The 57,671-nt window shown below is 71.7% G+C and carries 48 protein-coding genes, 1 tRNA gene and 1 pseudogene (2 of these 50 cut by a window edge); 15 read left to right on the forward strand and 35 right to left on the reverse strand.

Annotation, left to right across the window (positions count from 1 at the left end; translation table 11 throughout):
• The 6 genes from ACFPLC_RS01725 to ACFPLC_RS01750 all read right to left on the reverse strand — a co-directional run.
• On the reverse strand, nt 1-84 hold the beginning of the coding sequence (locus ACFPLC_RS01725; protein ID WP_191307769.1) for a DUF8010 domain-containing protein. It extends 552 nt beyond the left edge of the window; only the first 84 of its 636 coding nucleotides appear in the window; it begins with the start codon at nt 82-84; its stop codon lies beyond the left edge, outside the window.
• Complete coding sequence (locus ACFPLC_RS01730; protein ID WP_378198198.1) at nt 77-496, reverse strand: acyl-CoA thioesterase; 420 nt, start codon at nt 494-496, stop codon at nt 77-79. Before ACFPLC_RS01730 ends, ACFPLC_RS01725 begins: the two co-directional genes overlap by 8 nt.
• Nucleotides 493-5,478 (reverse strand): NAD-glutamate dehydrogenase, encoded by a 4,986-nt coding sequence (locus ACFPLC_RS01735; RefSeq protein ID WP_378198196.1) that lies wholly within the window; start codon nt 5,476-5,478, stop codon nt 493-495. The genes ACFPLC_RS01730 and ACFPLC_RS01735 overlap by 4 nt, the downstream gene beginning before the upstream one ends.
• A 628-nt stretch (nt 5,479-6,106) precedes the next feature.
• Nucleotides 6,107-9,085, reverse strand: a complete 2,979-nt coding sequence (locus tag ACFPLC_RS01740) for a hypothetical protein (protein ID WP_378235664.1) — start codon at nt 9,083-9,085, stop codon at nt 6,107-6,109.
• 16 nt (nt 9,086-9,101) lie between these two features.
• Nucleotides 9,102-10,778, reverse strand: coding sequence for an energy-dependent translational throttle protein EttA (gene ettA / locus ACFPLC_RS01745; protein ID WP_378198194.1), 1,677 nt, complete (start codon nt 10,776-10,778; stop codon nt 9,102-9,104).
• 130 nt (nt 10,779-10,908) lie between these two features.
• A complete protein-coding gene (locus ACFPLC_RS01750; RefSeq protein ID WP_378198192.1) occupies nt 10,909-12,927 on the reverse strand; it encodes a bifunctional copper resistance protein CopD/cytochrome c oxidase assembly protein in 2,019 nt (672 codons plus the stop codon).
• A 57-nt stretch (nt 12,928-12,984) separates the two neighbouring features.
• On the opposite strand from ACFPLC_RS01750, the gene ACFPLC_RS01755 reads away from it, so the two are divergent.
• A complete protein-coding gene (locus tag ACFPLC_RS01755) occupies nt 12,985-13,623 on the forward strand; it encodes a histidine phosphatase family protein (RefSeq protein WP_378198190.1) in 639 nt (212 codons plus the stop codon).
• Here the strand turns inward: ACFPLC_RS01755 and ACFPLC_RS01760 are convergent.
• On the reverse strand, nt 13,597-14,775 hold the full coding sequence (locus ACFPLC_RS01760; protein ID WP_378198337.1) for a sensor histidine kinase: 1,179 nt from the start codon (nt 14,773-14,775) through the stop codon (nt 13,597-13,599). The genes ACFPLC_RS01755 and ACFPLC_RS01760 overlap by 27 nt on opposite strands.
• A gap of 186 nt (nt 14,776-14,961) precedes the next feature.
• Entirely contained in the window at nt 14,962-16,143 is a 1,182-nt protein-coding gene (locus ACFPLC_RS01765; RefSeq protein WP_378198188.1) for an MFS transporter, read from the reverse strand.
• A 59-nt stretch (nt 16,144-16,202) separates the two neighbouring features.
• On the opposite strand from ACFPLC_RS01765, the gene ACFPLC_RS01770 reads away from it, so the two are divergent.
• From ACFPLC_RS01770 to ACFPLC_RS01800, 7 genes and pseudogenes are all read left to right on the forward strand, one after another.
• Nucleotides 16,203-17,258: a LacI family DNA-binding transcriptional regulator gene (locus ACFPLC_RS01770; RefSeq protein WP_378198186.1), complete on the forward strand. Its 1,056-nt coding sequence runs from the start codon at nt 16,203-16,205 to the stop codon at nt 17,256-17,258.
• A gap of 178 nt (nt 17,259-17,436) precedes the next feature.
• A complete protein-coding gene (locus ACFPLC_RS01775; protein WP_378198184.1) occupies nt 17,437-17,811 on the forward strand; it encodes a peptidase inhibitor family I36 protein in 375 nt (124 codons plus the stop codon).
• 1,235 nt (nt 17,812-19,046) lie between these two features.
• Nucleotides 19,047-19,123 (forward strand) — tRNA-Arg (locus ACFPLC_RS01780).
• A gap of 282 nt (nt 19,124-19,405) precedes the next feature.
• On the forward strand, nt 19,406-19,621 hold the full coding sequence (locus tag ACFPLC_RS01785) for a hypothetical protein (protein ID WP_378235666.1): 216 nt from the start codon (nt 19,406-19,408) through the stop codon (nt 19,619-19,621).
• Between the two features lie 231 nt (nt 19,622-19,852).
• A pseudogene (locus ACFPLC_RS01790) lies at nt 19,853-20,370 on the forward strand (dTDP-4-dehydrorhamnose 3,5-epimerase family protein).
• Nucleotides 20,371-20,455: 85 nt separating this feature from the next.
• Nucleotides 20,456-21,526, forward strand: a complete 1,071-nt coding sequence (locus ACFPLC_RS01795) for a nucleotide disphospho-sugar-binding domain-containing protein (protein WP_378198182.1) — start codon at nt 20,456-20,458, stop codon at nt 21,524-21,526.
• 331 nt (nt 21,527-21,857) lie between these two features.
• The gene (locus ACFPLC_RS01800; protein WP_378236262.1) at nt 21,858-21,971 is read left to right on the forward strand and encodes a hypothetical protein; all 114 of its coding nucleotides are present in this window, start codon (nt 21,858-21,860) and stop codon (nt 21,969-21,971) included.
• A gap of 41 nt (nt 21,972-22,012) precedes the next feature.
• On the opposite strand, the gene ACFPLC_RS01805 is transcribed toward ACFPLC_RS01800, so the two are convergent.
• From ACFPLC_RS01805 to ACFPLC_RS01905, 21 genes are all read right to left on the reverse strand, one after another.
• Entirely contained in the window at nt 22,013-22,564 is a 552-nt protein-coding gene (locus ACFPLC_RS01805; RefSeq protein ID WP_191307793.1) for a carboxymuconolactone decarboxylase family protein, read from the reverse strand.
• On the reverse strand, nt 22,552-22,998 hold the full coding sequence (locus tag ACFPLC_RS01810; RefSeq protein WP_191307795.1) for a DUF6187 family protein: 447 nt from the start codon (nt 22,996-22,998) through the stop codon (nt 22,552-22,554). The genes ACFPLC_RS01805 and ACFPLC_RS01810 overlap by 13 nt, the downstream gene beginning before the upstream one ends.
• A complete protein-coding gene (locus ACFPLC_RS01815; protein ID WP_378235667.1) occupies nt 22,991-24,319 on the reverse strand; it encodes an FAD/NAD(P)-binding protein in 1,329 nt (442 codons plus the stop codon). Before ACFPLC_RS01815 ends, ACFPLC_RS01810 begins: the two co-directional genes overlap by 8 nt.
• A gap of 39 nt (nt 24,320-24,358) precedes the next feature.
• Nucleotides 24,359-24,838, reverse strand: a complete 480-nt coding sequence (locus ACFPLC_RS01820) for a DUF6423 family protein (protein WP_206795330.1) — start codon at nt 24,836-24,838, stop codon at nt 24,359-24,361.
• Nucleotides 24,839-25,192: 354 nt separating this feature from the next.
• Nucleotides 25,193-25,495: a DUF6235 family protein gene (locus ACFPLC_RS01825; protein WP_378198177.1), complete on the reverse strand. Its 303-nt coding sequence runs from the start codon at nt 25,493-25,495 to the stop codon at nt 25,193-25,195.
• A 180-nt stretch (nt 25,496-25,675) separates the two neighbouring features.
• On the reverse strand, nt 25,676-25,828 hold the full coding sequence (locus ACFPLC_RS01830; protein ID WP_378198175.1) for a hypothetical protein: 153 nt from the start codon (nt 25,826-25,828) through the stop codon (nt 25,676-25,678).
• Between the two features lie 162 nt (nt 25,829-25,990).
• On the reverse strand, nt 25,991-26,167 hold the full coding sequence (locus tag ACFPLC_RS01835) for a DUF6222 family protein (protein ID WP_378198173.1): 177 nt from the start codon (nt 26,165-26,167) through the stop codon (nt 25,991-25,993).
• Nucleotides 26,164-27,222, reverse strand: a complete 1,059-nt coding sequence (locus tag ACFPLC_RS01840; protein ID WP_378198171.1) for an NAD-dependent epimerase/dehydratase family protein — start codon at nt 27,220-27,222, stop codon at nt 26,164-26,166. Before ACFPLC_RS01840 ends, ACFPLC_RS01835 begins: the two co-directional genes overlap by 4 nt.
• Nucleotides 27,223-27,236: 14 nt before the next feature.
• Nucleotides 27,237-27,812: a flavin reductase family protein gene (locus tag ACFPLC_RS01845; protein WP_378198170.1), complete on the reverse strand. Its 576-nt coding sequence runs from the start codon at nt 27,810-27,812 to the stop codon at nt 27,237-27,239.
• A gap of 1 nt (nt 27,813) precedes the next feature.
• On the reverse strand, nt 27,814-28,266 hold the full coding sequence (locus tag ACFPLC_RS01850; RefSeq protein WP_378198168.1) for an acyl-CoA thioesterase: 453 nt from the start codon (nt 28,264-28,266) through the stop codon (nt 27,814-27,816).
• A gap of 1 nt (nt 28,267) precedes the next feature.
• Nucleotides 28,268-34,096 (reverse strand): type I polyketide synthase, encoded by a 5,829-nt coding sequence (locus ACFPLC_RS01855; RefSeq protein WP_378198166.1) that lies wholly within the window; start codon nt 34,094-34,096, stop codon nt 28,268-28,270.
• Nucleotides 34,097-34,347: 251 nt separating this feature from the next.
• A complete protein-coding gene (locus ACFPLC_RS01860) occupies nt 34,348-35,142 on the reverse strand; it encodes a TIGR03084 family metal-binding protein (RefSeq protein WP_378198164.1) in 795 nt (264 codons plus the stop codon).
• 44 nt (nt 35,143-35,186) lie between these two features.
• Entirely contained in the window at nt 35,187-36,239 is a 1,053-nt protein-coding gene (locus ACFPLC_RS01865) for a carboxymuconolactone decarboxylase family protein (protein ID WP_378198162.1), read from the reverse strand.
• A 68-nt stretch (nt 36,240-36,307) separates the two neighbouring features.
• On the reverse strand, nt 36,308-37,960 hold the full coding sequence (locus tag ACFPLC_RS01870) for a GMC family oxidoreductase N-terminal domain-containing protein (RefSeq protein WP_378198160.1): 1,653 nt from the start codon (nt 37,958-37,960) through the stop codon (nt 36,308-36,310).
• Nucleotides 37,957-38,526, reverse strand: a complete 570-nt coding sequence (locus ACFPLC_RS01875; protein WP_378198159.1) for a DUF5987 family protein — start codon at nt 38,524-38,526, stop codon at nt 37,957-37,959. Before ACFPLC_RS01875 ends, ACFPLC_RS01870 begins: the two co-directional genes overlap by 4 nt.
• Before the next feature lie 34 nt (nt 38,527-38,560).
• A complete protein-coding gene (locus ACFPLC_RS01880) occupies nt 38,561-39,946 on the reverse strand; it encodes a cytochrome P450 (protein ID WP_378198157.1) in 1,386 nt (461 codons plus the stop codon).
• Nucleotides 39,943-40,941, reverse strand: coding sequence for an enediyne biosynthesis protein (locus tag ACFPLC_RS01885; protein ID WP_378198155.1), 999 nt, complete (start codon nt 40,939-40,941; stop codon nt 39,943-39,945). The genes ACFPLC_RS01880 and ACFPLC_RS01885 overlap by 4 nt, the downstream gene beginning before the upstream one ends.
• 4 nt (nt 40,942-40,945) lie before the next feature.
• Complete coding sequence (locus tag ACFPLC_RS01890; protein WP_378198153.1) at nt 40,946-42,919, reverse strand: FG-GAP repeat domain-containing protein; 1,974 nt, start codon at nt 42,917-42,919, stop codon at nt 40,946-40,948.
• Nucleotides 42,916-43,899, reverse strand: a complete 984-nt coding sequence (locus ACFPLC_RS01895) for a DUF1702 family protein (RefSeq protein WP_378198151.1) — start codon at nt 43,897-43,899, stop codon at nt 42,916-42,918. The genes ACFPLC_RS01890 and ACFPLC_RS01895 overlap by 4 nt, the downstream gene beginning before the upstream one ends.
• 107 nt (nt 43,900-44,006) lie before the next feature.
• Nucleotides 44,007-45,002, reverse strand: coding sequence for a DUF1702 family protein (locus tag ACFPLC_RS01900; protein ID WP_378198149.1), 996 nt, complete (start codon nt 45,000-45,002; stop codon nt 44,007-44,009).
• A gap of 32 nt (nt 45,003-45,034) precedes the next feature.
• Nucleotides 45,035-45,937, reverse strand: a complete 903-nt coding sequence (locus ACFPLC_RS01905; protein ID WP_378198147.1) for a helix-turn-helix domain-containing protein — start codon at nt 45,935-45,937, stop codon at nt 45,035-45,037.
• A gap of 493 nt (nt 45,938-46,430) precedes the next feature.
• Here ACFPLC_RS01905 and ACFPLC_RS01910 point away from each other — a divergent pair, with 493 nt between their 5' ends.
• Together ACFPLC_RS01910 and ACFPLC_RS01915 are read left to right on the forward strand one after the other, a co-directional pair.
• Complete coding sequence (locus ACFPLC_RS01910; protein WP_378198145.1) at nt 46,431-47,291, forward strand: AfsR/SARP family transcriptional regulator; 861 nt, start codon at nt 46,431-46,433, stop codon at nt 47,289-47,291.
• A gap of 170 nt (nt 47,292-47,461) precedes the next feature.
• Entirely contained in the window at nt 47,462-47,692 is a 231-nt protein-coding gene (locus ACFPLC_RS01915) for a hypothetical protein (protein WP_378198143.1), read from the forward strand.
• Nucleotides 47,693-47,782: 90 nt separating this feature from the next.
• Here the strand turns inward: ACFPLC_RS01915 and ACFPLC_RS01920 are convergent, their stop codons facing one another.
• A complete protein-coding gene (locus tag ACFPLC_RS01920; protein WP_378198141.1) occupies nt 47,783-49,009 on the reverse strand; it encodes an RNA polymerase sigma factor in 1,227 nt (408 codons plus the stop codon).
• Nucleotides 49,006-49,395, reverse strand: coding sequence for a YciI family protein (locus ACFPLC_RS01925; RefSeq protein ID WP_378198139.1), 390 nt, complete (start codon nt 49,393-49,395; stop codon nt 49,006-49,008). The genes ACFPLC_RS01920 and ACFPLC_RS01925 overlap by 4 nt, the downstream gene beginning before the upstream one ends.
• 132 nt (nt 49,396-49,527) lie before the next feature.
• On the opposite strand from ACFPLC_RS01925, the gene ACFPLC_RS01930 reads away from it, so the two are divergent.
• Entirely contained in the window at nt 49,528-50,229 is a 702-nt protein-coding gene (locus ACFPLC_RS01930) for a wyosine base formation (protein ID WP_378198137.1), read from the forward strand.
• On the opposite strand, the gene ACFPLC_RS01935 is transcribed toward ACFPLC_RS01930, so the two are convergent.
• Nucleotides 50,230-50,850 carry an L-threonylcarbamoyladenylate synthase gene (locus ACFPLC_RS01935; protein ID WP_378198135.1) on the reverse strand — a complete coding sequence of 207 codons (621 nt, stop codon included), beginning with the start codon at nt 50,848-50,850 and terminating at the stop codon, nt 50,230-50,232.
• 262 nt (nt 50,851-51,112) lie between these two features.
• Between ACFPLC_RS01935 and ACFPLC_RS01940 the strand changes: the two genes are divergently transcribed.
• Complete coding sequence (locus ACFPLC_RS01940; RefSeq protein ID WP_378198133.1) at nt 51,113-51,700, forward strand: DUF899 family protein; 588 nt, start codon at nt 51,113-51,115, stop codon at nt 51,698-51,700.
• 86 nt (nt 51,701-51,786) lie between these two features.
• Nucleotides 51,787-54,135: a sensor histidine kinase gene (locus ACFPLC_RS01945; RefSeq protein WP_378198131.1), complete on the forward strand. Its 2,349-nt coding sequence runs from the start codon at nt 51,787-51,789 to the stop codon at nt 54,133-54,135.
• A 27-nt stretch (nt 54,136-54,162) separates the two neighbouring features.
• Here ACFPLC_RS01945 and ACFPLC_RS01950 read toward each other — a convergent pair whose 3' ends face one another.
• Both ACFPLC_RS01950 and ACFPLC_RS01955 read right to left on the reverse strand, forming a co-directional pair.
• Nucleotides 54,163-54,768, reverse strand: coding sequence for a response regulator transcription factor (locus ACFPLC_RS01950; protein WP_378198129.1), 606 nt, complete (start codon nt 54,766-54,768; stop codon nt 54,163-54,165).
• A gap of 307 nt (nt 54,769-55,075) precedes the next feature.
• On the reverse strand, nt 55,076-55,273 hold the full coding sequence (locus tag ACFPLC_RS01955; protein WP_378198128.1) for a hypothetical protein: 198 nt from the start codon (nt 55,271-55,273) through the stop codon (nt 55,076-55,078).
• A gap of 443 nt (nt 55,274-55,716) precedes the next feature.
• On the opposite strand from ACFPLC_RS01955, the gene ACFPLC_RS01960 reads away from it, so the two are divergent.
• Entirely contained in the window at nt 55,717-56,463 is a 747-nt protein-coding gene (locus ACFPLC_RS01960; protein WP_378198126.1) for a helix-turn-helix domain-containing protein, read from the forward strand.
• A 174-nt stretch (nt 56,464-56,637) separates the two neighbouring features.
• The gene (locus ACFPLC_RS01965) at nt 56,638-57,243 is read left to right on the forward strand and encodes a response regulator transcription factor (RefSeq protein WP_191307843.1); all 606 of its coding nucleotides are present in this window, start codon (nt 56,638-56,640) and stop codon (nt 57,241-57,243) included.
• Between the two features lie 16 nt (nt 57,244-57,259).
• Here the strand turns inward: ACFPLC_RS01965 and ACFPLC_RS01970 are convergent, their stop codons facing one another.
• Nucleotides 57,260-57,671 carry the 3' end of a sensor histidine kinase gene (locus tag ACFPLC_RS01970; protein ID WP_378198124.1) on the reverse strand. The gene runs 797 nt beyond the window's last position, so 412 of the gene's 1,209 nt are visible here — the last part of the coding sequence; its start codon lies beyond the right edge, outside the window; the stop codon is at nt 57,260-57,262.

A 57,671-nucleotide genomic window follows, 5' to 3' on the forward strand; every position in this document is an offset into this window, starting at 1 on the left:
CTGGCCGTCCAGCCGGACCGCGCGGGCGACGAACGCCCCGAGGGTCTCCCGGTCGGCCGCGTCCGGCACGAACAACTCAGGCATCCGCGAACCCCTGCTTCAGAAACTCCGACTCGGCCGGGGTGAGCCTACGCGGCCGCAGCGCGACCGTGTCGTACGGCGCCAGCACCGTCTCCGCGGTCACCGCCACCGGGTCCTCCGCGGAGGGTCCGCCGCGGACGCGGTAGGCCAGCGTGAAGCTCGCCGCGCGCAGCTCGGTCAGGTCGATCTCGACGCGCAGCTGCTGCCCGGACACCACGATCGGTGCCTTGTAGGCCACTTCGAGGCGCACCACGACGATGCCCTTCGGCAGCTGGTCCAGCCCGGCCTCGACGGCTCCTTCGAACAGCAGCGGGATGCGGGCCTCTTCGAGCAGCGTCACCATTTTCGCGTGGTTGATGTGGCCGTAGACGTCCATGTCCGTCCAACGCGGACGAACGTGCGATACGTAGGTCACCGAACCGTGCTCCGGATCTGGCGGGCCGCCACCGACAGCGTCGCCAGGTCGAGCCGGCCGGACTTGGTGATCTCGTCGAGCGCGACGCGCGCCCGCTGCAGCCGGGACGCGTTCGTCTTCTCCCACTGCGCGATCTTGGCGTCGCCGGACGAGCCGGGATCGCTGTGCCGCAACGCGTCCAGCGTGATCGCCCGCAGCGAGCCGTAGACGTCGTCGCGCAGCGAAAGCCGGGCGAGGGCGTGCCAGCGGTTGCCGCGTTCGAGCTTGCTGATCTCGGTGAGCATCGAGTCGATGTCCAGGTGCGCCGACAGCGCATAGTACAGCTCCGCCGTCTCGGCCGGGCTGTGCACGGCGTCCACGCCGATCTGCTGCTCGGCGAGCTCGGCCACCTCGGTGACGTCGAGCAGGCCGTAGGTGTGCAGCAGCAGCGACACCCGGCGGGCCAGCCCCTCGGGCACGTTCGCGGCCATCAGTTCGTCGATGTGCTTCTGCACCGACTCCGCTTCGCGGCCGCGCAGCAGGTCGCCGATCTTCGGGACGAGCTTGCCGAGCACCCGGCCGAAGCGCTTGATCTCCGACAGCGGGGCCAGCGGCTGCGGCCGGTTGGTGAGGAACCAGCGCGCCGCCCGGTCGAGCAGCCGCCGCGTCTCCAGCACCATCGCGTCGGCGACGTCAGTGTGCACGACGTTGTCGAGCGCGTCGATTTCCTGCCACAGCGCGGGGAGGTCGAACACCTGCGTCACCACGGCGTACGCGCGCACCGCGTCCGTGGCCGTCGCGTTCATCTCCTCCATCAGCCGGTAGACGAACGAGATGCCGCCGCCGTCGACCACTTCGTTGGCGATCAGCGTGGTGATGATCTGCCGGCGCAGCGGGTGTTCGCCGATCGCGGGGCCGAACCGCTCGCGCAGCGGCTTCGGGAAGTACTCGGGCAGCCGCGCGGCGAACACCTTCGAGTCGGGCAGGTCGCTGGCCAGCAGCTGGTCCTTCAGCTCCAGCTTGACGTGCGCGAGCAGCGTCGCCAGCTCCGGCGAGGTGAGGCCCTTGCCCGCCTTCTCCAGCTCCCGGAACTCCGAGTTGCTCGGCAGCGCCTCGAGCTTGCGGTCGAACGCACCCGCCGACACCAGCGCCTGGACCTGGCGCGCGTGCACCGACAGCATCGGCGCGGCGTGCGCCCGGCTGACGCCGAGCACGGCGTTCTGCCGGTAGTTGTCCTTGAGGACCAGTGCGCCGACCTCGTCGGTCATCTCTTCCAGCAGCTCGTTGCGCTGCTCGCGCTCCAGCTTGCCGGTCTGCACGAGGTGGTCGAGCAGGATCTTGATGTTGACCTCGTGGTCGGAGCAGTCGACGCCGGCCGAGTTGTCGAGCGCGTCGGTGTTGATCTTGCCGCCGTTGCGCGCGAACTCGATCCGGCCCAGCTGGGTGAGACCCAGGTTGCCGCCTTCACCGAACACCTTGACCCGCAGCTGCTTGCCGTCGACGCGGATGGCGTCGTTGGCCTTGTCGCCCGCGGCCGCGTGGCTTTCGGTCTCCGCCTTGACGTAGGTGCCGATGCCGCCGTTCCACAGCAGCTCGACCGGCGCCAGCAGGATCGCCTGGATCAGGTCCATCGGCGCCAGCGCGGTGACGCCCTCTTCGAGCCCGAGTGCCGTGCGGACCTGCGGGCTGATCGGGATCGACTTCGCGGTGCGCGGGTAGATCCCGCCGCCTTCGCTGATCAGCGAACGGTCGTAGTCGTCCCAGGAGCTGCGCGGCAGGTCGAACAGGCGGCGGCGCTCGGCGTACGACGTCGCCGCGTCGGGGTTCGGGTCGAGGAAGACGTGCATGTGGTTGAACGCCGCGACCAGCCGGATGTGCTCGGACAGCAGCATGCCGTTGCCGAAGACGTCACCCATCATGTCGCCGATGCCGACCACGGTGAAGTCCTCGGTCTGGGTGTCCTTGCCCAGCTCGCGGAAGTGCCGCTTGACGCTCTCCCAGGCCCCCTTCGCCGTGATGCCCATGGCCTTGTGGTCGTAGCCGACCGAACCACCGGAGGCGAAGGCGTCACCCAGCCAGAAGCCGTACTGCGCCGAGACTTCGTTCGCGATGTCGGAGAACTTCGCGGTGCCCTTGTCGGCCGCGACGACCAGGTACGAGTCGTCGGCGTCGTGCCGGACGACGCCCGGCGCGGGCACGGTCTTGCCCTCGATGCGGTTGTCGGTCAGGTCGAGCAGGCCGGAGATGAACATGCGGTAGCAGGCGATGCCCTCGGTGAGCTGGGCGTCGCGGTCGATGCTCGCGTCGCCGCTCGGGGCCGGCGGGCGCTTGACGACGAACCCGCCCTTCGCGCCGACCGGCACGATCACCGCGTTCTTCACCGCCTGGGCCTTGACCAGGCCGAGGATCTCGGTGCGGAAGTCCTCGCGGCGGTCCGACCAGCGCAGGCCACCGCGCGCGACCTCGCCGAAGCGCAGGTGCACGCCCTCGACGCGCGGCGAGTACACGAAGATCTCGAACTTCGGCCGCGGCTCGGGCAGGTCGGGCACGCCCGCCGGGTCGAGCTTGATGGCCAGGAACGACCGGGCCCGCCCGTCGGTGCCCATGACGTGGTAGTTGGTCCGCAGGGTGGCCAGGATGACGGCCATCAGGCGGCGCAGGATCCGGTCCTCGTCGAGGCTGGTGACCTCGTCGATCATCGCGTTCAGCTCGGCGGCCAGCGCCTCCGTCGCGGACTCGCGGTCGGCGTCGGACAGCTGAGGATCGAAGCGGGCCTCGAACAGCCGCAGGAGCTTGGTCGTGACCTGGGTGTGGTTCAGCAGCGTGTTCTGGATGTAGTCCTGGGAGAACGCGCTGCCGGCCTGGCGCAGGTACCGCGAGTAGGCGCGCAGCACGGCGGCCTGGCGCCAGGTGAGCCCGCCGCGCAGGACGAGCCCGTTGAGGCCGTCGACCTCGGCGTCGCCGCGCCAGGCGGCCTCGAAGGCGTCCTGGAAGCGGCCGCGCAGCTCCTCGACGGCGTCCTGGTCGGACTCGTCGAGCATCTTCTGGTCGACGCGCAGGCCGAAGTCGTAGATCCAGCACGCGCCGCCGTCTTCGCGGTGCAGCTCGTACGGCCGCTCGTCGACCACCTCGACGCCCATGGCCTGCAGCACCGGGAGCACCTTCGAAAGCGTGACGCCCTCGCCGCGCAGATAGAGCTTGAAGCGCCGCTCGCCCGGCCCGGCGTCGGCGGGCTGGTAGAACGACAGCGCGAGATCGCCTTCGTCGGTGAGCGAGTCCAGCGCGCGGAGGTCGGCCAGCGCCTCTTCGGCGGTGAAGTCCTCCTTATAGCCCTCGGGGAAGGTGCTCGCGAAGCGCTGGCCCTGCTCGGTGGCCGATTCCTCGCCGACGATCCCGACCGCGACCCCGCCGTCGGCGCGCTCACGGCGTTCGTCGAGGACCGCCTCGACCATCCGGTCGTCCCAGCTGCGGACGGCGTCGTTCAGCCGGTCCTGGATCTTGAGCGTGTCCGGCTCGAGGCGGCGCGCCGGGTCGGTGTGCACGACGAAGTGCACCTGCGCCAGGACGGTCTCGCCGATCCGCGCGCTGTATTCGAGCTGGGTGCCTTCGAGCTCTTCGAGCAGGACTTCCTGCATCGCCAGCCGCGAGCGCGTCGTGTAGCGGTCGCGCGGGAGGTAAACGAGGCAGGAGTAGAAGCGGCCGTACGGGTCGCGGCGCAGGAACAGCCGCAGCCGGCGGCGGTCGGAGAGGGTGATCGCGCCGGTCGTCGTCGAGTACAGCGAGTCGGTGTCGGCCGAGAACAGGTCGGCGCGCGGCCAGTTCTGCAGGATCTCGAGCATCCGCTGGCCGGAGAACGACTCGATCGGGAAGCCGGCGCGGTGGATGACCTCGCGGACCCGCTTGCAGACGACCGGGATGTCGAGGACGTTCTCGTGCAGCGCGGTGGTGGTGAACATGCCGAGGAAGCGGTGCTCGCCGGTGACCTTGCCCTCGGCGTCGAAGGTCTTCACGCCGACGTAGTACGGGTAGACCGGCCGGTGCACGGTCGACGGGGCGCTCGCCTGGGTCAGCACCAGCAGCGTCGGCGCGAGGGCGGTGGCGGCGGTGTCCGGGCCGGCGGTGAGGCCGCGGGCGGCGAGGCTGTCCTGTCGCAGAACGCCGAGGCCGGAGGCGAGGACCGCGCGCAGGGCCGGCTCGTCGGTGTCCGGGTGCGGGTTGTCGATGAGTTCGTAGCGGCGGTAGCCGAGGAAGGTGAAGTGGCCGTCGGCCAGCCAGCGGAGCAGGCGGGCGCCCTCGGCGACCTCGTCCTGGGGCAGCTGCGGCGGGGCCGTCTCGAGCTCGCTCGCCAGCTGGCAGGCCGTCTGGGCCATCTTGTCGGCGTCCTCGACGACCTCGCGGACGTCGCCCAGCACGCTGGAGAGCCGGTTGTCGAGCTCGCGGGCCCGGTTGCGGTCGGTGACGAAGTCGATCTCGATGTACATCCACGACTCGGCGGCCGAGTTCGCGGGCGGCTCGGCCGGGTCGGCTTCGGGGTGGACCTCGAGGAGCTCGCCGGTGAGGTCGCGGCTGACCACCACGATCGGGTGAACGATCCGCTGCACCTGAACGCCGTCGCGCGCGAACTCCGCGGCGATCGAGTCGACGAGGTATGGCATGTCGTCGGTGACGACCTGCACGACGGTGGCTTCGCGGGCCCACCCGTCCTCGGCGACGGTCGGGTTCAGCAGCCGCACGGCGGGGCGGCCGGGCATCCGGTGCTTGGCCAGCTGCAGGTGCGAGCGGACGGCGCCGACCAGGTTGACGGGCTCGTCGCCGACGATCTCTTCGGGCGGGAGGTGCCGGTAGTAGAGCCGGATGAGCTCACCGATCTCCGGCGCCAGCCCGGCGGCGGCGTCGATCAGGTCGTCCCTGATCTGCTCCGGGCTGGCCGGGGAGCGCCGGCCGAATTCGGGTTCGGCTTCGGCTCCGGTTCCGGGTAGGGACGAGACTCCGGTCGAGCTCATTTGAGGCAACTCTCCAGTTTGCGTGAGGTGGCACCGTGCCGGTTCGGCGTTGAGCCGGCCACCCCACACTAATGCGCCGCGATCGCGGATCACACGAAGACCCGAAGGTTCCCGGAGGCCCGAAAACCCTTCCGGGGCACGGGATTCGCGTGATCGGTAAAGCTACTGACGGGTTGTCTTCGGCCCTCCTGCGCGGCGCTGACCAGCCGTGCTCCGGGGGCGTCACCCGGCGCGGGGCCAACGTGATCGGTTCAGTTGATCGGGCCCGCAGCCGCTCGGCGAACGCTGTCGGCCAGTCGGCGACGGCGGGGTGCGACGGATCCCACTGGTTTCGGGGTGAGGCAGGTCGGCGACGATTCGGGACGTCTCGGCGACTGGGCGGCGGTGGGGGTGAACTCTCTGTTGTGGATCGGGGACGCTTTCGGACCTTCGGGACGGCGAACCTGTCGGTGGTCTCCGGTAGCGTGGAAGACGGGGGGCGCCCCCGCGGGTCGAGGTTCGCAGGTCAAGGCTTCGCGGCATGGTGTTTCACGGCGCACCCGTGCCTCGGCAGCCGGAACCCCGCGGACCCGAAAAGCTCCGCGACCCGAGGCTTCACGGCTCGGAGCTTCGCGGCCTGAGACTTCGCTCAGTCGCGGGTGCCGTGGCCGCGGGAGTCCGGTACTTCGGCGCCGTGGCCGTTGCGGCCGTGGCCATTGCGGCGGCCCGTGTTCTGGGAGTCGAGCTGCTTGACCAGGGCGGCCGCGCTGGCCGTGCCCGCCTGGTGCTCGGCCAGTGCGCGGGCGAGCAGGTCGGCGAGGCCGGCGTCCGGTGGCGGCTCGTCCTCCGCGATCGCGCGGGCGTAGCTCTCGGGGAACGGAGCGGTCGCCGGCGTCCAGTGGCCGAAGTCCTCCATCGGCTCGAGCGACGGAGGCATCCGCAGCCGCGGCAGCCACGGCTCCGCTTCGTCGCGGTAGTCCGGCACCGACGGCGGTTCGTCCTCCGGCCGCGGCGGCGGCGCGAGCTCCGGACGCGCCGGTTCCTCCGCGCGGGGGCTGTCCGCGTCTTCCGCCCGGCGGCGGCCGCCGGCACCTCCGGACGCGGAGATGCCCAGCCGGTCCAGCACGGAACGTGCGGCGACCGAGCCGTGCTCGGCGTCGTGACGCGTCGACGGCTGTGGCTCCGGACGCGCCTCTTCCGACGCCCACGGCTCGCGCTCGGCGGCGGGCTCGGGCGCGAGCGGCAGCGCCGGCGTGACCCGGGTGGGCGCCGATTCCCGTTCGGCCGCGGTCTCGCGCAGCCGCGCTTCGGCCAGCGCGGCCCAGGAGAACTTGGTCTTGCCCGGTTCGGCGGCCTCCGACCGGATCTCGGGCTGAGGCCGCACCTCATCAGCTTCCGGCGGCGGTTTCTCGCCCGTGCGCGGCTCGGCGGAATCGGTCCGGTGGTCCGCGCCGCGCGCCGATCGCCCGTCGCCGGGCTCCAGCCGGAAGTCCGGCTCCCGCCCACGCTCAGCCGACCGCGACTCGCCGAACTCGGGTTCCCGCGCCGACCGCACTTCGGGCTCTCGCCCACGCTCAGTCGACCGCGGCTCGGCAAACTCCGAGCCCCGACCCGACCGCACCTCAGCCGACTCAGCCCGAAACTCCGGCTCCCGCTCAGCCAGCCGCGGCTCGCTGAACTCGGCTCCCCGCGCCGACCGCACCTCAGCCGACTCAGACCGAAAATCGGGCTCTCGACCACGCTCGGTCGCCAGCGGCTCGGCAAACTCCGAGCCCCGCCGCGACCGCACCTCAGCCGAGTCCGAGCGGAACTCCTGCTCCGCTCCCCGACCCGACCGAGACTCCGGCCCCCGCCCCGACCGCACCTCGACCGGCTCCGACCGGAAGTCCGGCTCCCGCCCACGCTCAGCCGACCGCGGCTCGGCAAACTCTGAGCCCCGCACTCGGTCCGACTCCGACCGGAAGCCAGGTTCCCGCCCACGCTCGGCCAGCGGCGGCTCGGCAAACTCGGAACCCCGCACCCCGGCCGACCCCGACCGGACCTCGGACCCCCGCCCACGCTCAGCCAACCGCGCCCCACCGAACTCGGGCCCCCGCGCCGACTCCGACCGGAACTCAGGCTCCCGCCCACGCTCAGCCAGCGGCGGCTCAGCAAACCCGGAACCCCGCACCCGGTCCGACTCCGACCGCAAGCCAGACTCCCGCCCACGCTCGGCCAGCCGCGACTCACCGAACCCAGGCCCCCGCACCCCGGCCGACTCCGGCCGCACCGGCTGGGGCTCGTCCCGCACCGCGGGCATCAACGTCGTCTCAGCGGCATCCGCGGTCACCCGCGGCCGCTCGAACGACCAAGCCGGCTGCCGCGGTTCAGGCCGCGACGGTGTCTCCTCGCGGCCGAACGACCAAGCCGGGGTCCGTGGCTCCGGCTCCGGGACCGGCGCCGGCTCGGGGGCGGTGATCGGGACCGGCCGGGACGGCACCGCCTTCAGCACCTCGTCCAAGTCGACCGAAGCCGGCTCGCCCGTTCCGAACTCGCCGGCCAGTACGCTGCACGCCTGCCGGCGGGCCCTCGCGTGCAGCTGCTCCGCCGCCCGCGAGCGGTACAGGCACGCGATGGCCTCCTCCGCCTGCCCGAACCGCTCCTCCAGCTGCGCCAGCTCCAGCCACAACCGGGCGGTGATCGCGGACAGCCCGTGCCGGTCCGTGCTCGCCACGGCTTCGCGGACCAGCTCGATCGCCGCCTCGCCCGAACCCGCGGGCAGGTGGACGCGCGTCGCGACGGCCAGTCGCAGCCAGCCCATCGGGGCGACGCCCGCGGCCCGCACCGGCTCGGCCAGCATCGGCTCCGCGATCTCGTACGCCATTTCGGTGTCGCCGCGGTCGAGGAGCGTGCTGACCAGCAGGAGCACCAGGCGGATGCGGACGAGGCCGCCGTCGTCGGCCGGGTTGTCGAGCTTCTCCAGGAAGCCGAGCCCGGTCCGGGCGGCGTCGGCCGCCGCCGTCAGGTCGCCGTGGCGGCGCCGGTGGGCGGCCGTGCCGACGCGCAGCAGGGCCCGCACCAGCAGCTGGGTGTCCGCGCCCAGCGAGTCGTCGCCGACGACGAGCTTGTCCGCTTCCACCAGCACGCGGTCCAGCTCCGACTTGCGGCCGAGCTGGCCCAGGCAGCCCACGAGGTGGCACAACGCCGCCGCGCGGTGGACCGGCGAGACCACCGGGTCCGTCAGCACCGGCCGCAGCGCGGCGAGGCCGGTCAGCGGCACGCCCAGGCTGCGGGCGCAGACGGCGAGGTCGATGCGCAGCCGCGCGGCGATGTCGCCGTAGCCCGCGTGCTCGGCTGCGCGCAACGCCGCGACCGCGCGCCCGGCCGTGCCCGGCCGCATCCCGAGCCGGACGCGTGCGGACACGACCAGGCTTTCGGCCCGGATCCACTGCTCGTCGGCACTCGCGGCCTCGGCCAGCGCGGCCGCGCGCTCACCGAGGACCAGCGCGAGTTCGGGCGCGCGCAGGTGCAGCGCGTCCGCGCGTTCGATCAGCCTGCCGACTGCGGAGAGGGTTCCCCCGGCATTGGCGGAGCGCCCGCTCTCCGCGTGCGAGAGCGGGGCCGTCCGGTGCTGTTTGCTGGCTTCCACGGGGAAACCCGCCCCCTCAGTCGCGGGTCAGCTTGCGATGGGTGACACGGTGCGGGCGGGCAGCCTCGGCGCCCATCCGCTCCACCTTGTTCTTCTCGTACCCTTCGAAGTTGCCCTCGAACCAGAACCACTTGGCCGGGTCTTCGTCCGTGCCTTCCCAGGCCAGGATGTGCGTCGCGACCCGGTCGAGGAACCACCGGTCGTGCGAAATCACCACGGCGCAGCCGGGGAACTGCTCCAGCGCGTTCTCCAGCGAGCCCAGCGTCTCGACGTCCAGGTCGTTCGTCGGCTCGTCGAGCAGGATCAGGTTCCCGCCCTGCTTGAGCGTCAGCGCCAGGTTGAGCCGGTTGCGCTCACCACCGGAGAGCACGCCCGCCGGCTTCTGCTGGTCCGGGCCCTTGAAGCCGAACGCGCTGACGTACGCCCGCGACGGCATTTCGGTCTGCCCGACGTGGATGTAGTCCAGCTCGTCGGAGACGACCTGCCACACGGTCTTCTTCGGGTCGATCCCGCCGCGGTTCTGGTCCACATAGGACAGCTTGACCGTCTCGCCGATCTTGACGTCGCCGGCGTCCGGCTCCTCGAGCCCGACGATGGTCTTGAACAGCGTGGTCTTGCCGACACCGTTCGGGCCGATCACGCCGACGATGCCGTTGCGCGGCAGGTTGAACGACAGCCCGTCGATGAGCACGCGGCCGTCGAAGCCCTTCTGCAGCTTCTCGACCTCGACGACGACGTTGCCCAGCCGCGGACCCGGCGGGATCTGGATCTCTTCGAAGTCGAGCTTGCGGTGCTTGTCCGCCTCCGCCGCCATCTCCTCGTAGCGGTCGAGGCGCGAGCGCGACTTCGTCTGGCGCGCCTTGGCGTTGGACCGGACCCACTCGAGCTCGGTCTTCAGCCGCTTGGCGAGCTTCGCGTCCTTCTTGCCCTGGACCTCGAGGCGCTCGCGCTTCTTCTCCAGGTACGTCGAGTAGTTGCCCTCGTAGCCGACGACGCGGCCGCGGTCCAGCTCCATGATCCACTGGGCCACGTTGTCGAGGAAGTACCGGTCGTGGGTGACGGCGAGGACAGCGCCGGCGTAGCGGGCCAGGAACTGCTCCAGCCACAGGACACTCTCGGCGTCCAGGTGGTTGGTGGGCTCGTCGAGCAGCAGCAGGTCGGGCGCGGACAGCAGCAGCTTGCACAGCGCGACCCGGCGGCGCTCACCACCGGAGAGGTGGGTGACGCCTTCGTCCGGCGGCGGGCAGCGCAGCGCGTCCATGGCCTGCTCGACGGTCGAGTCGAGCTCCCAGGCGTCGGCGTGGTCCAGCTCCTCCTGGAGCTTGCCCATCTCCTCGAGCAGCTCTTCGCTGTAGTCGGTCTCCATCAGCTTGAGGACCTCGTTGTAGCGGTCCAGCTTGACCTTGACCTCGCCGAGGCCCTCCTCGACGTTCTGCCGGACCGTCTTCTCCTCGTTGAGCTCCGGCTCCTGCATGAGGATGCCGACGGAGGCACCGGGCTGGAGGAACGCCTCGCCGTTGCTGGCCTGCTCGATCCCCGCCATGATCTTGAGAACGGTGGACTTACCGGCACCGTTCGGCCCGACCACGCCGATCTTGGCGCCGGGGTAGAACGCGGTGCTCACGTCGTCGAGGATGACCTTGTCCCCGACGGTCTTGCGCACCTTCTTCATGGTGTAGATGAACTCGGCCATACCCACGATCGTAGAGCGCGCTTGATCGCGCCTCGACGCCGGTCACCGTCGGACTACCGAAAGTCAGCCCGAGATCACGGCGAGAGTAGCAAAACGGCCGTTTTCCCGGCATCCGGACGGCGGCTCAACCTCAACTGGAACCCGAGGGTCGCTTGCCCTCGGCGAGGTTCTTCAACATCGCGTTGTAGGCGTTCAGCTCTTCGTCGCCCGTCGCCGCTTCGCGCCGGTCACGCCGCTTCGCCTCGCGCTCGTCCTGACGCGACCACTGCACCAGCAGCGCGATCAGCACCAGCAGGACCGGGACCTCGCCGGCCGCCCAGGCGATGCCGCCGCCGAGCCGCTGGTCGGCGAGCAGGTCGGTGACCCACGGCAGGTGCAGCTGGCTGTAGAAGGCCTGCCCGATGACCGTCTGCTTGCTCATCAGGATCACGCCGAAGAACGCGTGGAACGGCATCGCGGCGAACATCATGCCGAGCCGGCCCAGGTACGGGATCCGCCGCGGCGACGGGTCGACGCCGATCACCGGCCAGTAGAAGACGTACCCGGCGAGCAGGAAGTGCCCGTTCATCAGCAGGTGCGCCCAGTGGTACTGCAGCGCGTTGTCGAACAGGCCGGAGAAGTACAGCGCGTAGAACGAGCCGACGAACAGCAGCAGCGCGACCACCGGGTGGGTCAGGAACCGCGACACCGGGGAGTGCACGAAGGCGACGAGCCACTCGCGCGGCCCGGGCGGCGCGTCCTTGCCCGCGGCCGGCAGGGCGCGCAGCGCGAGCGTCACCGGGCCGCCGAGCACGAACAGCACCGGCGCGACCATCGACAGCAGCATGTGGTTGCCCATGTGGACGCTGAACATCGCGGGCGCGTACCGGCCGATGCCCGACGACGTCGCGATCAGCAGCACCACGCAGCCGGCGATCCAGGCGATGGTGCGGCCGACCGGCCAGGTGTCGCCGCGGCGCAGCAGACGGCGGACGCCGGCGAGGTAGAGGCCGCCGAGCACCAGCGCGACCGTGCCGTAGACCAGGTCGAAGCGGGTGTCGAAGAGCAGCCGCCAGACCGTCGGCGCGCCGTCGAGGTCGTAGCCGATCAGCAGCTCGGTGGTCGACGGCTGGGTGATCGCGTCCGCCGGTGGCGGCGTCCTGGCCAGGCCGGACGCGATGCCGATGGTGACGAACATGATCAGGATCTCGACCGAGGCCAGGCGCAGCAGCTGAGCGCCGCCCTTGCCGTCGACCAGGTTCGCGACGCCCTTTTCGCGCTGCTGGTGGCCGAACACCCCGAGCAGCAGCAGCGCGACCGTCTTGGCCACGACGAGCAGGCCGTAGTCGGTGGTGAACAGGTCGTTGAGGCCGATCCGGACGAGCGCGTTGACCGCGCCGGAGAGCGCCATCACGATCCAGCAGACCAGGGCCAGCTTGGAGAACCGCTGTGCGGCCAGGCTCAGGTGTGCCCCGCGCCGGTACCCCAGCGCCAGCAGGGCGACCAGGCCGCCGACCCACAGCGCCGCGGCGACCAGGTGGAACAGCAGGCTGTTGGTGGCGACGTCGTGCGAGCCGCCGCTGGCGGAGTGCCCGGTGACGGCGACCGGGACCAGCCCGCCGACGGCGAGGAAGAAGAGCACCGCCGTCCAGCCCCAGGACAGCGCGAGCCGGCAGCCGAGTGCGATGAGGACGGCGATCAGCGCCGTCCACAGCCACGCCTTGGGCTGTTCGATGGCGCCGACGAGGTCGAGCAGCGTCTGCGGGTCCAGGACGTCGCCGAACGGCTTGCCGGCGGTGTCGGCGGCGGTGAAGGCGACCGAGAGCAGGGCCGCGGCGAACCACACCCAGGCGGCGATCCCGGCCGCGCGCAGGGCGCCGTAGCCCTCGGGCCCGAGCGTCCCGGACCGCTGCGGCGGCACCAGGAAGGCGGCCAGCAGCAGCGACCCGACGCAGATCACCGACGCGCACTCGGACAGCACGCGCATGACGGTGATGCCGTACTTGGTGACCAGGCCGGGGTCGGGCAGGCCGGCGATGACGTAGCCGGCCCCGCCGGTGAGCGCGATCAGGCCGATCGCGACCACGGCGGCCAGCAGAAAGCCGACCAAGAGCAGGGGCAGCACACTGGCCCGGCGCTGGGTGGGGACGTCGGATTTCGTCGCGGACACGCCACTGAGGGTATGCCCCGCCCCGGTCAGGCCCGTGTGACGGGCAGGATGGGCGCCGTGAAGATGATCCTGCTGCGGCACGCCGAGTCGCTCGGCAACGTCGACGAGCTCGCCTACACGCGGATCCCCGACCACGCCCTGCCGCTGACCGCCAAGGGCGAGCAGGAGGCCCGCGCGGCGGCGCCGGAGATCGCGCGGCTGCTCGACGGGACGCGGCCCGCGGTGTACGTCAGCCCCTACCTGCGCACCCGGGAGACGTTGCGGCTGCTGGACATCGAGGCTTCGTGCGAGCGGCTGGTGCAGGAGCCGAGGCTGCGCGAACAGGACTGGGGCAACTTGCAGGACCCGGCCGACCAAGAGGTCCAGAAGGCGCGGCGGCACGAGTTCGGGCACTTCTTCTACCGGCTGCCGTACGGGGAGTCGGGCGCGGACGTCGACGACCGCGTCGCGGCGTTCCTCTCGGACCTGCGGATGCGCGAGGAAAGTCACCCCGAGACGGTGCTGATCGTCTCCCACGGGCTCACGCTGCGGCTGCTGTGCCGGCGCCTCTTCGGCTGGAGCATCGAGCTGTTCGAGTCCCTCTCCAACCCGGCGACCTGCGAATACCGCGTCCTCGAGGAACAGGACGGCAAGTGGGCGCTGGACCGCCCGTTCGCGCAGTGGCGGGACTCACCCGACGGGGAAACCCAGCTTTAGCGGCGCGGTCAGCACGACACGGGTGCCGTGGCCGGGTGCCGAGTCGATGCGCGCGGCACCGTCGATTTCGGCCATCCGCGCGTGGATCGAATTCTCGATGCCGAACCCCGCGCGGTGCGCGCCGAGGTCGAAGCCGGCGCCGTGGTCGCGGACGGACACGGTGACGACGCCTTTGCGTTCTTCCAGGCACACCACGGCCTTCGCCGTCCTCGCGTGCTTCAAGGTGTTTCGCAGTGCTTCCCGGGTTGCGTCGTGAAGGGCGTTGACGACGGCTTCGGGGACGTCGGTGGGTTTCGCGAGCACGACGAGATCGACGCGGAGCCCGCCCGCCGTCATCTCGACCGCCAGGGCGCCGAGGCGGTGTTCGAGCCCGCCCGGCTCGGCGGGCGCGTCGCCGTCGAGGCTCAGCCGCAGGCGCAGGGCGTGCGCACGGGCGATGCGGCGGACCTCGTCGAGGCTGCCGCGCGGGTCGAGCGCGTCCCCGGGCGCCGGCAGCGCGAGGGACTCCATGACCTGCAGGACCGTGTCGTGGACGTCGCGGCGGTGCCGTTCCCGCTCGGCGGCCCGGCCGCGCTGCTCGCCCAGCCCGAGCGCGAACCGCACGGACCCGGCGACGAGCAGCACGATGGCCAGCGCCGTCACCGCGGCCGCGACCAGGGCCAGCAGGATCCACGTCGCGGGCGCCGACGTGCCCGACACCGCGGCCATGCCGTACCGCAGAAGCAGTGCGCCGGCGATCGCGACGGCCCCGGCGGGCGCGCCGCGCAGCAGGGTCCAGACCATGACCGTGCCCATGATGTTCGGCCACGCCAAGGTGAGCAGCTCAGGTGAATGCGTCGCGAAGACAGCCGCGGCGAAGCTCGTCACGAGCGTGTACGCGGTATCGGCGGTGAGAACCGGCCGGATTCCCGTGGCACGGCGGAAAACCCAGGCCACCTCGAGGAGGTTCGGCACCAGGTAGAGGGCGATCGCGATCCAGAGCACCGGCGCGTCGAACGGACCGCCGGACCAGACGACCTGCAGGAACAGCGCCAGCCGGAACGCGACCGGCACCAGCACCAGCCGCGGCACGGCGTCCCGCACGAGCGTCAGCCCCGTCCCGCCGAACCGCCCGCTCCCGCCGGCGAGCGCCCCCGCGCCGCCGAGCAGCACAACCCTCACGACGTCCTCCCCGGATCAAGGCGCCCCCGCCTTGATCAGCCGACCTGAAATCGAACCGTCGCCGTATTCATTTCAGTTTACCGACGGGGTTCACCTTGCCTCGCGCACCAGCGGACTGTCAACGCCCGGGACGTGGCGGAAACGCCGGTTGCGGCACGGATTTCGTGCCCGGAACGGCTACCGGCGGATCATCGCCTCCGCTTCTTCCCGCCGTCGGGACCGGCGGGCGGCGAGCGCGGCGGGCAGGATCAACGCCGCGACGAGCGCGACGAAGACGAACGCCACGTCGTAATCCGTCGCCTGCGCGATTCCGCCGACGATCGGCGGGCCGCCCAGGAAGCCGGTGTACGCGACGGCGGTGACGAAGCCGATCTCGCGTTCACCGCCGGTGCCGTCCCCGCGTTTGCCGGCGTCCCCGGCGAGGCTGAGGGCCATCGGGAAGGACGCGGCGAGACCCGCGCCGGCCAGCGCGAACCCGGCGTAACCCACGGCGGCGACCGGGATCGCGGCCGCGGCGACCAGCCCGGCGGCGGCGAGGGTGGCGCCCGCGGCGAGACAGCGCGTCGGGCCGAACCGGCGTTGCGCCCACGGGCCCGCCAGCCGGGTCAGCGCCATGACCAGCTGGAACCCGGAGAAGGCGAAAGCAGCGGCGCCCTGGCCGACGCCGCGCTCGACCGTCATCAACAGCGCCGACCAGTCCGACGACGCCCCTTCGGCGATGGCCGAGCACAGCGCGACCGCGGCGAGCAGCCACAGCACCGGCCGCCGGATCGGCGCGCGGGCCGGCGTGACCACGGGTTCTTCGGCGTGCTGCGGGCGGATGCCCGGGACGTCGCGGATCACGAGGGCCAGCACCAGGACCGCGACGACGGCGGCGACGGTGAGGTGGCGCGCCGGGGACCAGCCGTGGCCGGCGGCGAGGCCCGCGGCCAGCGAACCGGCGAGCGCGCCGAAGCTGAACCCCGCGTGGAAGACGGACATCACGGGCTTGCCCAGGCGACGTTCGACCGCGACACCGGCGACGTTCATCGCGACGTCGAGCATCCCGACGCTCGCGCCGATCACCAGCAGCGCCCCGGCCAGCAGCGGAACGGTGGGCGCGAAACCGATCAGCACCAGCGAACCGGCGGCCATCGCGGTGCTCCCGGCGACGACCGCCCTGGCACCGGACCGTTCGATCAGCCGTCCGGACACCGAGGCCGCGGCGAGCATGCCGACGCTGGCCCCGAGCAGCGCCAGGCCGAAGACGCCGGGTGAGGCGTGCACCTGCGCGGTCAGTGCGGGCGTGCGTGACGCCCACGACCCCAGCGCGAGCCCGTTGAGGGCGAAGACAGTGAACACCGCGATCCGGTCTCGCATGCCCTCAGCGTGACTTAAGCGCTTCAGAAAGTCCACCGGGTGACGGCTAGACTGCGCGGATGACCCGGCGCCGCCGTCCCACGCTCGACGACGTCGCCGTCGCCGTCGGCGTCTCACGCGCCACCGTGTCGAACGCCTACAACCGGCCCGACCAGCTGTCCGCCCGGCTGCGGGACGAGGTGCTGCGAGTGGCGGCCGAGCTGGGCTACCCCGGTCCGGACCCGACGGCGCGGAGCCTGGCGACCAGCCGGACGGGGGCGATCGCGGTCCTGCTGGACACGTCTCTGTCGATGGCGTTCTCCGATCCCGCGCTGTACCTGACGCTGGACGCGCTGGCGCGGGTGATCGACCCGCGCGGGCACGCACTGCTGCTCCTGCCCGGCGGTGCCTCCGGCGGCCCCGCGGCCGACCGGGTGCTGACGGCGCAGGCCGACATCGCGATCGTCTATTCGCTGCCCGACGGCGCTCCTTCGCTGGACGCGGTGCGCACGCGCGGGTTGCCGGTCGTGGTGATCGACCAGCCGCTGCTGCCCGGGGTGGCGCGGGTCGGCTGCGCGGACCGGCTCGGCGCGGCGCTGGCCGCGCGGCACCTGCTGGACCTGGGGCACCGGCGGTTCGGGATCTTCGCCGCCAGCAGCCATCTGCGCCCGGGCGGGGGCGCGCTGACCGTGGCGGAGGCGGCGGCCGCGCCCTTCCACGACGTCCGCGAGCGCCTGGGCGGCTACCTGGACGAGCTGGGGTCGTGCCCGGTGGTCGTCGAGGAGGCCGCCGGGCTGAGCGCGGAGAGCGCGATGGCGGGGGCGTTCGCGCTGCTGAGGACGGTGCCACGGCCGACGGCGGTGCTGTGCATGTCCGACCAGCTCGCGCTGGCGGTGCTCGCCGCGGCCCGGGAGCTGGGGATCAGCGTGCCGGGCGAGCTGTCGGTGGCCGGGTTCGACGACAGCCCGCCGGCGTCGTGGTCGTCGCCGCCGCTGACCACCGTCCGGCAGGACCTCGCGGCCAAGGGCCGGATCGCCGGGGAACTGGCGCTGGGGCTGCTGGACGACGGTGCGGCGCCGGCGCCGGTCGAGGTGCCGGTTTCCTTGGTGGTGCGCGGCAGCACGGGCGCCTGCTAGCACCGACCCCACCTTTCCGCAAGACCTTCTTTGCCGGCTGTGGACAACCTTTCCGTTGCCGGGCAGTTGTCCACAGAATGAAAATAGCGGGCTGACAAATCCACCCCCGCCCGTCAATCTGGAATCACCAGTTCACCGCGGCCCTCCAAGAGCCGCGATTCCGGAGGGGAAATCCACCATGTCTTCACGTCGTTTTCGTTCGCGCCTGCCGCACATCGTGGTCCTGGCCATGATCGGGCTCCTGACCAGCGTCGGAGCCGCCCACGCGGGCACGGATCCGGGCTGCCGCAAGGGCGAGTTCTGCCTGTGGCCGTCCGACGGCTACGGCGGCAAGATCCAGCGTTTCGACCTGCGCACGGCCAATACCGAGGAATGCCTGCCACTGCCGGAAGGATTCGACGGGTCGTCGTTCGCTAATCTGATGACCCGCGACGTCACGGTGTACCAGGACGCGGAATGCTCGACGGAAGGAGATTTCGTCACCTACCCGGGTGGCGGCACGTACGTCCCGAACGCGCCATTCCTGGTCCGGGGCATCCAGATCTGGGAGTGACCCCCTGACCCGGGCCCCGCACAGCCGCCCGCTCCGTGGCAGGAGCCGGCTCGCGGCGGCGGCCGGGCCCGACCGGGGCCGCTCCCCCGAAGCGGCCCCACCCGTGGGCGCGCCCCCTGCGGCAGGGCGCGCCCACGGGCTCCCCGCAACCTGTCCCGGGGTCCCTGGGGCCCCTCAGGAGGCCCTCCGAGGCCTACGGGAGCACTTCCGAGGCTTCACGCAGCGATCTGGGGCGCAACGAGCCCATCCGGGGCGCACCGAGCCCCATCCGGGCTTCACGCGGCCTGATCCGAAACCTCACGCTCCCCATCCGAGGCCCCAGGCAGCCCTTCCAGGGGGCCGGGCCTCACGCGGCCCGTCCGAGGCTCACACGGGACCCATCCGGGGCTCATACGGCCCGTCCGGGGCTCACACGAGCCCATCCGGGGCGCACGGAGCCTGTCCCGGGCGGGCGGGAGGTCTGCTGGAGGTCTCGGGTGGCGCTTTCAGCCGACCGGGGGGCGAACTCCAGCAGGCCGCCCGCCGGGGACCGGGCAGCCGCCCGGCGCCCGCACCGTGGCACCACTCACCGTCCGCACCCAGCGACCCGACGAGCCACCGCTCACCACAGCTCCAACAGCCGGACCCGCGGCAGCCACAAAACCGACCACCCCAGCGGCCGGGCACCCGTCCGGCACGCACCCGCCAACGACGCCCGAGACCGAACCACCATTCGCCAAGACCCTGACGGCCCCCCAACCGCTCGGCAACCCCCAGGTCGACCGCACCCAGCGGCCGAACGCCAGGCGGCCGAGGTGGTCGCCGCCGACGTTCCTGCAGGCAGGAGCCTCCTGCACACGATTTCCCAGCAGAAAGGGGGCCGGCAACCGGGCTCGCCGCCCGCTGCGCCGGGCAAGCAGCGGTGCGCAGAAGCCCACGGCGCTGCCTGCCCGGCCGCGGGTCGAGCGGGCGAGCAGGGTTCTGGCTGGACACAGCAAGAGCCTTCTGATGGCCAGATTACAGGTTCCGGCCGCGCGGAAAAGCCCTTTCGGTCACGCTCAGCACTTCCCCGGACACAGGAGGAGGGGTCACCTCGCTTCAAGCAGGGGACCAGGCGTCCGGTCACGGCTGTGCGCGCAGAAACTCCCGAATTACGTCGAACGAGACCTGAAACGATTCGCCGGTGTCGAACGATCGACTGGGTGGCGACGACTAAGCTGCCAGTGCCGGGTCATCGGTAGCGGCCGTCGGCGCGGGCCCTCGTAGCTCAGCTGGATAGAGCAAGAGCCTTCTAATCTCTAGGTCGCAGGTTCGAGTCCTGCCGGGGGCGCCACCAGGGAAGACGCCGTGCGCAGCAGCGCACGGCGTGCCCCGGGCCAGTGATCGGGCCCACACTCGTCGCCTCGGCCGTACTCCCACTGTGGACGGTCCCGCGTCTCGTCCCCTCTCGCGTGCAGGACTCCGGAAGGCGCACCGCGTAAGCGCCCAGGTGGCCCAGTGGGGCCCGAATGAGTTCTTCCCGAAACAACCTTGTTACCTGACCGATCGACCGCGACTTCGGTGCGCGCACGCACCCCACGATCGAGTGAGGCACCGAACGGAAAGGAGACCCGTAGTGCACCAGGAAGCACCCGGCGGTCGTCACCGCCGACGACGGCAGAACACCATCACCCGGACAGCGCTCGACGAAGCCCGCCGCGCCGGGCTGGTCCAACGCCACTTGACCAAACTCAGCCACCTCGCCGACCGTGCCCGCCCCACTCCGGAACCGCCGCCCCGAACGCCCGAAGAGCCAACGGAGCACCCGCCTTCCACATCGGACGCGGCTTGACGCCGGCGAGCGGGCAGGGCGGGCAAGAGGACCGGACCACCGGAGCCCGGCGGTCTTGTCTCCACAAGGACAGCGGTCCGGTGACACCGCGCGCGAAGCGCCACCCGCCATCGCCCGGCGGCGAACAGCAGGGCTGAAGACGCCGGCCCGGTTGTGCCGGTGCCACGCTTGCTGCGGTGAATCCAGGCGCAGTCCGACCATCGTGGGAGTCACTCTTGAGCGGGGACAGCGATGCAGATACGTGAGCTTTCCGTCGAAGGTGCCCTGGAAGTCACGCCGAACCCGATTTCAGACGATCGCGGCCTCTTCGTCTCGCCGTTCCAGGAGACGCCGTTCCGGCTGGCCACCGGTCGGCGGCTCTTCAGCGTGGCCGAGACCAGTCACAGCCGTTCGCGCCGGGGCGTGGTCCGGGTGTGCACTTCACGGCGACGCCGCCCGGCTGTGCCGAATACGTCTACTGCCCCCGGGGATCGGCGATCGATGTCGTCGTGGACGTCCGCGTCGATTCACCGACCTTCGGCAACTGGGACGCCGTGATGTCCTACCTGTTTTCCGGGGAGTACGTGCCGGAGAACGAGCTCGCGCTCTCGGTGACGGACCCCGAGCTCGGACTTCCGCTGCCGCAGGGCCTCACACCGATCCTGTCCGCGCGCGACCGAGTCGCGCCGACGCTCGCCGAAGCCCAGGAACGCGGGTTGCTTCCGCCATACGACAAGTGCAAAGCCGCCGAAGTGGCCTTGGGGCACTGACCGGGCCTGCCGGTTACCGAGATCGGAGCCAATCATTCGGATCCTGTTCACCACCGAGCCGCTGCTCGGGCACTTCTTCCCGCTGGTGCCACTCGCCTGGGCCTGCCGGGCGGCGGGGCACGAGGTGCTGGTCGCCGTCCCGGAAAACCTCGTCGACACGGTTCTGCGGTCCGGGCTGCCCGCGGTGTCGAGCGGGCCGCCGATGGACTTCGTCGAGCTGGGCCCGGACCTGTCCACGCACCCGATCGAACAGCGGCGGCACGTGCACGGCCGGGTGTTCGGGCGGATCGCTGCCGCCACGCTGCCGCGGATGATGTCCATTGTGGACGCTTGGCGGCCCGATGTCGTGCTGAGCGAGCGCGCCGAGTTCGCCGGTCCGCTCGCCGCGGCCGCGCACGGAACACCGTTGGCCGACGTGCGGTGGGGCGTGGCCGAACTGCCGGAGTACCGTGCGGGCGCGGTCGAGGTGCTCGCCGGCTCGCCGGTCGCGGCGGGACTCACCCTTCCGGAGCCCGCTCTGTCGCTGAGCCCGTGGCCCCCCAGCCTGCGCCTGCCGCACGCGACGGGCCACCTGAGCTTCCGGCACGTGCCCTACAACGGCACCGCGGACGTTCCCGACTGGGTGCTGGCGCCGCGCACGAAACCCAGGATCTGCCTGACGCTCGGCACACTGGTTCCGCGTTTCGGAATTCCCGACCTGCACGGGAAAATGCTGGCCGCCGTGCGGGAGCTCGGGCGGCTGGACGTCGACGTGGTGATCGCGGTCGACGAGCGGGCCATAGCCTCCTGGGGTCCCTTGCCGGAGAACGTCAGCCAGGCCGGCCGGATGCCGCTGCACCAGGTGCTCGGCGCCTGCGATGTGCTGATCCAGCACGGCGGCCAGGGCACCACGCTGACCGCCTTCTCCGCCGGTGTGCCACAACTGGCGCTGCCGCAGTTCGACGACCAGTTCGAGAACGCGGACGCGGTCGCCAAGGCCGGGGCGGGGATCAGGATGCTGCCCGACGAAGTCACCCCGAGAGCCGTGGCCGCGCATTGCGAAGAACTGCTCGGCACGCCCGCGTTCGCCACGGCTGCCGCGGCCGTCGCCCGCGAGATGGCGGCACAGCTCTCACCTCTCGATGTCGTCGCCGATCTCGAGGCGCTGGGCGGATGAATACCCGCCGGAACAGAGCACGGCGAAGGTGCCTTCCGGAGGGGGACGGTGTCAAGGTCGGCGGAGAGGCCGGCGGCGGTTCCGGAGTGGATCGCCGGCACGTGGACCGTCGACCACTTCCACTCCGCGGTGGGGTTCTCCGTCCGGCACCTGATGAGCAAGGTGCGCGGCAGTTTCACCGGATTCACCGCGCAGATCGTGACCGCCGACGACCCGGCCCGGTCGACCGTCACCGCCGACCCGGCCGGTCGGCATCTGGCTCGAGCTGCTCGGCATCGACCCGACCGGTCTCGAGGGCGAAACCCGCATCGGCTTCGAAGGGCGGGCCACGATCAAGCGCTCCGACTTCGGGCTCACCTTCGGCCTCGCGGTCGACGGCAGCAAGGTCGTCATCGGCGACAAGGTCGACATCACGCTGGACGTCGAAGCCGTTCTCAACACCTGACGAGCGGGCGGGCCGGGCTCGTGAGCCCGGCCCGCGCCCGGTCAGGCCGGTGCGTCGAGCAACTCCGCCAGCCCCGCGTAGCCCGCGTTCTTCAGCCTCTCGCCCGAGGTCGTCGTGTAGCCCTCGGCGGCGCGGATGCCGAGTCCCTCGACCATCCGGTTCATGAAGTTGAACAGGGCGCAGACCAGGACGGCGTCGTGGAGCGCGCGCTCGTCCCAGCCGGCCGCGAAGACGGCTTCGGCGTCCGCGTCGGTCATTTTCGCCGGCGTCCGCGTCAGCTTGCCGACGTAGGCGAGCACCGGCTTGAGCCGGGCGTCCACGTTCGCGGACTCGAGGTCGGCCAGCGCCGCCGCCAGCGTGCCCTCCGGGATGCCGAACGCTTCGGCGGTGACGGTGTGGATCCCGTGGCAGTAGTCGCAGCTGTTCAGGCCGGACACGTAGGCCGCGATCAGCTCACGCTCGCCCGGCGTGAACGGCGACTCGCCGCGCAGCACCAGCTCGTGGAAGGCCAGCAGGTGCCGCGCCGGGCCCGGGTAGGCCTGGAACACCTGGAGGAGCGTCGTCTCGGACGGCAGGGATTTCAGGTAGGACATCGGAGGCCCTCTCCGTTCGGTGGTGCGTCGGCGCAGGCATCGACGTCCGCTCGGCGCAACACGCACGCGGTCAGGTAGGCGATCGAGGCGTGGCCCGCACCGGGCGCGGCCGCGGCGACGCGCGCGGCGGTCTTGACCCACTCCTGGCGGAGCGAGCCCGGGGTGTCCGCCGCCGGCTCGTCGAGGGCGGAGCGCACCGAACGCCAATGGGCCCGGCCGAGGGCGACCAGGCCCGGCAGGTCGAAACTGCTGCCCCCGTGGCGCACCTGGTCGACCAGCTGGGTGACCAGCGCCGGATCGTCGGCGATCCGCGCCAGGCCCAGCCCGCCGAGCAGGCGGTCGGGGTCGAGGCCGAGCAGGATGATGCCGACCTCGACGTCGGCGGGCGCGTCGACGTCGGGCAGGGCGAACCGGCTGTCGGCGGGCTCAGACACCGACGGCCTCCCGGAGCGTCCGGACGGGGCTTTCCTCGCGGACGGCGGCCGCGATGGCCGCGGCCGCCCGGGTCGTCGCCACGCGGTGCCCGTCGATGTTCCGGGCCGCCGGGCCGAGGACCATCGCCGTGGCGGCGCCGACCGCCGAAACGCGGGGGGCGCGCTCGAAGACCAGGGTGCGCTCGTCCAGGGCCGGCCATCCGTCGCGCTCGCCGACCAGTTCGGCGGGCAGCAGGCCGTCGCCGATCGACGGTGCCGTGCCCAGCGCCAAGACGGCGTGGTCGGCGGCGATCCGGCGGCCGCTCGCGAGGCGCACCGTCACCGTCCCGCCGACGCCGGTCGCGATCCGGGCCACGGTTTCGCCGCGGTAGACGACCAGCCGGCCGTCCGCTTCGGCTTGCCGGAGCAACGGCTGGAACTCGAACATGATCGACGCCCGGCGGAACTGGTTCATCAGGGCGAGCCGGTCGGCCCAGCCGACGCTGTCGAACCGCTTGCGGCCCTCCGGGCGGAAGAACGTCGAGTTGACATCGGCGCACTGGTACCGCTCGCCGGGGTCGCGCAGCACCCAGTGCACCTCCCGCCCGGCCGAAAGCGCGTTGGTGATCAGGTGCGCGGCCGTCAGCCCGGCCCCGACGACGATCTGCCGCCCGCCGTCCGGCACGGGCTCGTCCCAGTACGAGGTCCCGGGGGGTGTCGGGCCGCCGCCCCACCACGAAACCGGCGCCGGGCGCCGTTCCTCGCCGAGGCAGAGCACGACGTGGCGGGCGGTGACGGTGAAGGCGCCGGCGTGCACCGTGACCGCGTCGGCGGCGGGCAGCACCTCGCGGACCTCGCCCCGCCACGTCTTCTCGCCGACGTGGTGGCTCGCCGCCAGGTGCGCGCAGTAGGCCTCGAAGACGTCCACCGGCACGACGGACCGGTGACCGGCCTGCGACATCCGGATCTCCCGGCGCTCGACCGGGGTCAACCGCGCCCAGTGCAGCCGGGCGAAGTCGACCAGCTCGCAGTCGCGGTAGCCCTCGACTCCCGGGTGGTGCTCGTAGGGCGAGCGCAGGACACGCTGGCCGAGCCGGTCGATCCGGTCGAAGAAGCGCCCGCACGGGCGGCCGTCACGGTCGATCACCACGACGTCGCGGACGCCGTGGTGCCAAAGCGCCGACGTCACGGCGAGGCCGGCAGGCCCCGCCCCGACGACGACGACCTCCGCGGTCGCGGCCGGCCGGGTGCCGCGGTCCGCGGCCGACGGGGCGGGCAACCGCGGCCAGTCACGGCCGCGTGGTGAGTCCAGCAGGTGCGGTTCCGGGACGAACTTGATCACGAATTCCCCTCACACCCGAGTCCGGGACCGGGCGCCGGTTCAGCCGATCACCGTGATCGGGACGATCAGCTCGACCACCGGCCGCTGCCGCATCCCGTTGGTGACCAGCTCCTCGAGCGTCTGCTGGGACTGCTCGGCGCTGTCGGTGGCGATCGGGCTGTACCGGGAGGAGAAGTACGTCGGCTTGCTGCCGCCGGTTTCCATCGAGTACGTCTTGAGCACGGCCTCGCCCGGCCGGACCTCACCGTCGTAGAAGGTCAGCCGTCGCTGGTCGGGCGTCATGAAGCTCTTCGCGAACTGGGGCGACATCAGCGCGGCGTCGTCGATGAACACCGAGTCCTCGTCCAGCACCGCCTGCATGGCGACCCACGTCCGGTCGGTCAGGTTGGTCTCGGCCTTGATGACCTGCCAGCGCCCCGGCTCCGGCAGGCTGACACTCACCGAAACGTCGTGATCGGTGGTGTCGATCGCGCCGGTGATCATGAGTACCCGGCGGCCGACATCGGCCACGCCGGTCAGCTGGATGTCCCGGGCGCGGACCCGGCTGGAAACATCGAGTCCTGGCAATTCGGGCGACGACATGACGAAGCCTCCTCGTTATTCACCCCAGAAAATAACGGCCGCAACGGCGAACACGACGAGGTTTTCATACCACAAGAGACATTGTCAAGATGAGGAATACCCCGTTCCGCGGCATGCATTGCGCCCACCGGGAACGTACGCCATTCGGGCGTTGCCTTACCCCGTTCGGCGCAGTCCCGCTCATTCAGCCGTCGGCCGTCGCCCGATCATCCCGGTCACAAACCGTCATGGGGCCGAGCCGCGGCAGCCTGGCCGGAGTAAGCCTCAGCGTCATCTCGCGGTCAGTGCTCACTACCCCGGCGAGCCCGGGCGGGCCGGAGCGTCGACACCGTCCTGCAGACGGCCGACATAACGGATCTCGAATGCGGATTCCGCCCGCTGCACCATTATTATCAGCGCCAGACCCGGTTTCACCATAATCATGAAATTACCGGGATCGTGCGGGTCGCCGAAAATGTCGTAGACCAGGAAAGCCGACCCGTCGCCCACAGCGAACAATGCCTCGTAGACGACATTCCGTTCGGCCTGTGTCGCCGACTCGGCCCAGTCCTCGAGCACCTGCACTCCCGCGGTGAGCTGGAGGCGCATCGCCATCCGCCGGCCTCCCAACCGAACTTCGGCCGGGCTCCGGGCGCGCACGGCGAGTCCCGCCCCGCACTCCGGCCCCGGTGAGGTTCCAGTGTCCCGCCCTCGCGGTGACCGCGTCATCTCTGTGCGTGCGCCGGACCGGCAGGCGCGCGCCCGTGACGCGGCACCCGCCCGGCCGCCGGACGTTCAGTTGTAACCGAGAACGATGTGCTCACGCGGGTACTCCCGCTCGGCCGGCGCGGCCGGTTCCCGCGGCGAGTCCGCGCGCGGGCGGCCGCTCGGCTCGGCCGGCTTTCCGTCGGCCCGGCCCTTCCCGGCCGGCAACGCGGGAGCTGTCATGGCGTTTCCTCCGTTCTCCCTCCCCGGCCCGGAAGGCTCACGAATCGGACGAATCTCGCCGCATTCCGGGATACCGGCCGTCGCGTGGCCGAGGTGGTTCAACGGCAGCGGTTCGGCGCGAGGGCGAGTGCCTCACCGCGGCGTCCGCGCGGTGACTTCCGCTCACGCGGCATCCGGCAGCCGGACCTCGTAGTCGTGCTCGATCTCGGCGACGATGTCGGACCAGACGATGCCCCGCCCCAACCGGGGCATCGGCCGGGCCTGCCTGCCGTCCGGCAAGGCCGTCGGGGCCGTGTCGGAGCCGGGCCGGATGGGCTCGATGGCGTCGCTGGCGGTCATGGCAGGACCCTCCTCGGTCGGGACGGTCCCGGCTCGGCCGGGACCGCTGTCGTCGTCATGGGCACAGTGGGCAGGGCGGCGGCGCCGGCCTGCCGGTCGGTGAGGCGTCCGGTCGCGTGCAACCAGGCGACCGTGTCGCGCACGGTGCGGGCCACCGGCCGCGCCGGGACGCCGGCCCCGGGTGCGTCCGCGGCGACGGGCACGGCGGAGGCGCAGACGTAGAGCGCGCCGTACTCGGCCGGGATGTGCCACGGCCAGCCGCGCTGCAGCAGGTCGGCACCCCGGCCGACCGGGAACATCGCCCGCGCCGGGAGGAACGCCGCCGGCAGGCGCCGCCCGGTCGCGGCCCGGACCACGGCGAGGTACTCGCGGGTGGTCAGGAAGTGGCCCGGCCCGAAGTACCCGTCGCCGGGCACGCCGTCGAACAGCCGCGCGTGCAGTTCCGCCGAGTCGCGGACGTCGCCGATCGGCAGCCCGCCCGACGGCCAGATCGGCATCAGCCCGCGCAGCAGGTCCCGCAACCGCGCGTTCTGGTCGCCCAGGTGCGGGTCGTGCGGTCCGAGCAGCGCCGGCGGGTGGGTGACGGTGACCGGGACGCCGTCGGCTCGGTGCGCGCGGGCGATCCGCTCGGCCTCGGCCTTCGAGGCGAAGTAGGCCTCCCGCGGGGTGCCGACCGGGCTCGCCGCCCCGATCGTCGGCCCGGCCGCCGGGTACAGCGCCCCGACGGTGGAGACGTGCACGATCCGCCCGGTGCCCGCCCGGCGTGCGGCGGCGAGCACGACTTCGGTGCCGCCCGCGTTCACCCGCCACAGCTCGGCCCGGCGCCTGCTGTCGAAGGTGTAGACGCCCGCCGCGTGCAGCAGCGCGTCCGCACCGTCGACCAGCCGGGCGACGGCAGCGGGGTCCGTGACGTCGCCGGTCACGACGTCCACAGTGGACGGCACGGTCCGGCCGGGGTCGCGGGCGAGCAGCCGCACCCGGTGCCCGCGCCGCAGCAGGGCCGCGACCGTGTGGGTCCCGAGGAAGCCGGTGCCGCCGGTGACCGCGATCAGCATGACGTTCGCCTCCCTCAGGCCGCGCGGGCCCGCCCGTCGATCCGGTGGTAGCCGCCGCCGTAGAAGACGAGCGCGTGTTCGCCTTCGCCGCGGCTGGTGGCGACCACCCGGCCGAGGAAGATCGAGTGGTCACCACCCGACACCACCTGGGCGAGCTCGCATTCCAGCCACGCCAGCGCGCCGGTGAGCAGCGGTGCGCCGGTCAGGTCGCCCGCCGTGTAGCCGACCGCGTCGAACTGGGCGATCCCGTCGGGACGGCGCCAATCGGCGAAGTACTTCGACAGCTCCTGTTGCTCGGCCGCGAGGATGTTGACCCCGAACGAGCCCGCGGTGACGATCGCGGTATGCATCCGGGCCGCCTTGGACACGCAGCACAGCACCATCGGCGGTTCCAGCGACACCGACGAGAACGCGTTGGCGGTCATGCCGTGCGCGGCCTCCCCGCCCGCCGTCAGCACCGTCACCCCGGTCGCGAACTGGGCCATCACCTGCCGCAGGCCCGGCTGGACGGAGAGGCCACTGCGAGCGCGTGACGTCCGCAGCCGTTTGAGCGCGGGAGCCCCCTCGGAAGGCTCTGCGTCGTAGCCCACGTCAGACTCCCTTGCCGTTGACCGCGGCCGTCGCGTAGGGCGCCAGCGCTTCGCGCAGCTGCTCGGGGACCCGTGACGGCACGGTGGCCGTGTTCGGCCCGCGCATGCAGGCGATCCGCTGCCGACCCCGCGCCACGAGCCGCTCCTCGCCGTCGGTGGTGAGGTGGACGTAGTCGAAGGCGAACTGCACCTGCGTCGAGGTGAGTTCCTCCAGCCGCATCCGGATGGACAGCTCGTCGAACGCGGTGATCTCGGCGAAGAACTCGCACTCCACCTTGAGGGTGAACAGCTTGAGGTCGTGGCGGACCTCTTCGAGCACCGCCGGCGCCTTTTCCTTCAGGAACATCTCGCGGCACCGGCCCTGCCAGCGCACGTAGTTCACGTAGTAGACGTTGCCCACCAGGTTGGTCTCTTCGAAGCCGACCGTGTGGCGGATCTCGTAGTAGTCGGACATCTCAGTTCCCCTCTGCCTGGAGCACGGCGAAGACGATCGGGGCGGTCCGGTCGTTGACGGTGGTCGACCAGGTGGCGATCCGGGCGTTGCCGGAGGCCAGCAGCGCCCACCCGTCGGCGTCGACCTGGCGCACGGTCAGCGCCTGGGTCATCGACCCGGTCTTGCGCACGCACTCCAGCGCGCTCCACACCCGGGTGTTGGCCACGCTGACCGGCTCGCCGGTGTCCGCGGCCAGCAGCCGGCCGAGGGCGAGGAGCTCTTCGCCGAGCAGGCCGGTCCAGTCCTCCTCGCTGCGTTCGACCGCCGTCTCGATGTCGCACGCCACCGGGCTGGTGCCGGCGACCGCGAGGGTCAGCTGTGCGGTGTGCGACGCGGTGATGTGGACCCCGCCGTCGCACTCCGGCTTGCCGTCGGGGCGGTACCGGATCTCGACCGGCCGGTCGAGCGCCCGGCCCGCGGCGAGCGCCGTCTGCGCCCTCCGCTCGGCGGTGCCCTCGGCCGGGCGCCCGGCCGGGTCCGGCTCGAGCACCACCGACCGCGTCCCGCCGAGCAGCCGCTCACAGGAACGCTCCAGATAGGACCCCAGCATCGAGGGGACCCACGGCCCGGCTCCGTCGCGCTTGCGGACCGCGCGCAGCTTCAGGCCTTCCCAGCGCTCGACCAGCGTCCCGTCGGGGTTGCGCACGTCGAGGTCGTAGACGTAGCTGTCGCCGTCCTGGGAGCGTTCCTTCGCGTCCAGCAGGACGTACTCGTCGTGCTGACGCCCCGGCTCGGCCAGGTACAGCTTCTCGATGCCCTGCGGCAGCAGCGTCGCGTCGGGGACGCAGCACTGGATCGCGTGCATCATCGCGTCCCGCGTGCCGGGATCGGCCAGCAGCCGCTCCTGGGGCAGGAAGGGCGCGAACCACGAGAAGTCCGCGCTGGTCGCGATCTCGGCGACCGCGTGCCGGGCGCTCGCCCGCCGGTAGCCGAGCACGCGCTGGAACCGCTTGCCCTGGAACAGGACCGAGCCGTACAGCTCGCTGATCGGCTCCACCGGGACCGGCGGCAGCGCGACGTCGCGGGCGGCCTTCTCCCCCAGCTCGGCCGGCCGGGCGAAGCTCAGCCGGGCCCGGAAGTGGTCGGCGCTGAACCCGGTCTCGTCACTGCGGATGACGACGTCCACGGTGTCGGCGTCACGCGCCAGCGTGGCCAGCCGGATCGTGGTCGACCCGCCGGGCGAGACGATGATCGGCCGGAGGAACTCGACGTCGGAGAGCACCGGGGTGCCGGTGCGGTCCAACGTCGCCGCCGCGGCCTGCGTCATCGCCTCCATGCCGAGCACCGCCGGGAACAGCAGCTGCCCGTCGAGCAGGTGGTCGGTCAGGTACGGGTCGGCCCCGTCGGACAGGTCCGCCTCGGTGATCAGCTCGACGCCCGGGTAGTGCACGATCGCGCGGTCGACGAACCGGGTCAGCGGCAGCTCCCGCTTCCGGATCGGCAGCGTGGGCAGGCCCGACGTGCGGCCGCAGACCACCAGCACCGGCGGCGCGGCCGGGTCGGCCAGCACCCGGCGGAGGATGGTGATGCCCTCCTCGGTCGGGATCGGCGTGATGCCGTCGCGCATCAGGGCGCTGACCACGCCGAGCTTCTCGCCCATGCCGGTGCCCGACCAGACCGACCACTCCAGCGCGATCGCCCGTGCCTTCGGGTGGTCTTGGCCGAAGCGCAGGGTCAGCTCGGTCATCCAGTCGTTCGCCGTGGCGTAGTGCGCTTCACCGCGCAGGCCGGCCCGGCCGATGATGCTGCCGAAGGTGACCAGGAGCTTGATCCGGTCCTGGTCGACCGCGGCGAGCACCGCGTTGAGGCCGCCGATCTTCGGGGCGAGGGTCTTGCGGAAGCTGTCCTCGGTCAGGCTGAAGAGGGCAGCCGGCTCGTTGCGGCCCGCGCCGTGCAGGATCGCGGTGACCGGGCCGAGTTCGGCCTCCACCCGGGCGATCGCCTCGGCGACCTGCGGAGCGCTGGTGACGTCGGCCCGCTCGTAGCGGTAGCGGATGCCCACCGCCTCCATGCGGTCGAGGTTCTCCGCCAGCTCGCTGTCGGACTCCGGGTCGCTGCGCCCGAGCAGGGCCAGCCGCGCCCCGGAATCCTTGGCGAGCGCCAGCGCGCTCTCCGCCGTGATGCCCTTGCCGCCGCCGGTGACGAGCAGGACGTCGGTCGCGTCCAGCGAGTGGCGCAGCGGGCCGGGCTTCGGGGCGGGCAGCGCGGACAGCCGCGGCACCGTGCGCCCGCCGTCGGCGCCGTAGCGCGCTTCGGCGAAGTCCGTGGTCGCGGCCACCTCGGCCACCACCGTGGTCACGGCCGACGCGATCGCGTCCACATCGGACGGTGCCGGGTCGGCGAGGTCGACGATCGTCGTCTTCGCCGACGGGTCCTCCAGGCGCAGGGTCCTGGCCAGGCCGGCGGCCCCGTAGCCGTGGTGGACGACCACGAACCGCGTGCCGTTCGGGGCGGCCATGACCGCGCGGCCGGCTTCGAGGAACAGGCCGACGTGGCTGGCGTCGCAGTCCGCCGGCAGGCAGAGCAGCACGCCGTCCCCGGTGCCGGACCGCGCGAGCGCGACCCTCAGCGGTTCGGCCAGCGGGTGCCGCGGCGTCGCGAAGACCTGCCAGTCGGCGTTCCCCGCCCCCGCGGTGAGGTCCGCGGCGGGCCGCGGCGCGGGCACGTACTCGACCGCGAACGGCCGGACCCACGGCCCCACGCCGGGGGCCTCGCCGACCGCGGTGTCGGCCGGCTTGGCCGTCTGCGCGAGCTCGTCGATCATCTCGGCGAGGTCGCCGAGGCACACCGTCGCGAAGTTCGGCATGCCCTCCAGCGCGGGGCGGCCCAGCGCCCGGGTGACGTCGTTGACCAGCTGCCCGACCGTGATCGACGACAGGTGCAGGTCGTCGAGCGGGTGCGTGTCGGCGGTGACCGCCTCCAGGGGCAGCTCGACGCGCTCGGCGGCAAACCGGCACAGCAGGTCCAGCGTCGAGCCGGCGTCCCCGCCGGACTCCTCGGCCTCGGCCGCGGCGGCCTGCGCCTTCTCCGCGGCCAGCTCGGCGGCCAGCTCGCTGTCGAGCGCGGGCCCCGCCTCGCACGGGCTGGCCAGGAAGGTGAACTGGCCGTCGGCGGGCAGGTCGCGGACGACCCGGCCCTCGAACAGCGCGTCCACCGAGAGCTGCGCGCCGAGCGCGAACGCCGCGCCCACGACCCGCAGCAGGCCCTGCAGCGACGCGTTGTCCGTGTCGATCGCGAGCACCGGGGTCTCCGGCGCGATCTCTTCGAACAGCCCGCTCAGCACCCGGCCGGGGCCGACCTCGACCACCAGGTCACTGCGCTCGGCCACCTTGGCGGCGGCCTCGCGGAAGCGGACCGGCAGCATGATCTGGTCCCGCAGGAGCCCGGGCAGGTCTTCCGCGGCGTGCAGCACGTCCCCGCTGACCGTCGAGACGACCGGCCGCTCCAGCCGCGCGAAGCCGAACTCGGCGAGCCGCTCGGTCATGGCGTTCGCGGCCGGCTCGACGGCGGGCGAGTGGAAGGCGTGCGAGACCTTGATCCGGGTCGCGGTGATGCCCTGGGCCTTCGCCCGGGCGATGATCCGGTCGATCGCCTCGGCCGGCCCGGAGATCACGGTCTGCTCGGGCGCGTTGTACCCGGCGATGACGACGTCGTCGCCCAGGCCCAGCTCCTCGACCCGGCCGGGCGAAGCGGCGATGCCGGCCATCGCGCCGGTGCCGTCGCCCACGGTCGTGGCCATCACCTTGCCGCGGATCGTGGCGAGCTTCAGCAGCGCCCGCTCGTCGAGCGCGCCGCCCCAGTGCAGCGCGGTCAGCTCGCCGAGGCTGTGGCCGGTGGCCGTCGACGCCTCGATGCCGAACGAGCGCAGCACCCGCAGCGCGGCCAGCGAACCGGTGACGATCCGGGGCTGCGCCACCTCGGTGGCGACCTGGTCGCCGGTGGTGGGCAGCGCGGCGGCCCGGTGGATCTCGTCCGCCACGGCGAACCGGCGGCGCAGCGCCCCGTCGCCACCGCGGCCGGAACCCTGGCCGGGGAACAGGTAGCCGATCTTCGGCGCGGAGCCGCGGCTGCTCGCGAAGATGCCGTCGGCGCTGTCGAAGACCGAGTCACCGGAGTCGAGCTGCTCGAGGAGCTTGGTCAGCTTCCGCTCGGCGTGCTCGGGGTTGGCCGCGACGACCGCGGCGCGCACCGGCTTGCCGGACACGTCCTTCGCCAACGTGCCGGCCAGGTCGGTCAGCTCGGCGAACGACAGCTTCGGCACGGTTTCCAGCACCGCGGCGATGTTCCCGCGCAGGGTGGCCAGGTCGTCGGCGTCGAACAGCAGCAGCTCGGCGTCCTGGCGGCCGGCGACCAGCGAGCGGGCCCGCTCGTCGAGCTCCCGGCGCCGGCGTGCGGTCGGCGCCTCGGTGACCGTGACGTGGGAGTTGATGCCGCCGAAGCCCATCGCGGAGACACCGGCGCGGACCGGCTGGTCCGCCGGCCACAGCGTCGCCTCGCGCGGGACGTACATCCGCGCCGAGGAGCCGGTGAGCGACTCGTGCGGGGTGTGGTGTCCGGTCGCGGGCGGGATGACCTGGTGGTACACCGCCAGCGTCGCCTTGATCAGGCCGGCGACCCCGGCCGCCGCCTTCGTGTGGCCGATGTTGCCCTTGATCGTCGACAGCGCGGCCTGCTTGGCCAGCGGGTCGGCGTCTCGGCGGGCCGTGGACAGCGCCTCGATCTCGGTTTCGTCGCCCAGCGCGGTGCCGGTGCCGTGGCCCTCGAAGTAGGAGACGGTCTCGACGCCGTAGCCGGCGCGGTCGTAGGCGCGCTTGAGGGCCAGCCGGTGCCCGGACGCCTTGGGCCGGGTGATGCCGCCCTTGCCGTCGGAGGACACCCCCCAGCCGCCGATCGACGCGTAGATCCGCTTGCCCTGCTCCAGCGCGTCGCTCTCGCGCATCAGGACCAGCATGCCGGAGCCCTCACCGGGCCAGAAGCCGTTCGAATCGGCGTCGTAGACCTTCATTTCGCGCTTGGCCAGCGCGCCGGTCTTCGCGAAGCCGATCACCTCGAACGGGTCGATCGACAGGTCGACACCACCGGCGATGGCGAGGTCGAGGTCGCCTTGGACGAGCGCGTTGGCCGCGGTCACCACCGAAAGCAGCGATGACGAGCACGCGCCGTCGACGGTGTAGCCGCCGCCGGCGAAGTCGAAGTGGTTGCAGACGCGCCCGGCGATCGTGTTGGCCAGGCCGCCGGCGAGCGTGTCCTCGTTGATCTCGGGGAACGGCTCCTTGTACTGGACTTCGAGCTCCCGCAGGAAGTTCGCGGTCTCCTCGTCCTCCCAGCCGCGGCCGGTCAGCGCCGCCGCGACCGTGCGGCGCACGTACGGCCAGCGCAGCCGCATGATGTTGGCGCGGGAGAACTCACCGGTGAGGCTGTTGCCGATGACGACGCCGGTGCTCAGCTTCGGGGCACCCTCGCCGTCACCGAACCCGGCGTCCGCGAGGGCCTCCGCGGCGACCTCGAGGGCGAGCCAGTGCGTCGTGTCGGTCGCCCGGAAGGTGCTGCCGGCGACCTTGTGCGCCACCCGGTCGAACTCGTAACCCCGCAGCACGGCCGCCTTCTGCGAGTAGAAGCGGTCCGGTGCCTTCGGGTCGGGCGAGTAGTAGTCCGCCCGGTTCATCCGCTCGTCCGGCAGCCTGCGGAACGCCCGGCGCCCGGCCAGCACGTTTTCCCAGAGCTCTTCCGGAGAACTCGCGTCGGGGTACCGGAGACCGATACCGACGATCGAAATCCGCTCTACGCTCATGCCACAGCACTCCCGCTGGCTCTCGAGCCCATACCATCGGAACCGTCAGGTCCCCGCTGATTACCGGTGCGGGAACCGAGGTCCCGCCGCTGGCCTGTCTCCGTCTGGCGGCACCGCCGCTGCCCGGTGTTCCGGGCGGCCGGGCCGTCAGGTACAGCATCTCCGGACGATGCGGACCGGCTTCTTCTGCTGCTGCCCGTGACCGGATCGTCAGCACGACCGGACAACGACCAACACTGTCCAGAAAGGATTCAGGAGTGGAACTGGCCGGGACGGCGTCCCTGCCCGGCCGGCCCGCGATAGGCCTGGGCGATGTCGAGCCACTGGTCGGCCAGTGTGCCCGTCGCGTGCACATCGAGGTCGTAGCGGTGCCGCCGCCGGGTGACGAGCAGGCAGAAGTCCTCGGCACTGCCGGTGACCCGCTGGGCCGCGTCCTCGGGCCCGAACGCCCAGAGCCCCCCGGAGGGCGCGGTGAGCTCGAACCGGAACTCCTCCGCGGGCGGCGTCAGGTTCCGCGCCTCGTAGCCGAAGTCCCGGACCCGAACGGAAAACCCGGCGATGTGCCGGATCCGGTCGGTGCGCTCGCGGCGCACGCCGAGCGCGTCGGCGACGTCCTGGCCGTGGGCGAACACCTCCATCATCCCCGCGCACGCCAGCACGTACGGCGGCAGCGGGTTCACCAGCCACGGCACCAGCTGGTTCCCGGGCACGGCCGCGAGGGCCTTGAGCCCCGCGTCCCGCTCGGCCCGCCAGCGCGTCAGGAGCACCTCGGCCGGGTCGTGGATGTAGTCCTCCAGCGCGGCGTTGACCGCGGCCTCGAACCCGCCGGACAGCGACTTCGTCATGGCGACGAACGCCTCCGGCTGCGCCGCCGACAGCCCTGCGATGCGGAAGATGAACACGAGGTGCGCGATCTGGTGGCGGACGGTCCAACCCGGCGCGGGCGTGGGGGTGTCCCACTCCGCCTCGGTGAGCCCCGCGACGAGCGCGTCCACCTCGGCGGCCTCGGCGGTAAGATCGGCGATCACGCCCGTGGTGTCAGTCACCTGTCTGTCCTTTCACCGATGCGACGTCTTCTCCTGATCGATCATCACCGTTGCGACCTGGGAAGTCTTCTCTTCGCGGGCGGAGAAAGCCGGTCGCCCGCCGCCACGGCCGCGGTGAGCGCCGCCCACGACACCAGCTCGACCACCCCGCGGTCGTCCGTCCTTTCCGGACTCAGCGCGGCGATGTCGGCGGCCGTCACCTGGTAGGCGGACTTGGCCGTCAGCAGGGCGATCCGGCCCGGTGCGCGCTCCTCCGCGGGGAGTTCGGCGAGGACCGGCTCCACCCACGCGCGGCTCAGCCCGGGCGGTTTCCCGTCCCACGCCTTGACTTCCCGGCGGACGAGCTCCCGGACCCGGGAGGGCACCGAGCGTTCCCCGGCGGCCTCGATCGCCGCCGCAGCCCGCGAGAAAGCGTCGGACAGCGTGTCGCCCGACTTCGGCCCCGGCGCGGCGGGCAGCAGGTCCAGCGCCTGCCCGGCCGGCGGCGCGGCACCCGGCTTGAGCAGGAAGCCCAGGACAGCCTTGGCCTTCGCCCGCGCCGTCGGCGGAACGGCCTCGGGCAGCGGCGACGGCCCGAGGAACACGCTCACCACCCGGTTGAGGTAGTGGAACGCGACGGCCACCGCCGTGAACTCCGCCGCGGCGTCCTCGGGCACGTCCGCGGGCAGCCTGCCTGCACCGCCCGCCCACGCCGTCAGCGCGCGCAGGCCGCGGTCCGGGATGGCCGCGGTGTCCCCGGCCTCGATGGCCGCGGCGGCGGCCGGCTCCCCCAGCGTCCCGAGCGCCATCGCGTGCACTTCGACGCAGTACGGGCACGAGTTCGCCGCGGACACGGCGGCCGCGACGGCCTCCTTGCCGGCCCGGCTCGCCGCCCCGCCCGCGACCAGCGACTCCCGCAGCATCAGCCACGCCGCGGCCAGCACCTCCGGCGACGCAGAGTGCAGCGCGATCGGCGGGGCGAGCATCCCGAAGTCCCGCTCCACCTGCCGGTAGACATCCCGCACCAGCCCGCGCGCCCGCCGCGGCCGCACGGCCTCGACGTGCTTGACGTCCCGCACCGTCCGCCGCAGCGCCAGCCGCACCAGTCCCGGGGTCATGGTTCTCCCTTCCACGGACAACTCGCGCTCCCAGATCCCGAGGAGCGCGAGTTCGAAGTACCCGTGCATCAGCTGCCGGCGACCAGATCGAGCTTGGAGACCGCGCGGCGGCCGGTGATCGAGCCGTCGGGGGCCGGGGCGCCGTACTTGACGTCGACGCCGCGGGCCTGCAGCTCCCGGACGATGCCCGGGACCGAGCGCTCGGCGAGCGCGGCGATGGTCATCGCCGGGTTGACCGTCAGCGCGCCCGGCACCGACGCGCTGTCGGTGACGAAGATGCCCGGGTGGTTGCGCAGCTCGTGGTTCGGGTGCAGCGCGGACGTCGCCGGGTCGTCCCCGATCCGGCAGGACGCCAGCGGGTGCACCGTGTACGCCCCGACGACGTCGTTGGTCCACGGCGCCACCTTCGCCAGGCCGTCCTTCTCGATGATGGCCTTGCAGTCGGCGTCCGCGAGCGCCCAGCCGCGCCGCGTGTTCTCCGTCGGGTCGTAGCGCAGCGAACCGCGGCCGAGCATCTGCTGCGAGATCCGGTAGGCGTTCCCGGTGGGCGGCGGGGCGCCGAACACGCCTTCGTTGTCGTCCTCGGTCATCAGGAAGATCGTCAGCCAGTTGGCCCACTGCTTGAGGATTTCCTTCTTCTCCGCCCCGAACCAGCGCGGCTCCTCGCCGCCGGGCACCTGGGCAAGGATGGTGCCCAGGCCCGGCGGGAAGTACAGCTGCTCCAGCGAGTACCGCTCGTACTCCGGCAGCGACCCGTCGAGCTTGTCCCAGTTCGCGACGGTCGGACCCTTGCCGATGTGGTTGGCCGAGTAGACCGGACCGTCCTCACGGGACAGTCCCAGCACCTCGCGGACGCGGTCCTCGTCGATGATCGCGGTGTTGAGCCGCTCGCCGTTGCCGGAGAAGTACCGGCCAACGCCGTGCGGCATCGTGCCGAGCGCGGCCTCCGAGCGCTGCAGGATCACCGGGGTGGCACCCGCGCCGGCGGCGATGATCACGATCTTCGCCTCGATCACGCCGCTGCCGGTGTGGATCCGGTAATCTTCCTCGTCGATCAGGTCGAAGTAGACGCGGTAGTCGCCGTCCTCGGTGCGCTCGAGCCGCTGGACCTCGTGCAGCGGGCGGATCTCCGCGCCGTGCGAGAGGGCCGCGGGCAGGTAGTTCGTCAGCATCGAGCGCTTGGCGTCGAACTTGCAGCCCGCCATCATGAAGTTGCAGTTGACGCAGGTGTCGTTGTCGACCGCGACCGGCGCCGGGTTGGCCGTCCGGCCGGAGTGGTTGCAGGCCGCGGCCCACAGCCCGCCGGCGTAGGAGACGTCATTCCAGTCCTGTTTGGACACGGGCAGCGACTCGTCGACCCGGTCGTACCAAGGCTCGAGCGAGTCGCGGTTGATCACCCCGGGCCACATCCGGCGTCCGATGCTGCCGTGGCGCTCGAAGACGAACTTCGGCGCCCGCGGCATCGCGGCGAAGTACACGACGCTGCCGCCGCCGACGCAGTTGCCGCCGAGCACGCTCATCCCGTCGCCGACGACGAAGTCGAACGCCCGCGTGTAGGACGAGCCGAGCAGGTAGTCGTGCTCGAAGTCGGCCGCGGCCAGCCACGGCCCTCGCTCCAGCACGGTGACCTTGGCCCCGCCGGCGGCGAGGTGGTAGGCGGGGATGGACCCGCCGAAGCCGCTGCCGACGATGACGACGTCGGTCTTGTCGATGGCGTTCATGCGGGGCTCCCCGATGGGGTCGTGTCCGGGTGGAGTTCGGCCAGCTTGCGGCCGTAGCCGTACTTCGGGAACCGCCAGAACCCGTCGGCGTCGGGGGCCTGGTAGCCCAGCGCCAGCAGTCCGGGGTGCCCTTCGCGGATGGCGTCGGCGGTGTGCATGTGCGCGGCGCTGTCGAAGGCCATGTTGCAGAACAGCGCGAGGCTGACCCAGCCGTCCTTCTCCGGGTGGCCGGGTGCGGTCAGCCGCCGCACCAGCTCGCGGCGGTGCTCGTAGGGCAGCGCGACGAACGGCGGGACGTCGTGGTCGAGCGCGAGTTCCACTTCGCCCGCGTAGGTCTTCGCGTGATCGTTGAGCGACTGCGCGAGGTAGGGCAGGCCGACGGTGACGCCGGTCGCGTCGAAGTTCAGCAGTTCGAGCGCGCCCGCCGCCACCGCACCGGGGCCGGGCGCGGCCCCGGCGATCGCCCGGTCGTCCTCGTCCCGCTTCTCCCCCGGCACGATCGTGTCCGCGTAGGCCTCGAGGGTCAGGTTCTTGCCGCGTTCTTCTTCGGTGGCTTCGGGTTGCACCGGCCTACCTCCTCATCGAATGTCCACAGTGAACTCAGGCGGCCTCGGCCCGGCGCACCCGTTCCCGGCGGTGCACGGTCATCGGCAGCCCGCCGCGCACCCGCAGCGAGAGCATCGCTTCGGGGTCGACGACCTTGCCCGGCACCTTCCGCAGCACCAGGTCCCGCGCCGCCATGGCGAGCACGAACACCGCCTCCATCACGCCGAGGCTGTTGCCGATGCAGAACCTCGGCCCGGCGCCGAACGGGATATAGGCGTAGCGCGGCGGCCGTCCGGCCGGGTTCGCTGGGTCGAACCGGCCGGGGTCGAACCGCTCCGGGTCGGTCCAGAACCCCGGGTGCCGGTGCAGCGTGTAGGGCACCACGACGACGTCGGAGCCGGCCGGCACGTGGTACCCGCCGATCTCGTCGTCGGCCTGGGCGACCCGCGGCAGCAGCCACACCGGCGGGTACAGCCGCATGACTTCCTCGACCACGGCCGCGGTGTAGGTGAGCCGGCGCAGGTCCTCGTGCTCGGGCAGGCGGTCACCCAGCACCTCGACGGCTTCGGCGTGCAGCCGCTCGCCGACCTCCGGGTGCTCGTCGATCAGGTGGAACGCCCAGCCGAGCGTGCTCGCCGTCGTCTCGTGCCCGGCCAGGAGCAGGGTGATCAGCTCGTCCCGCATGCGTTCGCGCGACGCACCTTGCGCGGACCCGGACTCGATCAGCCGCGACAGCACGTCTTCGCCGTTCTCGACCGGGTTCGCCAGCCGCTGCTCGACGAGCTCGTCGGCGATCCGGCGCAGGTCGTCGCGCGCGGTGCGGAAGTGCAGCTGCTTCTTCAGCGGCACCCACTGCGGGATCGCGCTGAGCGTGACCGCCTCGAACATGGCCTGGTCCTGCACGGCCTCGAACGAGTGGCCGAGCGTTTCGTACCCGCCGAGCTCGGCGTCGAGCAGCGTCTTGCCGAGCACGCCGAGGGTCAGCCCGGTCATCTCGTGCAGGATCTCGACCGGCCCGTCGTGCGCGGCCAGCCGCTGGATCAGCGCGTCCACTTCGGCCGCGACGACGGCGGCCTGCCGCGAGATCCGCTTCGGCTGGAACACCGGCTGGATGGTCCGCCGCTGCTCGCGCCAGGTCTCCCCGTCGCTGGTGAGCAAGCCGTCGCCGAGGGCCCGGCGGGCCTCCTGCAGGCCGATGCCCTTGTGGTAGTTCGCGGCGTTGTCCGCGAGGACGTGCTTCGCGAGGTCCGGGTGGTTCACCAGGTACATCGCCTTCGGGCCGATGGCGATGCGGACGACGTCACCGTAGACCTCGGCGCTGTCGCCCATGAGCGCGAGCCGGTCGGTGAAGAGCTGCTTCAGCAACCGGAGGGTCGCCCGGCGCGGCGGCCCGGGCGGCGCGGGGTGCGCCGCCCGGGCTCGGTGCTGGCGGCCGGTCATGCCGCGACGGCTCCCGGCTTCTCGCCGCCCGCTTCCGCCGGCGCGGGCGCGAGCTCCAGTTTCGCCTTCTGCTCGGCCTCGAACTTGATCCGCGCCTTGTTCGAGAAGTGCAGGGCCCACAGGAACATGCCGCGGATCAGGCAGACGGTCGCGGTGGCCAGGAAGAGCCCGTAGGCCACGTGCACGGCGGTGAAGAAGCCGTACGCGAGCGCCACCCCGGCCCCGAAGGCGAACTGCGAACCCGGCTTCGACGGCGACGTGCCCGGGTCGGTCACCATGTAGTTGGTGTAGAGCACGAACGCGACACCGGTGGCCATCGCCAGTGCGCCGGGGATCGACGTGCCGAAGAGCCAGCCACGGACGACGGCCTGGATGACGAAGAAGCTCAGCCAGCCCGCGATGAGGAACATCCGGCCGGTCAGCAACGCGTTGAGCACCGTGCCCGACACCAGGATGATGCCGACGATCAGCCAGCCGCCCCAGGTGGGGATCTGCTCCGTGAAGTGGTACGGCGGGGCGATGCTCGCCCACGGGAACACGAGCAGGATGATCGTGATGCCGAAGTTCGACGGGTTCATGTAGTGCCGCATCCGGCCGTACACCGGTGCCTGCAGGATCCACTTCGCGCCGACCGCGACGACCACACCGAAGATCATCACGAGGATCCGGTCGTTGACGTAGGTCAGCATGTTCAGCGCGAGCCCGGTGATGTGCGCCGGGAGCAGGAACTCCACGAGCCCCTTGAACCCGTTGCCCTTGAAGCGGACCGCACGCGAGGTGACGCGGGCGTTGATGATTTCGAGCAGGATCTCCGTGGTGTACGCGGTCGCCAGCGCGACGAACGGGTACAGCCACGGCTGCTCGAAGCCGAGCACGGTGTAGCCGACGATGTTGAAGATCGTGATCGAGATCGCGAAGCGCCGCAGCGCAGTCGTGACCTTGTTGGTGCGCTTCGGTGGCGCGGTGTCCACTTTGGTCAGAGTCGGGGTCGCCATCACGTCACATCGCTTCCTTCGCCGTGGTGCCGAGCTGGTACATGTGGCAACCGGGTTCGAGCTTCAGGTTCTGGGTCCGCAGCTGCCCGGTCCGGTCCCGCCACTGCAGGTGCACGTCGAGCGGGCCGCTGACGTTGTGCCCGAGGCCGATCTGGACGTCGAAACTGCGCCGGCCGGCCTCACCGCTGCTGCCGTCGACCCGGCCGAGGTACTTCTTGCCGTCCGCGGTCGTCACGGTGGCCTGGGCACCGATCGCGGGCGGGCCGGCCGCGGGCAGCGGGCCGGGCGCCACCGGGGCGTCGGTGGTCAGCTTCAGCTGCAGGTACTTGCCGGGGTTCGGGCTGTCGTTGTGGTAGAAGATCGGCGCCTCCCACTGCCGCGCCACCGCGAACTCGGGCAGGCCGTCGCCGTCGGTGTCGCCGACGGCGATACCGCGGGTGGGCACCGGGACCGCCAGCCCCAGCTGCGGCGCGAGGTCGGTGTACCGGCCGTCCGCGCTCTTCACGAAGAAGTGCAGGGTGTGGTCGCCGCCGATGTCGTCACCGGCACGGGCGTTCGGCCACCAGAGCGGGTTGGACAGCATGCCGTCGTGCGCCGTGGCCAGCTCCTGCAGGTTCGGCCAGCGGTTGACCTGCCCCTTGACGAACCCGGTCGCCTGCGCGATCTGGTTCTCGCCGCCGTTGTTGAAGTCCTGGATCTTGACGTCCCAGCCCCAGCCGGACCAGGCGGTCCCCTGGCTGCCGCTCACGTCGTCGAACGGCGCGACCCCGTCCTGCAGCTGCTTGCGCAGGTCAATTGTGTTGTTCGCGGTGTTCATGAACTGGAAGTTCGACTCTTCGATGCCCCACGACGTGGTGATGTTGCTGACGAACAGGTCGTAGAGCCCGTCGTGGTTCAGGTCGCCGAAGTCGACGCCCATGCCCTTGAAGGAGTCGTTGCCCAGCACCTTCGACTTCGGGTCGGTGATCCCGCGGACACCGGTGACCTCGGCGAGCTCGATGTGGCCCGGCGTGGACTTGTTGTAGAGCAGCCGGTCGTGCCCGAAGTCGTTGGCGATGTAGAGCTCCGGCAGGCTGTCGCCGTCGATGTCGGTCGCGCTGGAGGCCAGCGTCCAGCCGTAGCGGGCGACTTCCGGGATGCCCTGCGAAGCGTCGACGTACTGCGCGCTCGGGTTCGCGCCGGACGCGGCGCCGGTCCAGCGGTAGATGTACTTCGCGCCCGAGTTCAGCGCGTGCGACATCGACTGGTTCATCGTGATGCCGCCGTCGGCGTTCGGGTCGAGGACCCGGCTGTCCGGGAAGTAGTTCCCGATGAAGATGTCGACGTGCCCGTCACCGTCGAAGTCGCCGATGGTGACGGAGTCGGTGTTCCACATCGGGCCGTTGTACTTCCCGTCCGGGCCGCGGTGGTTGCCCGCCACCAGCTCGACCGGCTGGAACGCGGCCGCGTCGAACTTCGCCGCGGTGGCCTTCTGCAGGAACAGCACCGGCGTGCGGCCCCAGTAGTAGGCCAGCACGTCGGTCCGGCCGTCTTCGTTGTAGTCACCGGGAACGCAGCCCATCGGCGCCATGTAGTCCCACGTCGGCAGGGCCGGCGCGGGGTCGAGCGCGAAGGGCGCGTAGCGCGGGCCCGAGTCCGGCGACGGCGTGATGACGACCTGGTCGCTGCGGGTGTCGACCAGGCAGAGGTCGTTCGCCTTGCCGCTGCCGCTGATGTCGTTGAGCGCGATCGCGGCGCCGACCGAGGAGATCCACGCGGCGATGTCCTTGTACTGCTTGTTCACCGTCCGGATCGACTGCGACTTCTCGGCCGCGGGCAAGGCGATCGTCATCGGGGTGAAGTGGAACTTGCTCGCCATCGAGTCCTGCTCGGCGGCGGAGACGCTGGGCAGCCGCGCGACCAGGAACAGGCCGAGGATCAGCAGCAGCGCCACGATGCCCGCCAGCTGCTTGCGCAGCCAGCCGAAGTTCGCGGTCATTTCTTGTTCCCTCCGTGGGTCAGCACTTCTTCGGCAATGCGCTGCCGCCAGGTTTCGAACGCCGGGACGTCGTCACCGTCGACGACCACCTCCGGCCGGACCTCTTGGGTGATGGCCGCCGCGCGTTCGGCAGGCAGGCCGCAGATCGCCCGGGCCGCCATCTCGGTCTCCGGGATCATCAGGCCCGAGCGCACCCGGCACTCGGCCGCGAACGCGCTTCCCTGCGCCAGCGGCCCGTGGTGGATGCCGGCCCGGTCGACCAGTTCCCGCAGCTCGTCGGCCGTGACGCCGCACGCGTAGGTCGAGGCCAGCCCGACCCCGGCGTACAGGTCGCCGTGGCGCGACTCGGGGAACTCCTCGATCGTCTTCGTCACCAGCTCGACGTCGGTACCGCAGATGAACCACAGCGCCCGGCCGATGCCCTGGTCGATGGCGCGCAACGCGTACCCGTCGTAGCGCTTGTCCGGCCACGAGAAACCCGGTTCCTGGTACTGCTGCCGGATGTACTGGTCGGTCTTGAAGTACGCCTGGTGGAAGCCGTAGCCGTCGAGCACGAGCCAGCGCAGCAGCGGGTCGAACGCCGAGGCCTTCGGCCACGCGAACCGCGGGAGCCGGCACATGGCCCAGCCGACCCCGACGTAGATGATGTAGTCGTGCTTCTCACCGGGGCCGGCCAGGAATTCGGCGATGTTCGTGCTCTTGCCGAACGGCAGCCCGTCGAGGACGCCGTACCCCATTCCCGCGCCTTCGTAGGCGAAGCCGCGGAACTGCGGCGGGATGCGCTCGAGCCATTCTTCGGCTTGCTCGACCGAACGCGCTTCGACCGCGTGCGCGTATCCGAGGAGGAATTTCTCCCCGACCGTCTCGAGTCGTTCTTGAGCGGCTGGGCTCTTTCGGTGGAAGCCACGCTTTTCCAGCGTGGTCTCCGAAACGTTCGGTGTCAGGATGCGGCGTCTGAGCGCACGCCAGCCATTGCCCAACGCACTCTCCCCCTCACGGGTCGAATGAGACTTGGTTCTGCTCGTCTCTTCCACGGTCACAGATCCGCTGGTCGGCGGTCTACTCCACGGTTGCGTGGGATCACCGCTCAGCTCGCCCGGCGCGCGGCGGCCGGGCGGAGCTCCTGCCGGATCCGCTCCCGCCACAGCTCGTAGGGCGGTTCCGGCCCGTCGTCGCCGTCGGCGCGCTCGGTGCGGTCGGCCAGGTTCTGCGCCTCCTGCACGGTCAGGTCGACCAGGGCACCGCACGCGTGGGAGGTGTGCGCCGGCACGTACCCGGAGTAGGTCCGTGCCTTCACCGCGAACACGACGCCCAGGCCGAGCTCGTCGTGGTACTCGCCGGCCGCCCGGCGCAGCCGCGCCAGCCCGAGCTGGTCACTGCCGCCCGCGAACGTCGCGGCGAGCCCGATCCCGCTCCACAGGTCGGCCCGCCGGTGCTCGGCGAACCGGCCGGCCGCGGCGGCCACCGCGTCCGGGTTCCCGCCGTGGATGAACCACAGCGCGCGGCCGACCCCCTGGTCGAACGCGCGGGGGAAGTACTCCGGGCGGCCGGCCCACGGGTAGGGCTCCGGGGCGGCCTGCCGCTCCACCCACTTCCCGGTGTCGAAGTAGGCGCGGTCGAAACCGTAGCCGTCGACGGCGAGCCAGCTCATCACCGGGTGGTAGGCCACCCCGGTCAGCTCGGGCAGCATCTTCTTCCACAGTGGACGCGGCAGCCGCGCCATCGCGAACCCGATCCCGATGTAGGTCAGGAAGATGTGCGGGCGGCCCGGTCCTTCGAGCAGCTCGCGGGTCCGGTCCGAGCCGCCGCCGGGCATGGCGTCGAGGACGGAGTAGCCCATCGCCGCGCCCTCGTAGGCGAACCCGCGCTGTTCGGGCTCGATCAGCGCGAGGCGCCGCTCGATCTCCCACAGCGACGCGCCTTCGATGGCCCATTCGAACCCGCACACGACCGCCTGCGGCACCGCTTCCAGGCGGGCCGTGACGTCGGTGTGCACCACCGGGAACCCGCGCTCGGCGAAGCCGACGGACGCGAGGGAGGGAGCGAGCACGCGCTTGCGCAGCACGCCGAGCAGAGTCGACATCCGGATCTTCCTGTCGGTCGGGGGAACGGGGCTCAGGCGACGGCGCGCAGGTGCGGCCGTTGCGTGGCGAACTGCTGCCGGCTCGACGGCGTCGGCCGGGACGCCAGGGTGATCGCGATCGGCGGGTCGGTCAGCGCCGGCCGCCGCAGCCGGACGGTGACGCCCGGCGGGTCGAACGGCGACACGGTGGCCGAGGCGGTCCCGACCGTGAAAGCGGGGCCGCTCTTGGCGTGCACGCTGTGGTCGGCGATCGCAATCACGGTCCAGTTGCCCTCCGGCACGCCGTGCACGGTCACCCGCCCGGACCGGGTGCTGGCCGAGCCGCCGAAGGCGACCGGGCCGCGCTGCGGCACGTTGTCGGCGAACACGCCGACGAGAACGGTGGCCGGGGCCGCGTCGTCCGGCAGCACCAGGTCGACGTCCAGGTGGCCGGTGCCCATCGGCTGCGAAGCGCACCCGGCTTCGCGCAGCGACTGCGGCGACGGCAGCCGCTGAAAGTACGCCGAGTGCGCGACGAGCAGCTCGCCGACGTCCGGTTCGCGGTACTCGGTCGGCGTCATGCCGACGGCCCGGACGAACCGGCTGGTGAAGGTGCCGACGCTGCTGTAGCCGACGCTGCAGACGATGTCCGACACGGTCAGGGAAGTGGTCAGCAGCAGCCGTTTCGCCTCGAACAGGCGCACGGCCGTCAGGAACCGGCCCGGGGTGACCCCGGTCGCCTTCGCGAAGATGCGCGAGAAGTGGAAGGGGCTCACGTACACCTCGGCGGCCAGCGCCGACAGGGTGATGGGCTCGAAGTAGCGTTCGAGCAGCAGCTCGATCGCCCGCAGGATCGCCGGCTGGACGGCTTGTTCGCGTCTGAGCCGGTCCGCGTCCTCCGGCGGCTCGCCGGCCTCCCGCTGCGCTTCCGTGGACGCAACCGATCGCAAGATCATCAGTCCAACCTCGAATTCCTCCGCTTGGATTTCCCTCGCCGCCAGGTAAGACGCCGGATGTCGCGGGTCGGTGGACGACCGATCGAGCCTCGACGGAGACCGGAGAAGGCGCTGTCGGCGGGGAACGCCGAACCCGTGTGAAGGGCACGGCTCCCGTCGTGCACTTCGCACGGATCCGTTGTGAAAGCTGCCCCGACACGGCGAGTGAGCACCGGCCTTCCGCCGTTCGCCCGGCCGGGCGGCACGATCCGGACGGCCAATCCGGCCGGGTCGGGAGTCCGCGGCACGCGGCCGCGAAAAGTGCGGAACGCACGGGTCCGGGCGGAGAAACACAGTTCGACTCTGGTGGGCGGCTCACTGGCCGCACCCCCGCCGCTCTGTCACATTCGAGTGTGGACAGCCGGAGGATCGACGGTACATCGGGAGTACCACCGGTCCTGGCGCGGCACTACTGGGGAGCCGGCACACGGCTGCACATTGGAGGCGTTCGGCAATGTACTCCGAAACTAGGCTAGCGGCCGGTGCAACCCCGCGGCCACGGGAACCATCCGAAAGTGTCGTCCGCTTCACGGTCCTCGGCCCGCTCGGCCTCCTGCGTGACGGCGTCGACTACGCGCCGACGACACCGAAGGTCCTGCAGCTGCTGGCCTTGCTGGTGGTCCGGCCGGGCCGGCTGGTCCACGCCGACTCGATCATGCAGGAGCTGTGGGCCAGCGACCCGATCCGCACGGTGCGGACCACCCTGCACACCTACGTCTACCATCTGCGGCGGTGCATCCAGGAGAACGGGCTCGCGGAGAACGCCGACGACCTGCTCGTCACCAAGAACCCGGGCTACGTCTTCCGCATCGACCCCGCGCAGGTGGACGTCTTCCGCTTCGACCGGCTGCAGCACGAAGGGCAGGTCCTGCAACGGAACGGGCGGCACGACGACGCGGCGGGCCGGTTCCGCGAGGCGCTGGACCTGTGGTCGGGGCCGCCGCTGGCGAACGTCTCTTGTGGACCGGTGCTGCAGTCGTACGCGACCCAGCTGGCCGAGCAGCACCGCACCACGCTGCACCTGCTGGTCGAGGCGGAGATCGCCAGCGGACGGCACCGCGAGCTGATCGGCGAGCTGCGGTCGCTGACCGTGGGCAACCCGCTGGACGAAGCACTGCACGGGCAGCTGATGCGGGTGCTGGGCCGCAGTGGCCGCCGGTCCGACGCGATGGCCGTGTACCGCGACCTGCGCCGCCGGCTGGCCGAGGAGCTGGGCGTCGAGCCGTGCGGCGACCTGCAGCTGCTGCACCGCGACCTCATCTCCGAGGGCGACCAACGCCAGTTCCACCCCACCGCACGAAGTGAGGACCGATGACCGCACAAACCCGTACCTATGGCCAGTTCTGCGGAGTGGCCCGCGCGATGTAGCTCGTCGCTCTGGAACGTCGTGTAGAGCGAAAGGATCGCCGCGTCCAGCGTGAAGACGTCTTCCGGCTCACGGCCGTTCAGCGAGCGCGCTCCCCACAGCCCGAGGTCCAGCAGGACGTGGTCCAGCTCGCTGCCGTACTCGGTGAGCTCGTACAGCACGCTCGCGTCCAGGTCGGGTCGCACGCGCCGATGGTCGACGACGGCGCGCTGAAGGTGACGAGCGCCGCGGAGGCGGTCCGCACGGGCCGCATCGTGATCGACGGCAGGCCGGCCGACCTGGAGCTGTTCGCCCGGCTCTTCCGCATCACCGCGGCACCTTCGCCGCAGGAGGGCATCGTCGTCCACTGAGGACAGTGCCGTGGGTGGCCACCCCCGCGGTGGCCGCCCACGAGCCCGTGCCGGGCCGCGGCAACCGCTCGGCCCGGCCACGCGCGCGAATCACCCCAGCCGATCAGCCCGCCCCAGCAGATAACGCTGCTCGGGCCGGGTCGCGGTCGCCTCCGCCGCGCGGCGGTAGTGGGTTCGGGCGGCTTCGTGGTCGCCGGCCAGTTCCAGCAGGTGGGCCCGGGTCGCGTCGAGGCGGTGGCTCTGCTTCATCCGGCTGTCGTCCGCCAGGGTGGCCAGCAGCTCCAGCCCCCGTTCCGGCCCCTCCGCCATCGCGATCGCGATCGCCTGGTTCAGCGTGACCACCGGGCTCGGCGCGAGTTCCTGGAGCACCGCGTAGAGCTGGACGATCTGCGGCCAGTCCGTGGTCTCCGCACTGGGCGCTTCGTCGTGCAGCGCGGCGATGGCCGCCTGCACCTGGTACGGGCCGACCGGGTGGCGGCCCAGCGTACGGCGGACCAGGCCGGCGCCCTCGGCGATCATCGCCCGATCCCACCGCCCGCGGTCCTGCTCGGCGAGCGGGACCAGTTCGCCTCCGGGACCGACCCGCGCAGGCCGGCGTGCGTCCGTCAGCAGCATCAGTGCGAGCAGGCCCGCCACCTCGCCGTCGTCCGGCAGCAGCGCGTGCACCCCGCGGGTCAGGCGGATCGCTTCGCGCGCCAGCTCGGGTGCCTGGAGGTCCGTTCCGGACGTGGCCGCGTAGCCCTCGTTGAAGATCAGGTACAGCACCTGCAGCACGACCCGGAGCCGCTCCGCGCGGTCGGCCGGGTCCGGTTCGCCGAACGTCGAGCCTGCCGCCGCGATGCTCTCCTTCGCCCGCGTGATGCGCCGGGTCATGGTGGCTTCGGGCACGAGGAAGGCCTTGGCGATCTGCGCCGTGGTCAGCCCGCCGACCGCGCGCAGCGTCAGCGCGACCTGCGAAGGCGGGGAGACCGCCGGGTGGCAGCAGAGGAAGAGCAGGGTGAGCGAGTCGTCCTCGTCGGACGGCCGGTCGTCGTCCGGCCCGGGCGCCACCACCGGCTCGCGGACCGCGACGGACTCCTCCCGCCGCCGCCGCGCGCTTTCGCTGCGCCAGTGGTCGGTGAGCCGCCGGGTCGCGACGGCGACGAGCCAGCCATACGGGTTGTCCGGCACGCCGTCGGCGGGCCACTGCTGCGACGCGGCGAGCAGTGCCTCCTGGACGGCGTCTTCGCACGCGTCGAACTGGCCGTACCGACGCACGAGCGCACCGAGCACCTGGGGCACCAGCGGCCGCAGGCGCTCCCCGACGGACGCGCTCACCCGCCGGTGAACCCGGATTCGGTTTCGGCGTCGGCGAAGAACACCACCGGCCGGACCTCGATGCCGAGCCCCTTGATCCCGGCGTCCGGGATCATCGCGGCCACCTCGTAGGCGCGCTCGGACGAGGCGCACTCGACCAGGTAGAACCCGGCCAGGAACTCCTTCGACTCGACGAACGGCCCGTCGGTCACCGCCGGGACCCCGTCGGTCACCCGGACGACGGCGCTGCGGGCCGGGGCGTCGAGGGCCTGGGTGCTGATCATCTCCCCTGACTCCCGGATCCGGCGGATGAACTCGCCGTGGCCGCTCATCACCTCGTCCCTGTCCTGCTCGGACAGCGCCTCCCAGACGTCGGGGTTCATGTACATCGCCAGCAGGTACTTCACGTGTCCTCCCCGGATCCGGCCTTGCCGGTCCCGAACATAGCCGATCCGGGACCGCAACCCACGAGTCGCCCGCGGCGGCGGCCCGGGAGCAGCATCGACACTCAGTGCTGATCAGCCACGGAGGCCGCAACCATGTCCGACGTGTACGCCGATCTGGAGGCCGGGGCGGACGCCCTCGCGGACCTGGTGCACGCCCACGCGGGAGCTTTGCCGCTGCCGTCCGCCCGCGCGGTCGCCGCCCACCTCGCCGAACTGACGGTCGTCGCGCGGCGGGTCGTCCTGGCCGTGGAGGGCACCGGGACCGGGTCCGCTCCCCGGATCACCGACGCCGGCCTGCTCGGCGACGCCGTGCTCGCTTGGCGTTCGGAGCACCGCAAGGCCGTCGAGCTGCTGGCCACCGCGGCCGGGGACGTCCCGTGGCCCGGTGGCCCGCTGCGGCCGTCCCTGCTGGCGGCGGCGCTGTCGACGGTCCTGTTCGCCCGCAGCCAGGACATCGCCGATGTGCTCGGCGCCCGGCTCCCGCGCGACGACGCCATCGGCCACGTCGCCTACTACGGCGTCCGCACCAGCGGCGACGTCTACGCCGGGCACGGCGGGCCGTCCGCCGGGCCGCTCCGGTTCGAGCTGACCGCGCCGTCCGGGACGCTCTGGGAATTCGGCCCCGCCGACGCGGCGGACCGGATCTCCGGCCGTGCCGAAGACTTCTGCCTGCTGTTCACCGGCCGTCGCCCGGCCGCCGGGCTGGCCGTCGAAGCCACCGGGCCGCGCGCCCGCCGCTGGCTGGAACTGGTGCAGCAGCACAAAAATCCACTGTGGACGTCCGAACCGGACTGATCAGGCGAAGCGGTCCGGGTCGCCCGCGCCGCGGCGGACGATCTCCGCCTCCCCCGAGGAGAAGTCGACCACCGTGGTCGGCTCGACCCCGCAGTCACCGGAGTCCACGACCGCGTCGAGCACGTGGTCGAGCTCGTCCTTGATCTCCCAGCCCCGCGTCAGCGGTTCCGGCACGTCCGGCAGCAGCAGCGTGCTGGACACCAGCGGTTCGCCCAGTTCGGCCAGCAGCGCCTGGGTGACCACGTGTGCCGGGATGCGGACGCCGACGGTCTTCTTCTTGTCGTGCATCAGCCGCCGCGGCACTTCTTTGGTGGCCGGCAGGATGAACGTGTAGCTGCCCGGCGTCGCCGCCTTGATCGCCCGGAAGACCGCGTTGTCCACGTGCACGAACTGGCCCAGCTGCCCGAAGTCCTCGCAGACCAGCGTGAAGTGGTGCCGCCGGTCGAGCTTGCGGATCGCCCGGATGCGGTCGAGGCCCTCGGGGTTGTCGAGCCGGCACCCGAGCGCGTAACACGAGTCGGTCGGGTAGGCGATCAGCCCGTCGCGCCGCACCAGGTCCGCGATCTGGCCGATGGCGCGCCGCTGGGGGTTGTCCGGGTGCACGTCGAAGTACTTCGCCATGGCCGCGAGCCTAGGGCCCGGCCCGCGGCCGCGCCCGGCGGCCCGCGTCTCCCACCTTGCTCTGCCCGCTCGCGAACCGGTGACCTGGCCCGGCGTCCGGCGCACAATGCGCGGTGGGCACCGGCACACCGTACCCAGGAGGCGATCATGACCGAACCGGCGCTGCCCGGCCTGACCCGGCAGGCCCCACCCCGGGCCACGCCCCGCGCCGGCCAGGGCGTACCGGTTCGCCGGGCCCGCGGGCACGGTCACCCTGACCGGGTTGTTCGACGGGCATCGACGGCTCGTGGCGCACCACACCGTCCCCGATCGCAGCCGGCCCGCCGCCGTCGCCTCCGCCGAAGAGCTTCCGGCCGCGCTGCACACCCGGGACACCCGCCTGGTAATCGTTTCCCACGCCCCCTACCCGAAGATCGAGCAGTACCGCAGGCACTTCGGGTGGGACCTGCCGGTGTATTCGGCGCCGGACACCGGGTTCGCCGCGGACTTCCCGGCGACGCGCCGCCTCGAGGGCGCCGGCCCCGGCGAGCACGACGACGACGGTCCCGGCCCGAGCTTCTTCCGCCAGGACGGGCGATCCCTGCTGCATACCGGCTCGATCGCGGCGCCGTACCTGGATTTCCTCGCGCCGGCCGGTGTCGCGCGGGGCCGGGCCGCGGCTGACGAAGCGGACCGGACGTTCGGCCGGAGCCGGACGCACGGCGGCACGGCCACTCTTCGCCGACTGTGCCGATCGTCGCCGATCCCGCCACAGTCACGGCCGAATGGCTTGGTGACAACGGTTCCGTGCAGTACAGGGGCGGCCTACTCTCGGGCCGGATTGGTAATACGAGCCGACGGGATGAGATAGGATTGACCGGAAGCATGCAGACCGAGCTCAGCCCGGGTCGCCGAACCCACTCCGTGCGACGCCACGACACCGGAGGATCGTTGCGCATGTCTCCGGTCGTCGACTCGAACCGCTCGGGCGCCCCTTCCGTGCCCTGGGGCACGAGCGCGGTCGACCGGCGGCCCAAGCTGGCGACCTACCTCGCCGGCTCGATCATCACCGTGGTCGTCGCCGGCTTCGGGGCCGTGCTGCTCGCCGGCCTCATCCCCCAGTCGGTGAGCCCGGTCGCGGCCGGTTACGCCATCCTCGCGGTCGCGCTGCTCCTCGCCATCCAGCTGCTCCACTTCAGCAGGCCGTCGGTCCGCCTCGACACGAGGACCAGCCGGGTCCTGCTGGTCGTGCTGGCCCTGCTGGGCTACGTGCCGGTCTTGACCTTCGACGCCATGTGGTTGGCGATGCCGGTCTTCTTCGGCGGCGCGGTGGTGCTGGTGCTGCCCGCCCGGTTCGCGTGGCCCCTCTTCGGCCTCAACCTCGCCGCGGCGCTGTGGATCGAGCTGCGCTACGACACTCCGCTGGAGGCGGTTTACACCGTCCTCGGCGTCGCCGTCTACAGCCTGGTCTTCGCCCAGCTTCCTTTGGTCGCCCGGATGATCCGCGAGCTGCACCTGGCCCGGACCGAGCTCGCCCGCCGCGCGGTCGCCGAGCAGCGCCTGGCCTTCGCCAGGGACCTGCACGACCTGCTCGGCATGGGCCTCTCGGCCATCGCCCTCAAGGGTGAGCTGGTGTACCGCCTGATGCGCAAGTCGAGCGAGCAGGCGCAGGCCGAGCTGGCCGAGATCACCGCCATCGCGCAGCGCACGCTCTCCGACGTCCGTGCGGTGTCCCACGGCTACCGCGTGTCGCTCGAGAAGGAGTTCCGCACGGCCCAGTCGCTGCTGACCGCCTCCGACATCGCCGTGCGGGTCCACTTGGACCATGGCGACCTGCCGGTCCGGGCGCGCACCCTGCTCGCCAAGGTGCTGCAGGAGGGCGTCACCGACGTCCTGCGCCACAGCGACGTCGAACACTGCGAAATCGCGGTCCAGCAGCGGCACGGCCGGGTGTCGCTGGAGATCGTCAACGACGGCGTGGGCCCCGACGACCTGCCCGCGGAGTCCGACCTGCTCGCCCGGCTGCCGGACGAGGTGACCGCGCTGGGCGGCACCGTGCGCAGCGGTATCGGCGAGGACGGCCGGTTCCGGCTGCTCGTCGAGCTGCCGCTGCCGGACCGGGTCGAGCCGCCGTCCACCGACGACGGCCCCCAGCCGGCCGACGCGGAGTCGAGGCGGGTCCGGGTGCTCCTGCCGGTCATCTTCACCCTGTTCGGCCTCATGGCCGTCGTGCACGAGCTCCTGCTGACCACGAACGGCTGGCACATCGCGCTCGTCGCCGGGTCGCTGGCGGCGCTGCTGACCCTGCAGTTCGCCTACTTCAACCGTCCCTCCACCCGGCTGCGCTCGGGCCAGAGCATCGCGATGCTGTTCGTCCAGGCTTGCCTGATCTACCTCCCGATGCTGCCGCTGCAACGGGACTGGGTGAGCTGGCCGTCGCTGCTCATGGGCTGCGCGCTGCTGGTCCTGCCCCCGGTCGCCGGCTGGCTGGTCTTCGCCGCGAACGCCGGCTTCTACCTCTGGCTCGAGTACGTCGCAGGGCAGGCCCGCGAAGACGCCCTCTACGCGGTGACGTTCTCCGCCGGCACGGTGATGGTAGGGCTCATCGTGTTCGGCATGCTGTGGCTGGTCCGGCTGGTCGCCGAGCTCAACCACAGCCGGCGGCGGCTGGCCGAGACCGCGGTCGCCGAGGAGCGCCTGCGCTTCGGCCGCGACCTGCACGACCTGCTCGGCATGAGCCTCTCCGCGATCGCGCTCAAGAGCGAGCTGACGGCCAGGGTGCTGCCACTGGACCGCGACCGGGCGGCCGAGGAGCTGGTCGAGACCCTGGGCCTGACCAGGCAGGCTCTCTCCGACGTGCGCTCGGTGGCGAGCGGCTACCGGGAGCTGTCCCTGCACAGCGAGTCCCGCTCGGCCCGCTCCGTGCTCGCCGCCGCCGACGTCCGGGTCCGGATGGAGATGCTCCAGGACGAGCTGCCCGCGCCGGTCCGCACGGTACTGGCGGTGGTGCTGCGGGAGGGCGTCACGAACGTGCTCCGGCACAGCCGGGTGGAGACCTGCGAGATCGCCCTGCACCGGGTCGACGGCGGAGTCAGCCTCGAGATCGTCAACGACGGCGTCGAGCGGTCCGGCCCGCGCCCGGTCACCCCGGCCGATCCGGCGGACGACGGAGCCGCGCGGCCCGGCACCGCGTCGGGCAGCGGCATCGGCAACCTGTCCCACCGGGTGGCCGACCTCGGCGGCGAGCTCACCGCCGGTGTGGTGGACGACGGCCGGTTCCGGTTGCGCGCCGTGGTACCCGTCTGAGAGCCGGTTTCCCGGGCGACCGGCGCTTCAGATCCAGCCGGACTCCTGGGCCAGCCGGATCGCGTCCACCCGGTTGCGGGCCCCCAGCTTCGACACCACCGTCGTCAGGTAGTTCCGCACCGTGCCCGCCGACAGGTACAGCCGGGCCGCCACCTCGACCGTCCCGTACCCCTGGGAGGTCAGCCGCAGCACGTCGAGCTCGCGGCCGGTCAGCGGGCAGTCGTCGCTGTCCCAGGCCGCCAGGGCCAGGTCGCCGTCCACCATCCGCCGTCCGGCCGCGACGCCGCGGACCGCGTGGGCCAGCTCGCCCGGCGGCGCGTCCTTCAGCAGGAACCCGCTCACCCGCGCGTCCAGCGCGCGTCTGAGCGTGCCCGGGCGGCCCAGGCCGGTGAGGATCAGGGTGCGGCAGCACGGCAGCTGCTCGCGCAGCTCACCGGCCGCGGTGAGGCCGTCCTTGCCCGGCAGGTCGATGTCGATGATGGCGACGTGCGCTTCGCTGGCCCGGGCCGCGGAAAGGATCTCGGTCCCGGAAGCGACTTCGGCCACCACCTCGATGTCGGGCTCCAGCCGCAACAGCGCCACGAGCGCGCTCCGGACTATGTGCATGTCTTCAGCCACGAGCACTTTGATCACGAGGCGCCTCCGCCTTCACAATTCCCCAGGGCCTCAGTTAAACATTTCCGCGGGACTCCCGGTTGGGCCAAGAGGGTTCACCTCGGAGAATGCACGTGGACCTCGAAGCAATTCGATCCGACCACAGCAGAACGCGCTCGGACGACTACCGAAGGTAGAAAAGCAATAGGCATGGTGGGAAATTTTCCCATCGACTGTCGCCAGTGTATGTCAGGCGCACGCCGAGGGAGCCGGTCTCCCGGGCGAAGACACCCGGGAGACCGGCTCCCTCAGGCCCCCACCAGCACGGACGGCAGCCGGAACGGGCTCACGCGGCGAGTTCCGCGTCGCGTAGCGCTTCGATGTTCGTCCCGCAAACGGAGAAGCACACCCTCGAGTCGACGCGGCTCCCCCATTGTTCGAAACAGTCGATCACGAGACCGGTCTCGATCGGATCGGCGTTTTCGACCTCGACCCCCAGATCGACGAAAAGTGCGTGTACGTCAGCGGAAATACGTGCGGACATTGAAATCTCCCAGTGGCGAAGTAGCAAGCTTCACGTGCCATAAATAGTCCGCTCGCGAACCGTCGGGAACCAGTGCCCACATCACCGGGCATATGTGTTTTATGCCTGCTCCGCGCAGTGCGGCGACTGCCGCCGAATGGAGTATCAGAGGTCGGATAACGCCGTTTCGATCACTTTGCGCGTTCGCGCGGCCGCGATACGCGACGGAAACGCACGGCCATCCATCGGAGGACATACCCGGCCGGGCCGCCGGAAAACGCGGTAGGCGGCCCATATGCAAAACGCATGTCCGGCCCGTGCGAAACCCATCCGGAACGGTGCACTGAGCACTTAAGAAGTAGACAGCGTCCGACCTAGAGTTCTTTCGACAAGCATTCCGCCAGCGCCACGCGTTTCACAGGGGAACGCGGCCACCGACGCCAGGCGAGGGGAGGACGGCCACCATGGACGAGGTCGTACGACAGGCCACGGCGCGCGCCATCACGACCATGCGGGACCACCTGGGCGACCGGCTCACCGTCGACGACCTCGCCCGGGCCGCCATGTTCAGCAAGTTCCACTTCACCCGTGTGTTCCTGCGGGCGACCGGGCTTTCCCCCGGCCGGTTCCTGTCGGCGCTGCGGCTGGCCGAGGCCAAACGGCTGCTCGCGACGACGAGCATCTCCGTGGCCAACATCAGCCACCAGGTCGGCTACAACAGCGTCGGCACCTTCAGCGCCCGCTTCAGCGGCAGCGTGGGGCTGTCGCCGAGCGGCTACCGGCAGGCCAGGGGCCTGCCGCCGCGGATCCCCGAACGCGCTGACCAGGCCCCCTCGGGCACCACGCTGCGCGGGAACGTCCGCTGCCCGTACGGGACCGCCGGCACCGTGTTCGTCGGCTTGTTCCCGGCGAAGATCACCGAAGGCCGTCCCGCGCGGTACGCGATCCTGTCCGGGCCGGGACCGTACGCGCTGGCCGACGTGCCGCCCGGCGCCTGGTACGTCATCGCCCACACCTTCGCCGCCGGCTACAACGACGACCGCGGGCCACGGCCCTACACCGGGCTCGCCGGCCCGGTGCCGGTGCACCGCGGGGTCACCGCCGTGCTGGCCGACGTACGGCTGCGGCCGCGCCACGGCTTCGACCCGCCGGTGTTGCTGGCGCTGCCGGACCTGCGGCCGTCGGCCGTCCGGCGGCCCGTGGCGGTCTGAACGCGTCCGCCGAACCGGGGAAGGCGGTCACGCCGGGCTTCCGGCCGGCGATCGCGCGTCGTGGGGACGGCGCCGATCGCCGGCATTCCGGGCGGCGGAAATTGCCTTCCGGCGGATCCGGTGGCGTACCATTCTCACGGGGAGACGTCCCACTGGGGGAAGTGAGGTCCCACCGTGATCAGAGTTTTGCTTGCCGAGGACATGGATATGGTCCGCGGCGCGCTTGTCGCCTTGCTCAACCTCGAATCCGACATCGAAGTGGTCGCGGAAGTCGATTCCGGCGACGAGATCCTCCCCGCGGCGAAGGCGGCCCATCCGGACGTCGCCGTCATCGACATCGATCTGCCCGGGAAGGACGGTCTGACGGCGGCCACCGAGATCCACGAAAGCCTGCCGGAATGCCACACCCTGATCCTCACCAGCCTCGGCCGGCCGGGCACCGTCCGCCGCGCCCTGGACGCCAAGGTGAACGGCTTCCTGCTGAAGGACGCGCCTTCGGACAAGCTGGCGAACGCGGTCCGCTCGGTGGCCGTCGGCCGCCGCGTCATCGACAGCGAGCTCGCCCTGTCCGCCTGGGAAGCCGACGACTGCCCGCTCACACCCCGTGAGCTGGAGATCCTTTCGCTGGCCGCCCGCGGCCGCAACGTGGCCGACATCGCCGCGGACCTGTTCCTGTCGCCCGGAACGGTCCGCAACTACCTGGCCGCGTCCGTGACGAAGCTGAACGCGCGCAACCGGGTCCACGCGATCCGGATCGCCACCGAAGCCGAATGGCTGTAACGGCTCCGGACGCCGTTCACCAGGCCGGTGCCCGCAGCGGGACGACCGCGCACAGCCGGTGCGTCCCGTCCGGCCGCACCCCCACCGACAGCTCGCCGCCGAGGGCTTCCACGCGGTAGGCGAGGTTCCGCAGCCCGGAGCCGCGGCTCTCGCCCGCGGGCGGGTCTTCGCCGGCGGGCGGGACCCCGTCGTTGGCCACCTGCAGCCGCACCGCGCCCGCCACCACCACGACCGAGAAGTCGCACCAGGCGGCCTTGCTGTGCCGGATGACGTTCGTGACGCTCTCGCGCAGGACCGCCGCCAAGGTCGTCGCCACCGGCGACGGCAGGTCGGCGGGCAGCTGCCCGTCGAAGCCGACCGTGATGCCCGCCGCCCGCAGCACCGAGGCGGCGGACCGGCACTCCTCCGCCAGCGACATCTCCCGGGAT

Origin of the sequence: Amycolatopsis plumensis (genome assembly GCF_042652605.1) — a bacterium.
Lineage (GTDB): Bacteria > Actinomycetota > Actinomycetes > Mycobacteriales > Pseudonocardiaceae > Amycolatopsis > Amycolatopsis plumensis.

Coding starts and splice junctions, on each gene's coding strand:
- ACFPLC_RS01870 (WP_378198160.1), bottom strand. CDS start 37,960: ATGAACGCCATCGACAAGACCGACGTCGTCATCGTCGGCAGCGGCTTC.
- ACFPLC_RS01960 (WP_378198126.1), top strand. CDS start 55,717: ATGGACGAGGTCGTACGACAGGCCACGGCGCGCGCCATCACGACCATG.
- ACFPLC_RS01805 (WP_191307793.1), bottom strand. CDS start 22,564: ATGTCCTACCTGAAATCCCTGCCGTCCGAGACGACGCTCCTCCAGGTG.
- ACFPLC_RS01955 (WP_378198128.1), bottom strand. CDS start 55,273: ATGTCCGCACGTATTTCCGCTGACGTACACGCACTTTTCGTCGATCTG.
- ACFPLC_RS01930 (WP_378198137.1), top strand. CDS start 49,528: ATGTCCGACGTGTACGCCGATCTGGAGGCCGGGGCGGACGCCCTCGCG.
- ACFPLC_RS01905 (WP_378198147.1), bottom strand. CDS start 45,937: ATGATCTTGCGATCGGTTGCGTCCACGGAAGCGCAGCGGGAGGCCGGC.
- ACFPLC_RS01835 (WP_378198173.1), bottom strand. CDS start 26,167: ATGACCGCCAGCGACGCCATCGAGCCCATCCGGCCCGGCTCCGACACG.
- ACFPLC_RS01865 (WP_378198162.1), bottom strand. CDS start 36,239: ATGACCCCGGGACTGGTGCGGCTGGCGCTGCGGCGGACGGTGCGGGAC.
- ACFPLC_RS01825 (WP_378198177.1), bottom strand. CDS start 25,495: ATGGCGATGCGCCTCCAGCTCACCGCGGGAGTGCAGGTGCTCGAGGAC.
- ACFPLC_RS01775 (WP_378198184.1), top strand. CDS start 17,437: ATGTCTTCACGTCGTTTTCGTTCGCGCCTGCCGCACATCGTGGTCCTG.
- ACFPLC_RS01735 (WP_378198196.1), bottom strand. CDS start 5,478: ATGAGCTCGACCGGAGTCTCGTCCCTACCCGGAACCGGAGCCGAAGCC.
- ACFPLC_RS01900 (WP_378198149.1), bottom strand. CDS start 45,002: ATGTCGACTCTGCTCGGCGTGCTGCGCAAGCGCGTGCTCGCTCCCTCC.
- ACFPLC_RS01880 (WP_378198157.1), bottom strand. CDS start 39,946: ATGACCGGCCGCCAGCACCGAGCCCGGGCGGCGCACCCCGCGCCGCCC.
- ACFPLC_RS01855 (WP_378198166.1), bottom strand. CDS start 34,096: ATGAGCGTAGAGCGGATTTCGATCGTCGGTATCGGTCTCCGGTACCCC.
- ACFPLC_RS01840 (WP_378198171.1), bottom strand. CDS start 27,222: ATGCTGATCGCGGTCACCGGCGGCACCGGCTTCCTCGGGACCCACACG.
- ACFPLC_RS01935 (WP_378198135.1), bottom strand. CDS start 50,850: ATGGCGAAGTACTTCGACGTGCACCCGGACAACCCCCAGCGGCGCGCC.
- ACFPLC_RS01945 (WP_378198131.1), top strand. CDS start 51,787: ATGTCTCCGGTCGTCGACTCGAACCGCTCGGGCGCCCCTTCCGTGCCC.
- ettA (WP_378198194.1), bottom strand. CDS start 10,778: ATGGCCGAGTTCATCTACACCATGAAGAAGGTGCGCAAGACCGTCGGG.
- ACFPLC_RS01850 (WP_378198168.1), bottom strand. CDS start 28,266: ATGTCCGACTACTACGAGATCCGCCACACGGTCGGCTTCGAAGAGACC.
- ACFPLC_RS01890 (WP_378198153.1), bottom strand. CDS start 42,919: ATGACCGCGAACTTCGGCTGGCTGCGCAAGCAGCTGGCGGGCATCGTG.
- ACFPLC_RS01885 (WP_378198155.1), bottom strand. CDS start 40,941: ATGGCGACCCCGACTCTGACCAAAGTGGACACCGCGCCACCGAAGCGC.
- ACFPLC_RS01830 (WP_378198175.1), bottom strand. CDS start 25,828: ATGACAGCTCCCGCGTTGCCGGCCGGGAAGGGCCGGGCCGACGGAAAG.
- ACFPLC_RS01770 (WP_378198186.1), top strand. CDS start 16,203: ATGACCCGGCGCCGCCGTCCCACGCTCGACGACGTCGCCGTCGCCGTC.
- ACFPLC_RS01910 (WP_378198145.1), top strand. CDS start 46,431: ATGTACTCCGAAACTAGGCTAGCGGCCGGTGCAACCCCGCGGCCACGG.
- ACFPLC_RS01765 (WP_378198188.1), bottom strand. CDS start 16,143: ATGCGAGACCGGATCGCGGTGTTCACTGTCTTCGCCCTCAACGGGCTC.